The sequence below is a fragment of the Pedobacter sp. GR22-6 genome, from assembly GCF_037402555.1.
In the GTDB taxonomy this organism is placed as follows: Bacteria; Bacteroidota; Bacteroidia; order Sphingobacteriales; family Sphingobacteriaceae; genus Pedobacter.
The window spans coordinates 57,672-115,342 of sequence record NZ_JBBEUC010000001.1 but is presented as its reverse complement, the minus strand read 5'-3'; the positions used below and the strand labels follow the sequence as shown (position 1 = coordinate 115,342).

The 57,671-nt window shown below is 44.7% G+C and carries 45 protein-coding genes (2 of these 45 cut by a window edge); 16 read left to right on the top strand and 29 right to left on the bottom strand.

The genetic code is table 11. The features are described 5' to 3' along the window. The 12 genes from WAE59_RS00455 to WAE59_RS00400 all read right to left on the bottom strand — a co-directional run. A protein-coding gene (locus WAE59_RS00455; RefSeq protein WP_337853950.1) for a peptidase domain-containing ABC transporter crosses the window boundary here: on the bottom strand, positions 1-1,064 show its 5' end (the start). The gene continues 1,120 nt to the left of window position 1, outside the view; the window shows 1,064 of its 2,184 coding nt (coding positions 1-1,064); it begins with the start codon at positions 1,062-1,064; the stop codon falls past the left edge of the window. Between the two features lie 86 nt (positions 1,065-1,150). Further along, entirely contained in the window at positions 1,151-2,164 is a 1,014-nt protein-coding gene (locus WAE59_RS00450; protein ID WP_337853949.1) for a hypothetical protein, read from the bottom strand. Between the two features lie 199 nt (positions 2,165-2,363). After that, entirely contained in the window at positions 2,364-2,570 is a 207-nt protein-coding gene (locus WAE59_RS00445; RefSeq protein ID WP_337853948.1) for a hypothetical protein, read from the bottom strand. A 159-nt stretch (positions 2,571-2,729) separates the two neighbouring features. Further along, positions 2,730-4,373 (bottom strand): vitamin K epoxide reductase family protein, encoded by a 1,644-nt coding sequence (locus tag WAE59_RS00440; RefSeq protein ID WP_337853947.1) that lies wholly within the window; start codon positions 4,371-4,373, stop codon positions 2,730-2,732. Positions 4,374-4,650: 277 nt separating this feature from the next. Beyond that, positions 4,651-5,844: a TlpA family protein disulfide reductase gene (locus tag WAE59_RS00435; RefSeq protein ID WP_337853946.1), complete on the bottom strand. Its 1,194-nt coding sequence runs from the start codon at positions 5,842-5,844 to the stop codon at positions 4,651-4,653. Positions 5,845-5,853: 9 nt separating this feature from the next. After that, positions 5,854-7,011, bottom strand: a complete 1,158-nt coding sequence (locus WAE59_RS00430) for a TlpA disulfide reductase family protein (RefSeq protein ID WP_337853945.1) — start codon at positions 7,009-7,011, stop codon at positions 5,854-5,856. A gap of 9 nt (positions 7,012-7,020) precedes the next feature. Then, entirely contained in the window at positions 7,021-8,586 is a 1,566-nt protein-coding gene (locus WAE59_RS00425; RefSeq protein WP_337853944.1) for a PKD-like family lipoprotein, read from the bottom strand. 10 nt (positions 8,587-8,596) lie between these two features. Continuing rightward, complete coding sequence (locus WAE59_RS00420; RefSeq protein ID WP_337853943.1) at positions 8,597-9,352, bottom strand: DUF4843 domain-containing protein; 756 nt, start codon at positions 9,350-9,352, stop codon at positions 8,597-8,599. A gap of 8 nt (positions 9,353-9,360) precedes the next feature. Next, on the bottom strand, positions 9,361-10,761 hold the full coding sequence (locus tag WAE59_RS00415) for a RagB/SusD family nutrient uptake outer membrane protein (RefSeq protein ID WP_337853942.1): 1,401 nt from the start codon (positions 10,759-10,761) through the stop codon (positions 9,361-9,363). Between the two features lie 31 nt (positions 10,762-10,792). Further along, complete coding sequence (locus WAE59_RS00410) at positions 10,793-14,200, bottom strand: SusC/RagA family TonB-linked outer membrane protein (protein ID WP_337853941.1); 3,408 nt, start codon at positions 14,198-14,200, stop codon at positions 10,793-10,795. A gap of 181 nt (positions 14,201-14,381) precedes the next feature. Then, complete coding sequence (locus WAE59_RS00405; RefSeq protein WP_337853940.1) at positions 14,382-15,317, bottom strand: FecR family protein; 936 nt, start codon at positions 15,315-15,317, stop codon at positions 14,382-14,384. A 40-nt stretch (positions 15,318-15,357) separates the two neighbouring features. Then, complete coding sequence (locus tag WAE59_RS00400) at positions 15,358-15,945, bottom strand: RNA polymerase sigma-70 factor (RefSeq protein WP_337853939.1); 588 nt, start codon at positions 15,943-15,945, stop codon at positions 15,358-15,360. 177 nt (positions 15,946-16,122) lie between these two features. Here WAE59_RS00400 and mnmD point away from each other — a divergent pair, with 177 nt between their 5' ends. The 4 genes from mnmD to mazG all read left to right on the top strand — a co-directional run bounded on the left by mnmD (position 16,123) and on the right by mazG (position 20,073). Further along, positions 16,123-16,800, top strand: a complete 678-nt coding sequence (mnmD, locus tag WAE59_RS00395) for a tRNA (5-methylaminomethyl-2-thiouridine)(34)-methyltransferase MnmD (RefSeq protein WP_337853938.1) — start codon at positions 16,123-16,125, stop codon at positions 16,798-16,800. A gap of 261 nt (positions 16,801-17,061) precedes the next feature. Continuing rightward, a complete protein-coding gene (locus WAE59_RS00390; protein WP_337853937.1) occupies positions 17,062-18,015 on the top strand; it encodes an aldo/keto reductase in 954 nt (317 codons plus the stop codon). A 62-nt stretch (positions 18,016-18,077) separates the two neighbouring features. After that, the gene (locus WAE59_RS00385) at positions 18,078-19,190 is read left to right on the top strand and encodes an AI-2E family transporter (RefSeq protein ID WP_337853936.1); all 1,113 of its coding nucleotides are present in this window, start codon (positions 18,078-18,080) and stop codon (positions 19,188-19,190) included. A gap of 76 nt (positions 19,191-19,266) precedes the next feature. Beyond that, positions 19,267-20,073 (top strand): nucleoside triphosphate pyrophosphohydrolase, encoded by an 807-nt coding sequence (mazG, locus tag WAE59_RS00380; RefSeq protein ID WP_337853935.1) that lies wholly within the window; start codon positions 19,267-19,269, stop codon positions 20,071-20,073. Positions 20,074-20,083: 10 nt separating this feature from the next. Here mazG and WAE59_RS00375 read toward each other — a convergent pair whose 3' ends face one another. After that, entirely contained in the window at positions 20,084-21,373 is a 1,290-nt protein-coding gene (locus WAE59_RS00375; protein WP_337853934.1) for a DEAD/DEAH box helicase, read from the bottom strand. A gap of 121 nt (positions 21,374-21,494) precedes the next feature. Here WAE59_RS00375 and WAE59_RS00370 point away from each other — a divergent pair, with 121 nt between their 5' ends. The 3 genes from WAE59_RS00370 (at position 21,495) to WAE59_RS00360 (ending at position 24,233) form a co-directional block, all read left to right on the top strand. Continuing rightward, the gene (locus tag WAE59_RS00370) at positions 21,495-22,046 is read left to right on the top strand and encodes an RNA polymerase sigma factor (protein ID WP_337853933.1); all 552 of its coding nucleotides are present in this window, start codon (positions 21,495-21,497) and stop codon (positions 22,044-22,046) included. Then, positions 22,043-23,227, top strand: a complete 1,185-nt coding sequence (locus WAE59_RS00365; RefSeq protein WP_337853932.1) for a hypothetical protein — start codon at positions 22,043-22,045, stop codon at positions 23,225-23,227. The genes WAE59_RS00370 and WAE59_RS00365 overlap by 4 nt, the downstream gene beginning before the upstream one ends. Positions 23,228-23,432: 205 nt before the next feature. Then, on the top strand, positions 23,433-24,233 hold the full coding sequence (locus WAE59_RS00360) for a murein L,D-transpeptidase catalytic domain family protein (RefSeq protein WP_337853931.1): 801 nt from the start codon (positions 23,433-23,435) through the stop codon (positions 24,231-24,233). A 34-nt stretch (positions 24,234-24,267) separates the two neighbouring features. Here the strand turns inward: WAE59_RS00360 and WAE59_RS00355 are convergent, their stop codons facing one another. Further along, positions 24,268-25,773 carry a L,D-transpeptidase family protein gene (locus WAE59_RS00355; protein ID WP_337853930.1) on the bottom strand — a complete coding sequence of 502 codons (1,506 nt, stop codon included), beginning with the start codon at positions 25,771-25,773 and terminating at the stop codon, positions 24,268-24,270. A gap of 86 nt (positions 25,774-25,859) precedes the next feature. Here WAE59_RS00355 and WAE59_RS00350 point away from each other — a divergent pair, with 86 nt between their 5' ends. The 3 genes from WAE59_RS00350 (at position 25,860) to WAE59_RS00340 (ending at position 31,476) form a co-directional block, all read left to right on the top strand. Further along, positions 25,860-26,813, top strand: coding sequence for a hypothetical protein (locus WAE59_RS00350; RefSeq protein WP_337853929.1), 954 nt, complete (start codon positions 25,860-25,862; stop codon positions 26,811-26,813). A gap of 83 nt (positions 26,814-26,896) precedes the next feature. Beyond that, entirely contained in the window at positions 26,897-29,056 is a 2,160-nt protein-coding gene (locus WAE59_RS00345) for a GH92 family glycosyl hydrolase (protein ID WP_337853928.1), read from the top strand. Between the two features lie 11 nt (positions 29,057-29,067). Continuing rightward, positions 29,068-31,476: a S9 family peptidase gene (locus WAE59_RS00340; RefSeq protein ID WP_337853927.1), complete on the top strand. Its 2,409-nt coding sequence runs from the start codon at positions 29,068-29,070 to the stop codon at positions 31,474-31,476. A 63-nt stretch (positions 31,477-31,539) separates the two neighbouring features. Here WAE59_RS00340 and WAE59_RS00335 read toward each other — a convergent pair whose 3' ends face one another. The 3 genes from WAE59_RS00335 to WAE59_RS00325 all read right to left on the bottom strand — a co-directional run bounded on the left by WAE59_RS00335 (position 31,540) and on the right by WAE59_RS00325 (position 36,631). Then, positions 31,540-32,790, bottom strand: a complete 1,251-nt coding sequence (locus tag WAE59_RS00335; protein ID WP_337853926.1) for a DUF4374 domain-containing protein — start codon at positions 32,788-32,790, stop codon at positions 31,540-31,542. Between the two features lie 34 nt (positions 32,791-32,824). Next, positions 32,825-35,206, bottom strand: a complete 2,382-nt coding sequence (locus WAE59_RS00330; RefSeq protein ID WP_337853925.1) for a TonB-dependent receptor — start codon at positions 35,204-35,206, stop codon at positions 32,825-32,827. A 204-nt stretch (positions 35,207-35,410) separates the two neighbouring features. Beyond that, the gene (locus tag WAE59_RS00325; protein WP_337853924.1) at positions 35,411-36,631 is read right to left on the bottom strand and encodes an ABC transporter permease; all 1,221 of its coding nucleotides are present in this window, start codon (positions 36,629-36,631) and stop codon (positions 35,411-35,413) included. Positions 36,632-36,761: 130 nt separating this feature from the next. Between WAE59_RS00325 and WAE59_RS00320 the strand changes: the two genes are divergently transcribed. Then, a complete protein-coding gene (locus tag WAE59_RS00320; protein WP_337853923.1) occupies positions 36,762-37,229 on the top strand; it encodes an Lrp/AsnC family transcriptional regulator in 468 nt (155 codons plus the stop codon). 115 nt (positions 37,230-37,344) lie between these two features. On the opposite strand, the gene WAE59_RS00315 is transcribed toward WAE59_RS00320, so the two are convergent. Then, complete coding sequence (locus tag WAE59_RS00315; protein WP_337853922.1) at positions 37,345-38,214, bottom strand: sigma-70 family RNA polymerase sigma factor; 870 nt, start codon at positions 38,212-38,214, stop codon at positions 37,345-37,347. Continuing rightward, positions 38,207-39,292 carry a 3-phosphoserine/phosphohydroxythreonine transaminase gene (gene serC, locus WAE59_RS00310; protein WP_337853921.1) on the bottom strand — a complete coding sequence of 362 codons (1,086 nt, stop codon included), beginning with the start codon at positions 39,290-39,292 and terminating at the stop codon, positions 38,207-38,209. Before serC ends, WAE59_RS00315 begins: the two co-directional genes overlap by 8 nt. 300 nt (positions 39,293-39,592) lie before the next feature. On the opposite strand from serC, the gene WAE59_RS00305 reads away from it, so the two are divergent. Together WAE59_RS00305 and WAE59_RS00300 are read left to right on the top strand one after the other, a co-directional pair. Continuing rightward, positions 39,593-40,867, top strand: coding sequence for an exo-beta-N-acetylmuramidase NamZ family protein (locus WAE59_RS00305; RefSeq protein ID WP_337853920.1), 1,275 nt, complete (start codon positions 39,593-39,595; stop codon positions 40,865-40,867). A gap of 14 nt (positions 40,868-40,881) precedes the next feature. After that, on the top strand, positions 40,882-41,094 hold the full coding sequence (locus WAE59_RS00300) for a hypothetical protein (RefSeq protein WP_337853919.1): 213 nt from the start codon (positions 40,882-40,884) through the stop codon (positions 41,092-41,094). Here WAE59_RS00300 and WAE59_RS00295 read toward each other — a convergent pair. Next, entirely contained in the window at positions 41,091-42,170 is a 1,080-nt protein-coding gene (locus tag WAE59_RS00295) for a DNA topoisomerase IB (protein WP_337853918.1), read from the bottom strand. The genes WAE59_RS00300 and WAE59_RS00295 overlap by 4 nt on opposite strands. Positions 42,171-42,331: 161 nt before the next feature. Between WAE59_RS00295 and fmt the strand changes: the two genes are divergently transcribed. Continuing rightward, positions 42,332-43,240 (top strand): methionyl-tRNA formyltransferase, encoded by a 909-nt coding sequence (fmt, locus tag WAE59_RS00290; RefSeq protein WP_337853917.1) that lies wholly within the window; start codon positions 42,332-42,334, stop codon positions 43,238-43,240. Here the strand turns inward: fmt and WAE59_RS00285 are convergent. Both WAE59_RS00285 and WAE59_RS00280 read right to left on the bottom strand, forming a co-directional pair. Next, a complete protein-coding gene (locus tag WAE59_RS00285; RefSeq protein WP_337853916.1) occupies positions 43,235-44,071 on the bottom strand; it encodes an aminotransferase class IV in 837 nt (278 codons plus the stop codon). The genes fmt and WAE59_RS00285 overlap by 6 nt on opposite strands. Beyond that, complete coding sequence (locus tag WAE59_RS00280; protein ID WP_337853915.1) at positions 44,072-45,103, bottom strand: RluA family pseudouridine synthase; 1,032 nt, start codon at positions 45,101-45,103, stop codon at positions 44,072-44,074. It lies immediately after the preceding gene. A 320-nt stretch (positions 45,104-45,423) separates the two neighbouring features. On the opposite strand from WAE59_RS00280, the gene WAE59_RS00275 reads away from it, so the two are divergent. Further along, a complete protein-coding gene (locus WAE59_RS00275; RefSeq protein ID WP_337853914.1) occupies positions 45,424-46,293 on the top strand; it encodes a 1-aminocyclopropane-1-carboxylate deaminase/D-cysteine desulfhydrase in 870 nt (289 codons plus the stop codon). On the opposite strand, the gene WAE59_RS00270 is transcribed toward WAE59_RS00275, so the two are convergent. The 3 genes from WAE59_RS00270 to WAE59_RS00260 form a co-directional block, all read right to left on the bottom strand. Beyond that, the gene (locus WAE59_RS00270; RefSeq protein ID WP_337853913.1) at positions 46,290-47,180 is read right to left on the bottom strand and encodes a bestrophin family protein; all 891 of its coding nucleotides are present in this window, start codon (positions 47,178-47,180) and stop codon (positions 46,290-46,292) included. The genes WAE59_RS00275 and WAE59_RS00270 overlap by 4 nt on opposite strands. A gap of 49 nt (positions 47,181-47,229) precedes the next feature. Then, on the bottom strand, positions 47,230-49,029 hold the full coding sequence (locus WAE59_RS00265) for an ATP-binding protein (RefSeq protein WP_337853912.1): 1,800 nt from the start codon (positions 49,027-49,029) through the stop codon (positions 47,230-47,232). A 70-nt stretch (positions 49,030-49,099) separates the two neighbouring features. Beyond that, entirely contained in the window at positions 49,100-49,492 is a 393-nt protein-coding gene (locus WAE59_RS00260; RefSeq protein ID WP_337853911.1) for a DUF805 domain-containing protein, read from the bottom strand. A 74-nt stretch (positions 49,493-49,566) separates the two neighbouring features. Here WAE59_RS00260 and WAE59_RS00255 point away from each other — a divergent pair, with 74 nt between their 5' ends. Continuing rightward, positions 49,567-50,568 (top strand): 2-hydroxyacid dehydrogenase, encoded by a 1,002-nt coding sequence (locus tag WAE59_RS00255; RefSeq protein WP_337853910.1) that lies wholly within the window; start codon positions 49,567-49,569, stop codon positions 50,566-50,568. Positions 50,569-50,573: 5 nt separating this feature from the next. On the opposite strand, the gene WAE59_RS00250 is transcribed toward WAE59_RS00255, so the two are convergent. The 4 genes from WAE59_RS00250 to WAE59_RS00235 all read right to left on the bottom strand — a co-directional run. Next, entirely contained in the window at positions 50,574-52,583 is a 2,010-nt protein-coding gene (locus WAE59_RS00250; RefSeq protein ID WP_337853909.1) for an FAD-dependent oxidoreductase, read from the bottom strand. Further along, positions 52,583-54,265, bottom strand: coding sequence for a RagB/SusD family nutrient uptake outer membrane protein (locus WAE59_RS00245; RefSeq protein WP_337853908.1), 1,683 nt, complete (start codon positions 54,263-54,265; stop codon positions 52,583-52,585). The genes WAE59_RS00250 and WAE59_RS00245 overlap by 1 nt, the downstream gene beginning before the upstream one ends. A gap of 10 nt (positions 54,266-54,275) precedes the next feature. Continuing rightward, complete coding sequence (locus WAE59_RS00240) at positions 54,276-57,581, bottom strand: TonB-dependent receptor (RefSeq protein ID WP_337853907.1); 3,306 nt, start codon at positions 57,579-57,581, stop codon at positions 54,276-54,278. A 78-nt stretch (positions 57,582-57,659) separates the two neighbouring features. Next, positions 57,660-57,671 carry the 3' portion of a FecR family protein gene (locus WAE59_RS00235; RefSeq protein ID WP_337853906.1) on the bottom strand. It continues 1,116 nt past the right edge of the window, so 12 of the gene's 1,128 nt are visible here — the last part of the coding sequence; its start codon lies beyond the right edge, outside the window — the gene reads right to left on this strand; it ends in the stop codon at positions 57,660-57,662.

Genomic DNA, 57,671 nt, shown 5'->3' with positions numbered 1-57,671 from the left:
ATACTTTGAATCATTTCAACCATATAGGTTTGATTCTCTGAAGATATCTGAAACCGCTTATGATCTAAATTTTTCCGGGACTTCATAAAGGCCCAAATCCAAATAGTATAAAGAACAGTAGACCCAAAGAATATAAGAAATATAATATAATTATAAATGACCAATAGGGAACCGAAAACAATCAAATTAATTAAGGAGAATGCTGTATTTAGCGTATTACTTGTGAGAAAAGCCTCTATTCGTTGCTGATCTGTCATTCGTTGCATGAGGTCACCATGTGTTTTGAGGTCAAAAAATTCCATGGGTAGCTTCATCATCTTGATGATCAAATCGGTTAGAATTGATATATTTACTCTGGTACTTATATTCAGCATTATCCAAGATCTAACAAATGATACTGACGTTCCACCTACAAATAGCATCAACTGAGCAATGAGAATAAGGTTAATAAAACCAATATTTTTTGTATTAATGCCAATATCTACTACTGACTGAGTCAAAAAAGGCGTAACTAACTGAAGCACTGTACCTAATAACATACCTAGTATCAGCTGGACGAAAAGCCGCTTATATTTGTAAAAATAAGAGAATATCTTTCCCCATCTTAAACCAGGTTCAGTTTCTTCGATTGGATAATAGAAATCCGGACCGGGGCTCAATAACAAAGAGAGTCCAGCACGACAATCTTTCGAAGAAAACCAATTTCCCGAAAACTCTTCCAATTTATAAGACACCAACCCAGAAGATGGGTCAGAGACATAGTATCGACCTTTACTAATCTTATACAATACGACAAAATGATTTTGTTTCCAATGTAGAATACATGGCAGTTCAATAGTATTCAGAATTTCTAGAGTAAGCCTAACTCCATAAGTTCTAAATCCAATTTTTTCTGCTGCCTCAGAAATACCCAATAAATTTACTCCACTTTTTGTTGTCTGACATAGTTTACGGATTTTATGGATGGAAACCAATCGACCATAGTACTTTATAATCATACGAAGACAGGTGGCACCACAATCCATATGATCAATTTGTGTATAGTGAGGAAAATTGCGCGTCATATAGATGAATAATAAATATGCTTTTTTTGAGGTGATAGAAAAAAATATAAATTTATTTTAGTTAAACTTGATGCCGAGCAAATAGGCTAATGCATCATTAGGTTTTTAATATCAAGGAGAAGGTCATTCTTGTTTGTTTTGTTTTTTAATGCATCGAGAATAAATGGATTAGTGATTTTTTCCACTTCTGATTGGATTTGCAACAAAAAATCTTCTTTTAATCTGGAAGAATAGGCTTGCATCAAAAAACAAAGTAAATACTCTCTGACAAAGTTGTTCGGATAACTCTTAATATAAAAAAATAGCTTAGAAAGTTGCATGTCGTCTTTAACGCCTGCAAACTTGGTTTTCTCTAAGTGTACGAAAAACATCGATATTGCCCCTTCAATATTTGGAGAATAAATTGTATCTACAAATAAGAAATTTCTCGATTTAAAGTCGTGTTCAATCTTTCTTGCAAAATCATTTGCTTGTATTTTATTTTGCGCCTGTAACCGATCTTCATACTCAACCTTCGTGAACATATTCCATGTAAACAAGTCTAGTTCCATTTGCCTAATAATATTCCTATTGTAATTACGAGCAACTAGAACAGAATCTACATATTTCCAAGATAACTCATCATATCTATTAAGATCATCATAAAACGAAATGCTTCCTTTAAAGTATTTAGGACTTGTAAAATTTGGGTAGTTAGTATTTATAGAAGATCTACGCTCTTTTGAATCCAGTAGCATAACCGGAGCATACGTATAATTCATTAAATTATCTCCACTTGCAGTGATTGTATCTCTTTCCATTCCCGGCTCGGAAATTCGTGCGAAATTTAATTGTACCTTATCGCCCGGTGTAATATATATTGGGTTCTCATTTAAGTATAGAATTTTTGGCTTTTTACCTCGGTAAACCAATTTATAATTTTGATTATCTATTTTTGTCAATTCATAATTTGCAGGCCTCTTTATAATAGACCTATCCTTGACAAAAAGCGGCCCTACTTCTTTATAAATCGATATAATTGCAACTTCCTGATGCATTCGAATACATGCATTCGCACAAATATTAAATCCAACAAAAAAAAACACTAATAATAGTTTCATCTTTATCACCCATATTAAAGCTTTAAATAAACAAAATACCTAATGTGACAATCAAAAACTCATAAATTTCATCGTGTCACACTAGGTAAAAACAGAGTATCACATTAACACCAAAAGCTACCGTTGACCAAATTTATACAGGCATTATGTCGACCGCTGCTCTGACTCGGGGGAAGTGTATTGCAATTTCCGCCGGTAGCTATACCACCTCCAATGCAGTGGATAACTCCACCAACAGGAGCACAATAGGCAGGACAAGGATCGCCATTATCACCACCTGGAGTACCATATATTGCTTCTTGTGGCAAGCAACCATATTGTCCAGGTCCATCATCAATAAGCGGAACCTTAACGAACCCTGCTGCACAATCCACGTCACCTCCGTAAACTTGTTTAAGTTCAGCACGAGAGAGAATTACAGCGCCTGAATTTGGCAAATCCTTAAAAGAAATTTTTTTCATTTTTTTTTATTTAGATTAAAATATATGCCATTCACTTCTCCGAATGGCGTTGGAGTTTTCTTAACGAAGGGAGCGCAACTTTAATAAAATTTACATTGAATTATTTAGCCAAAAAAATGTTTTAGTTCGGACACACTGTAATTGTCAGGCAGTTCATTACCATCAACATATATCGTTGGCGTTGCTCTTATCTTCATTTGATTACACCAATTATTCATGTCCTGTATCTTTGCTAATTGATGTTTTAGTTCATCATTTATTGGGTATTTCTCAGCAAAGGTTTTATAATCCTTTTTGGATGATCGATACCAGTCATCTAAAGCCTGTTTAAATATCACACTTCCAAAAACTTGCTGAATCGCTAGCAGATGCGCTACTGGAGCTGTTCTTATATCATCTTCTTCACCAGAAGCAGTAAAGATAATTCTTACACGTAGGTCGGGATTACTAGTTACAAGTCCCTCTAATTCCGGATGAACCTTAGAGCAGGGGCTACAGTAAGGATTGCAAACCTTGACAATTTCATTTCGACCATTTCTATTACCGATTATTACACCTATTCCATCCGTTGAAACCCTAATTTTCTCACTGTTATTTAACTGAGCCAAAAACACTTCTGGCTTATATTTGAGATTTTGCCATTTCCTCAGATATACTTTACTGTCGTTTGCTGCCTTAGCTAATGGAAGAGCTCTTTGAACTACGAAAAGTATAGATAAGCCTACAAATGATATTATAACAACACTGTATACTGAGATGTCCGAGATTGCATATGAATGACTATAAAGAAATATAACTGATATAGAAGCATCTATCCCCAAAATGACTTGAATCACGATACACAACACACACCATTGCTTTACAAGTTTTTTTTGATAAAATATGGAGAACAAAATATATGGACTGATTGAGATAGAAGCCAAAGACCAAAACGACACGTAAATAAAACTTGCAGGGAACAAAACCTGAGTTATAAAAAATGTCGCGAAAAAGGCAAATCCCCATATAGACCAACTGACACCCAAAAAAGAGGATGCCGGCGAAGCGAGAACCGCACTACAACTCAATTTGGATTTATTTCCACCACAAACTTCCTTGAGGAAAGGATTATGAGAATCAATTTCGTACCATAACAACATCGAGCTAACTATCACGCCGGAAAACGAAGTTAGAATGAATGCCACACCGTACAAAGATGTGCTGCTAGACGGCTGAAGAGTTATCGCTACAATGGACATCATAATAGTAGCGAGAGCGATAAAAAACAGAATTCCTTTTGATATTTTTTTATGAGTCTCGGCCTTTCGATTTTTCAGGACATCAATCTCGTCCTTGGCATTTGATGAATCGATCAGCAATACTATATCTTTGTCCATTTTCTCAAATTCTGCAAATGAAGTGATCGAGAATTCGTTAGTTATGGGATCCAGAAACTCTATCTTATCAGAACTAGCTAAATTAACAACCGTATGAAGTGGTCTTGGCCAACCTTCTTTTTGAATTGAGCATATGAATGGGGTTTCAAACTCATCGTAGTTGTATTTGCCTTTTCTGATTGCAGCTGACTCAATACCATACTCAAAAAGTGTGTCTTTCAAAGATAGGAGGGATGGATATTCGACATGCTCCACCAGTTGTTCTTTAAGAGCAGTTTCAGTGAATTTTAACTTTAGTTCAGTAAATAAATATTTACAAACGTTAAAAAGGTCATTTTTAGGTTTATCGAAAATAGACGAGAGTGTAATCATTATAATCCGGGAGCTAAGATTTTTTTAAAAATAAAAAAACAAAATGGAATTCTAACAAAATATTTTTAAAAAATATTGACACTAAAGAGTCAGTCACCAACCATTTTTTGAACTTCAATTATATTCTTCAAATTAAAACTATTCGAATATCTAAAGGGTCTTGTTCGTCAGTAATTTAATTGGCAAAAAATAATTAAACATATAGAGCAAACCAGTAACGTTTAAAACACTACAAATAGGTTTCGCCCGAACGAATCAGACGAAACCATGGAGCGTGTTATATTTTTTCTTTGAATATGGCCTCAAGCTGTGATTTAGTTTTGGGACTAAAGCCGGTATATTTATCTATAATCTTTCCCTCTCTATCAATCAGATACAAAGTCGGAATACCAGTAATCATAAAGTCTGCCAAGGTTTTGTTTTTATCAGGGCTGATGACCTGCGCCCATGGCATTTGCTCTTCATCCATCGCTTTACGCCATGCAGCATTGTCGGTATCTACAGACACACTCAGCACATCAAAGCCCTTGTTTTTGTAAGCAGCATACAGTTCTTTAATCTCTGGTATCGCTTTTCTACAAGGCCCGCACCAACTTGCCCAAAAATCGATAAGCACATACTTGCCTTTGTAAGAGGTGATATCGATCTTTGTTCCCTCCGGAGTACTGTAAACAATTTGGGGAATTATACTTCCTTTTTTTAACGAATTGCGGAGTGCCAGTTGAGATAGGAATTCCTTTTTAAGTTGTTTGGCTTCCTCCAGGTTGGGAAACCTGGTGATCAATTTCTCCAGTTCAGCAGAAAAGAAGGCACTTTCTTTATCTACCGGAAGTTGTGCCAGGAGGTATACCACTGCAGGATTAGCCGCATTGGTATTGATCAACTGTTTTAATTTTTGCAATTCGAAATCAGCCTTGCGCCTGATTAAACCTTTCGATCTCAAAAAGCTGGCCCAGGTAGTATCCTTACGTGCGTACTGTTGGGCAGCTATGCTCTCCGCAGCAAGGACCTCATACTCCTGATCTGCGATGTACCGGTTATAGTCGGCAAGTCCAATCAATTGTGTTCCTGCAGATTTACTGCTGACAGACACATAACCGGAATTTTTGACTTTCACACCGGAGGTGTCGTAGCCTCTGGCAGATATATTGACATCATGATCAGACCAAAAGGAAACGCTTTGCCATTTTATGATATCCAGTGAATAAATGCCCGATACCGGCGATTTCGTAGTCATACTGAAACTACCGTCAGCGTTTAATCTTACGGAATCTACAGCTTTACGGTCTTTGCCCAATCCTTTATACAGCCATACCATGTTGTATTTCTTGAAAATCTCAGGGTTCTGAAAAGCTACTTTTCCCGTAATTTGGATTCCTTTTTTCTGTTGTGCTTCTGCAGGGCTCCAGTTGCTGAGTAAACAAATGAACAGGCCTGCTAACAGGCCTTTCATTGATGTATTTGTGTTCATCCTTAGTGCTTAGTTTTTAAAAATGGATTTCAGCTTTTCATCAAGTTCCTTACCTCCGGCCCCTAACCAACGGGCTACGATCTTGCCTTCTTTATCGAGCAAAATCTGTGTAGGATAACCTTCGATGCTATACAGTTGCACTACATCTTGTTTCATGGCCACTTCATTGTTGATCACGTTGGTCCAGGTCAGTCCATCCTTCTCTACCGCCTCTTTCCACACTTTCTCAGCCTGCGCTTGTCCGCTTACTTTCTCGCTGGATATACCCAGAATCTCAAATCCTTTAGCCGAATACTGACTGTACAACTCTTTTAAATGTGGATTGGCAGCACGGCAAGGTCCGCACCAGCTTCCCCAGAAGTCCAGCAGCACATATTTGCCTTTAAATTGCGACAGACTTACAGGCTTACCATTGATGTCAAGCTTTGTAAAATCCGGAGCTGGTCCGCCAGCCTGAATGGTTTTCAGGGAAGCGATCTTTTCAACGATACCTTTTGCATAACGGGTATTTTTGTAGGTGGAAGCCAGGCCATTGTAGGCAGTTTCCAGTTCAGCCGCAGAATATTCCCTGGAGGCAGTAGACAGGTAATATAAACTAGCGAAAGCTTCAGGATGCTCTTTAATGAACTTCTTTCTGGATTCCGCGAGTGCTTTTCTGTTTTCCAGCATTTTAGGGCCAATCTCATTCATTGCATCTTTGATCCCCATCACCCTGCTCTCTACCATTTGTTTTTGCAGGTCACTCATCTGCTTCATCAATGGCTCTTGTGCCTTACGGAAAGCGGTAAAGCTATCGTTTAGCGGATCGCCGGTTACGGAAGCCAGGTTGAGCGTCATGGCTGTTCCGCTGATGGTCAGGTTTACACCTTTGCTCAGCACAATATCTAATGGAAGCGCTGGCTGGTACATGCCGGTTTTACCCCCACCGAGGTAAAGGTTGCGGTCTACACCAGTATTGAGGGAGGTGACGAAAGGTTCGTCGCCAGCAGTGCCACTAAGCTCGAAAGCATCGCCTTTGGCCTCCACAGTTATCGGGCCGTCTACTCCTCTCAGAATGATTTTTTCATTCCCCTGCCCTTTTAAATTTCCTTTGATGGTAAAGTTCTGTGCCTGCGCGGCAATGAAGCCCCCAAGCAATACCATGGTTAATGTGATTTTCTGTTTCATTTTGTTTAATTAATTCATTTTCCAGGACATGGCCTTGATTTTGCCAAAACCTGTATATTTTTTTTCAGTCCCTGCTAGTATAGCTCCGCTGGTTTCATTTACGCCCATCTGATAAACGGTTCCGATTTTGGTCGTCTCATTGTAAGTGGCGATGTATAAGATTTTACAATAGTTTTTTGGGTCGTAAACAGCTGCAGCTGCTCTATTGGTGTTGTAATACTTCTGCAGCGAGATATTTGTCACGACTTCCCCTCCCGGCGCTGTCCACAATTGCGCTGTTGTTCCCTGTATATACTTAAATTGATAGAGGTGGTTATTGGCACTGTAGTAGAAAATCTCACCCAGAGTACCAGCAGTCACCGAATTGACATTCGCAATTTCGGGACAAGTGCTCATATCATATTTGCCTCTACCGATAGGAACTCCTCTGCCAGTAGTCAAATCAACTACATCACCCGCTTTAAAATTAGCACTCAACAACCAATGTTTGCCAGCGTTGTCCTTCATTACGGTATAATCCCAGTTATTCCAGCCTATATCACCCATCAGAAGTTCCATACCCACATTATTAACATCAAATACGGCAGTAGTTTGATTAGTAGTAAATGGAGTAACTTCTGATCCGCGAACTATAATCTTCAAAAACTTTTTGTTGGTCTGGTCATAAAAAACACCATCCAAAGGTGCTGGAGACACTGCCATCCAAGGAGCTAATGTGCCATAAGTACCTCCCAGAGGATCACTAAAAGCCCTATCGCCTTGTGCAATAGTGGTATAATCGATCATATGAACACGATTGTTATTAATTACCCATTCTTTTCTAGCCTCTGTAGACCTAAATATTAATGGAGATATTGTACCAGGTTTAACCCAGAATAACCCTTGATTGAAATCAAATACCTTTGCAAAGGTACTTAGATTCACCATGGACATCTCCTGATTGCTTTGCACATAAATCTTTCTCGCCGCCAAGTTAGCGTAAGAGTAGGCGATTGAACTTGGAGTGCCTTTCATAGGCCCACCATTTGATGCACTGTAGATATCTAGAAATAACTTTTCTGCTACCTGACTTCTTGCTATCTCATTATTGGTGATTAGGCCGACATCAGTATTGCCGTTACGTTCATACAATACCATCCAACCTTCCGCCAAAATAGAGGTTATATTTAAAGCAAATTTTGCGAAGGTTTTGATTCCGGTATTCGTATTAGTAATGGTATACAATATTTCCCAAGGCAGTTCACGCTGATTGAGATTAACGTTTAGAATTGGCGACTCTGAAAGAAGATGGCGCTCTACCACTTCTCGACCCGTCGGATAGATTTCCCAAGTAAATTTCAACTCAGGAAACTGCGGGTTTACCAGATCCACAGCCTCACCTTTGTAAGTTATTTTTGGAGCGATATTGATGCCCTCAAATCTAACTACCGAGTATGTCGACGGAACATTTTCAAGATTTATAACGACAGCATCAACTGCCTTATAATCATAGTTACCCTTATCCTTGCTACAAGATGCCATTATTGCGATTCCTGCCAATAGCACCAAGAAATTTAAAATTTTATTGCTGTTCATTATTTTATCATTAAGGGAAAACAATAACTTCATCACCATCTTTCAGGGGCTCGCCAATATGCTCTGAGTTGTATTTAGAAAGTTCAAGCTTACAGCGCGACTGCCAATATAAAGCTTGAGTATGCGACACCTCATCTGGTGGCACCGCAGTCCCGTTGGTCCTCACCCTAAAGGTGGGTGTCCTTCCTATGACTGTAGTAATAAATTGAAACTTCACATTACTGTAACCGCCAAAAAAACTTGAGAGTCTGGTATATGGAAAAGGGTCTAGATCCCAATTCGCAGGTTTAGAAAACTCTTCCTTTAAAAGCACTTTCATTACAGACTGTTCTACCGCACCCTTTTTGAAATGCTCATTTTCCGAAATTCCGAAAACAACCTTGGCTTCTTTACTTTTAAAATCCCCTGACCTCTTTATTAAGATTGTAAAAATCCCTCCATAGGTATTGGCTTTCAGGATATATTTTGGAAATACATAGTGCTGCCCTTCCTTTACCCTATCGAGATCCCCACTGATGGCCTTCAACTGAAATTCTCTGTCTTGATCGCTCAATAATCCAGTAAGTCTTGCACTGAATTTAATGGTATCAAAGTTATTTAGTGACTTGTAAGCATAATTATACACCAAACTATCCCGCAACTGCAGATCAGTTCCCAACCAAACATTCATTGCACTATGTTCATTGTCGTACCTCAGTTCTTCTTCTTTTTTGCAGCTGCTGATCAAAAGCAATAATCCAACCGCATAGATTATATTAAATTTCATGTGTCCTCCTATCTATTATCTACTCTTCCTGGTGCGTTATTAAATTCACTTACCGGAATTGGCAATTTATAACCCTTTAATGAAATGATATCAAAGCTTGTAGCTCTCGGGATGCGAGACAAATTTTTCCGCTTGTAGTAGAAAAACAACTGTCCCTCCCCTATAAATTCCTTTCTAAATTCTTGCTGAATTACAGCATCGATGTTACTGGCGTCGATCGTCGTTGTAGTCAGGCCCCTGTGTTCACGCAAAACGTTAATCATATTTGCAGCCTGACCAATGTTTGTGTTCTTTAATGCTTCAGCTGCTATAAAATACATTTCAGACAACTTCAGCATGGGTATTCGATTCCGCGAAGCTGCCAAAATATTCGTTTGATTATATTTATTCAAATAGTAGTTTCCGTCTACGGTAACCGTAAACCAGCGTAAGTACCTGTAATCGGTGGAAGTGTAGTATTCACTATAGGTAGAGCCCAGCATTGAAAATCTATTCCCTCCCGTTGCCGTAAAACTATTCTGATAAATGGTCTCTAACCGAGTCACATTTAATGCAAATAGATGCTCCGTTGAATAAACCAGATCCGATGCAATGTTGGCTTGTAAAATCCAAGGGAATTTGTTGGCATCGATGATAATCTTTGCATTTTCGTAAGCCTTCTCAGTATCCTTCTTATACAGATATATCCTTGCCAGTAATGCCTTTACAGCATAGTAATTAAGGTGCAGCTGCCTGTTCATCAGATAACCCTGATCATCGAGACTAGTGATCACCCGTCCGGTTAATATTGGGTCTTGTTTCAACAGTTCTGCCGCTTCATTCAAATCTGAGATTGCAAGATCTAATACTTGGCTAACTGTCAATTGAGCTGCGATTTCTTTACCCGTTTTTTTGAAATAAGGAATAGCTATTTTATTTGGATTTTCCTCAAAACTAGCCCCAAAAACTCTTAAGAGATCAAAGTGCAAAAAAGCACGGAGTGCTAATGACTCCCCCTTAATGACCTCATAGTTACCTTGCTGAAATATACTTTTCTTTGCATCAATCTCCTCCAATAGCTTGTTGTTGTTAGCAATAGAAGTGTACATGCCATTCCACAATGCCTCAGTCCTGTTGAGCGACTGAAGACTTTTGTACTCAAAAAACTTGTCGGAATCATATGCATCCGACTGATAATCCCATTCATACCCCAACACGCCAACTAATCCGAAAGTCATTTCCCGGCCGTAGAGCGGCTCGTAAGTTAGCGAAGCGTACACGCCTGCAAGAGCTTCTTTAAAACCTGTTTCAGTAGAAAAAAGGTCATTGTCCCTAACCTGTGATTTAGGTTCTACATCCAGCCATTTGTTACAAGACAGCAAATATAATGGCAGAATAAGTAGTATTGCTTTTATATATAAATTGTTCATTTTCATTTTCGTAAGTTGTGACGCCTAACCATTAAAATGTTGCCTGTAAAGAACAGGAGTAAGTCCGTGCAAATGGAAAATCTAGTCCCCTCTCTGCTCTCACCGAAGAAACCCTTGCTATTTCATTGGTAAACAATGTTACCCTCAACCTCTGCATCCCCAACTGCTTCAGTACTGCTGTATTGCGGAAATCGTAGGAAGCATTCAAAGAACCTAGCTGAAGTTCATGGAAATTCTGAACAAATCTCGAACTAGGATTAGTGCGGTTAGCCCGTTCAGTGATCCGTTTAAAGAATACCTGATCACCAGGCTGCTTCCAGGTATCCGTAAAAACCCTTCTATCGACATTGTACCGAATGTCAACATTCTCAACCCGATCTACCAATGTCTGATTGTAAGACTGTCCTCCAATACGATAAGTGAAACCGCAGTTCAACCCCCATCCCTTATACTGAGCATTGAATCCAAAACTACCGCGTAATTTTGGATTGGTATCTCCGAAGGGAACCTGATCATTGGCATCCCATACGTAGGTAGTTTCTCCATTACGTTTACGGAAAATTTCGGCACCATTGATAGGATCTATCCCTAAAGATTCTACTGCCCAGAGTGTTGTAATAGATTGACCTTCCTGATATCTGGTAAATGGTTTAGTAGAAGTACCACGTTCGGTCTCCAATTCGCTATTTAAATTGCTCAGTCCCTCGGAGATCTTTAGGAGCTTGTTTTTGTTCATCCCCACGTTCAGAAATATATTCAGAAAACTCCCTGTGCTCTGATCATTAAGGGCGCGAACACTCATTACTGCATCCACACCTGTATTCTGCAACTCGCCTAGGTTTTCTTTAACGGTACTAAAACCAACTGAGCCCGGAAGTCCCAGATCTGTCAGCAAATTACTGGTTCTGGAAATGTAATAATCGAATCTCAAATTTACCCGATTAAAGACACTAGCATCTACCCCAAAATTGTAGTCCATGGTCTGCTGCCATTTTAAGTCTTCATTGGCTAACCCCATCAACTTCGCACCTACCACATTATCGTAATAAGAGTCTGTGTAGTAATTATAGGTTGCCATAGCTTGGTAAGGATTAAATTCCTGATTACCAGTATAACCAGTGGATGCCCTCAGCTTCAGTTGCTCGAGCCATTCTTGTTGAGACATGAATGCTTCTCTATGGATATTCCAGCCGATACCCATAGACCAGAAGTTTCCCCAGCGGTTATTGGCCCCAAAGACACTGGAACCTTGCCTGCGAAACGTGAGGTCAGCAAGGTATCTTTCGTCATAAGAGTAATTTAAAGCCCCTAAAATACCCGTTTCTCTTTTCAGCGCATCAGAACCACTTGGCCGACCATTTTGCAGATACTGAAGGGCAAAATTGATATTATCTACCCTATCATTCAGAAAACCCTCTGCCGTCATTCCATGAGCATCACGCTTGGTTTCTAACAAATTTACCCCAGCATTAAAGAAGAACAGGTGTTTATTGATCAGCTTATTATAATTCAATGTAAGGTCGGTTTTAATCATTCCATCCTTGCCGTCAGTAATGCTGTATTGTCCCCGCCTGAAAAAGTCTGCTTCCGCGTATTCAATAAATCTTGTATGATTCGCCGGATAAAAATCTTCACGACTATCTATCTTTTGCGTGTACCCTAATCTTCCAATCACTTTCAAAGATTTGTCTAACGACCATTCTGTAATGAAGTTATTGGTGATGTCGGTGTATTTTGAAAAGTTTTTTGTGCCCAAGCTTGCATCGTAAAGAGGATTGAAGGTATTAATCGTCGCTCCACTTGAAGGAGTAAATTGCCCCAATACTTTTTTCAATTGGCCATTTGCCTCATAGGGTGTCCAATAAGGGTTCAGTCTTGAGTATGCTGAATAAGGTCCGTATGGAGAATCGTAGCCATTATTACCAGTCACCATCAAGGTGTTTCTAAACAAAAAATTATTGAGTCGATAGGAAAGGAATACGTTTCCAGATAAGTTCCTACGACCAGATTCTTTCATTACCCCTGCGATATCATTATAGGTAAAATCAGCTCCATAGCGCAGATATTGATCACCACCTTCCAGTGAAAGAGTATGTTTCTGACCAATGGCATTACGAACAGGCTGTGCCAGCCAGTCAGTATTCACCCCACGGTAAACGTCTGAGTAGATGCTATTGTACTGTTCTCTTAGTCGTTGCTCGGTAACCTGTGAAGGGTTAGAGAAACGACCCGCATCCAACTCCACCTGCAATTTCTCCGCGGCATTCGCAAGACTATAGCTGCTCAAATCTGGCGTAGTCACGTTGAAATCCCCCGTGTAACTCAACCTCAACTTTCCCATCTCCGGTCTTTTGGTTTCTACTACCACTACACCATTGGCTGCACGCGAACCATAAATAGCCTTTGCCGCAGCATCTTTTAGAATGGTTACCGATGCTACACGATTGATGTCCAGGTCATAGATCTTTTGCAAGCTCGACTCAAAACCATCCAGGATAAACAAGGGCATATTCGGACTTCCTGAATATTCACCTCTTACATCCGGCAGACTATTTGCACCCCTGATCTGTAAATCAGGCAGTGCGTTTGGGTTAGATCCCATTTGCAGGTTTTCTACCTGTATAAAACTCGGATCCAGCATCTTCAGACTTTGAAAGATGTTTTGGTTACCTACCGACCTCAATTGCTCTTGTGTAAAAGTAGAGGCCGCTCCGGTAAAGCTTTCTGCTTTACGGGTAAAAACACCTGTTACCACTACTGACTCCAGATCCTTGTTTTCCATAACTAAGGTGACATTGAAATCTACTGTGGAGCCAATTTTCACTTCCTTGGTAACAAAGCCGATGGAGCTGAACACTAAGTATTCTGATCCTTCAGGGGGCATTATCGTAAACTCCCCCTTTTCATTGGTTTGAACTGTTAGCGCAGATTGGTTTTTTACCCTTACGTTGACGCCAGATAGCGGTCTGTCTTCTGCATCCAATACTAATCCTTTGAGACGACCAGAGGATACAGCTACCCCCATCCCTGTCATAGGAACTGACCGGGGAGCCGCAGTTTTCATTTCTACTTGTGCTGCTTTTTTTCTGATGATGACTTTATTGTCGCGACTCGTGTAATCCAGGCTGGTTTTGCTCAATAGCTTATCCAACACTTGCTTTACCGTCATCGCTTTTCCAGATAGCGTCACCTTATATTCTGCGACCATTTCTTCACTGAACACAAAATTGAGGTTGCTCTTCTTTTGGATCAGGTCCAGGGCCTGCTTCATGGGAATGTTTTTGAAGTCGACATCGATCTTCGTTTGGTTAAGCGACTGCGCTGTTGCGAACTGCATGGTACAAACTAGCAGTGTGGTGGTCGCAAGGCAGGCGGTATTCATTGGGCGCAGACCGCGCCAAATTCTGACCAGCAGTAAAATGCGGGCATATTTTTTCATACCTTTGGTTGTGGTTTTTTGATGAATGTTTAGATTTAAAAGACACGTGATGGCCATCAGTCAGTGATTGGCATTACATACTGAGGCATCTGAAACCGGAATATTTCATATTTCGGTTTCTTTTTTTCAAGGAGTACTAATTGGTCATAGGCTTTTGAGTTTAGTTTGGTCTGGTTCTTTTTTAATTGGTTATTGTGATTACTGCACCTTTGACTTTATAAGAAAGCCCCCTGGTCATGGTCAGTGCATCAAGTATATCATTCAGGCTATCCGAAGGTTCAAATCTGGCGCTGAAACGGTAATCTTCCATTTTTTGCTCCTGAAACCGGATGCTAACCTGGTACTTGTTCTCTAATATTGTGGCTACTGCTTTGAATGATTCGTCGTTGAAGGACAGTCTGCCCTGCATCCATAACGTTACTTCTTCTGCCGACAGCTTTTTGATTTTCGATTTTCCTGTAGCTTTGTCATAAGCCAATTGTTCATTGGGCAACAACATACTGTTATTTACCGCGACCTTACCCCTGGTAACGGTCACACTGATCTTTTCCAGCCAGGAATAGGACCTGATGTTGAAAGCCGTTCCCAATACATTGGTCAGGGTCTTCCCTGCCTTTACCTGGAATGGTTTTTTATCGTCATGATGGATGTCAAAATAAGCCTCTCCCTCCAACAGTACCACTTCTCTTTTGTCGTGGCTAAAGCGGTCGGGGTAACTTAGCCTACTCCCTCCGTTGAGCCAGACAACTGAACCATCACTCAATCTTAGTTTCTTGATTTCATGACCATTGGTCTTCATCACCACTAAAGTCGCAGGATCTATCACATCCAGGATATTTTCCCGGTAATGAAAACCTAACCAACCAGTTCCCAGCACCAGGGCGACGGAAGCTGCAATGCCCCAGTTTCGCCTTTGGTACCTATTTCTCCCTGCAGCAGGCATGGAAGCCATCACCCGGCTCAGAATCTGATCCCGCAGCTCAGACTGCACACCCATTCGTGCTTCGTCCCATTCGTGTGGATTCTGCTTAAAATCCGCTATCGCATTTTCAATACGTGCTGTATCAGCCTCGTTGTGCTGCTTTTTGCGGATCAGGTTTTTAAAATAGGATACCATTATGCTGTGCTTTTTACTAAAGACACATCAAACTGAGGTATCACCCAAAGAAAAAGTAAATAAAATAAAAAAGCAGAAAATCGCTCATCATTAATCGGATCTTTTTGAGTCCGATATTGATCTGATTTTCTACCGTTTTAGGACTCAGATTGAGCCTTGAAGCAATTTCCTTATTGGAAAGGTGCTCTTTCCTGCTCAGGGTCAGGATCTCCCTGCATTTTTCGGGCAGGCTGTGCATACCCTGCTCAAACAAAAGATTCAGTTCCTTGACCATCAACTGGTCATCGGTCTCCTCTTTTGCGGTCAGTGTCACGGCATCCTCTCCTGAAATTTCTATCTGTTTTTTTTGAGAACGGATCTTATTCAGGGCTTTGTGTTTGATGGCGATATAAAGGTAATCCCGCAGGGAGCGGATTTCCAACTTTTCACGGGAATTCCATAAATACAGAAATACATCATGGATCAGGTCTTCGCAGGTTTCACGATGTGGAAAGAGGTGAAAGGCACAGGCGTACAACTCTGCCCAGTACCGGTCATACAGCGCCACAAAAGCCTGCTGGTCTTCCTGCTTCAGCAAGGAGATCAACTCATTATCTGATAATTCCGATAAATTTCTAGCTACCCTCATTTTAACGCCTCATGTACCTCCAGGCCCTATTTTTCCTGTATTGGGCAAGGCACAATTGTTCTATTATTGTTTGCCCGTAAAGATCAAGACTTTACGAGCGTAAAATAGGAATTATTTTAAAACATCCCAAAGCAAATCACGTAGTTTAATTACCGCTTTTTAGCTAGTTTTGCAGTGATGAACAAGATTACCCTGACCGCCGACGGTTCCAATACGCTGTACAATGAAAATATAGGTGAGCACTACCATTCCAAACATGGGGCGGTACAGGAAAGCAAGCACGTTTTCATTGCGGCCGGACTGGAGCATGCGATCAGCAGCTTTCCCGGACAGCAGCAGATCAGCATTCTCGAAGTCGGCTTCGGCACTGGTCTCAATTTTCTGATGACTGCAGCCTATGCGGACTTGAGCGGGGTATCCATCGAATATACATCATTGGAAGCTTTTCCACTGAGAAGTGAGGAACTGGAATCGACAGGTTATGAACAGTATGTATCCGGAGCCATCTGGAAGGGAATGCTCAATAATTATGGGAAAGCCATGCAGCAGGTGACGGCTGTCCTTCCGGAACAAAAACTCCGCATAGTCCACACTTACCTGCAGCGTTATGAAACAGCCCAGCTTTTTGATCTGCTGTATTATGATGCTTTCTCGGTACAGCACCAACCAGAAATGTGGAGCGACGAAATCATCGCCCATGCTTGTACCTTTCTTAAACCCGGTGGTATTTTCGTAACCTATGCCATAACAGGTAAGCTGAAGCGTGCGCTGAAGGCAGTAGGCTTTACGATAGAAAAGCTTCCCGGAGCACCCGGGAAGCGAGAAATGCTGAGAGCGACGAAGTCCCAAATCTAAAACTTGCAACCTATACCTACACCGATCAACCATGGCTTGATCTTCAGGCCTGCGGGGATATTCATAATAATGTATTTAATTTAAGACAAATCTATCGTAATCTGACCTCTCAAATAATGCCCTGAAGCAAGCTTTGAACTGATCTAGCGCAATTTTTCAAAAGCCATTTGTAGGGGATTGTCATAAAAGCGTTGAAGCATTACTTTTTCCAGCAAAAACAACCTTCTTCTCTTAGTTTTGTTAACACCTAAAAAGAAACACATGGAAAAACGCAAATTAGGCCAGACGGACTTACAGGTCTATCCCATTACCTTCGGGGGGAATGTATTTGGCTGGACCATAGATCAGCAGCAATCTTTCAAAATACTCGACGGCTTCCTGGAAGCAGGCTTCAATTTCATCGATACGGCAGACTCGTATTCACACTGGGTAGCCGAAAATAAAGGCGGCGAATCTGAGACGATCATCGGCAACTGGATGCAGGACCGGGGAGTACGTGATCAGGTCATCATCTCTACGAAAGTCGGCTCTGTAGTAAAAACCGATAGAAAATCACTGGCACCGCAATACATTACGCAATGTGTAGAAGATTCCCTGAGGCGCTTAAAGACAGATTATATCGACCTCTACCAATCTCATTTCGATGACCTGAGCACACCGATAACAGATACCCTGGAAACCTACGACAAACTGATCAAAGCGGGAAAAGTACGCTGGATCGGGGCCTCTAACTTCAGCGGAGAAAGGCTCCTGGAGTCGCTGGAACTGGCAGAAAAAAACGGACTGGCAAAGTACAGAACCTTCCAGCCCGAATACAACCTCTACAAGCGTGAACAATACGAGAAAGAATATGAGCCGATCGTGCTAGACCATCAGCTAGGTGTACTCAATTATTACGCACTGGCCAGTGGCTTCCTGACAGGCAAATACCGTTCTGAAGCTGACCTGGGCAAGAGTAAACGTGGAGGCGGCATGAAAGCCTTCTTCAACGACCGCGGTTTCAGGATCCTGAAAGCCCTGGATGAGGTAGCAGAGCAGTACAATGCAAACCCGGCAAGTATTGCCCTGGCCTGGCTCATCGCAAGACCTTCTGTGACGGCACCGATTGCAAGCGTAACCAGCCTGGACCAACTCGACGACCTCATTAAAGCCGCCAGTATAAAGCTCAATACGGAAGACATTGCCATTCTGGACGAGGCCAGCAACTGGAAATAAATAATTATTGGCAGGGCATTTGTTTAAACGCTATCTTCAAGCTAAATAAACTGGCCCTGCCCATGAGAAACCTTTCCCTACCCTTTTACACCAAACTCGCGATGGTGCTGTTTTCGATCATCTGTATCGGTTACCTCGCCATCCTGGGGCAGACCATACTCGCACCTTTGCTTACTTCCTTTCTGCTGGCTTTATTATTGTTGCCCCTGGCCAATTACATGGAACGCAAATGGCGTTTCAAAAGGAGCATTGCAGCCATCATTTCGGTGGTGCTGATGATCGCCTTCATCACGCTGATCATCTATTTCCTGGCCAATCAGCTGGGCGACCTTTGGGAAGACTGGCCTTTACTTAAAAAGCAAGCCGAGACTTCTTTCCATGATGTACAAAACTGGATCTCAGGCACCTTCCATGTCAATGCCCATAAACAGATCGACTACCTGAGGGACAGCGCACAGGCAGCATTGGCCACCAGTGCTACGGTACTGGGAGCCACATTGCTCACGGTATCCTCTACCATGCTATTTCTTTCTTTTCTCTTGCTCTTTACTTTTTTCATCCTCAATTACAGGCAGGTACTCTTTACTTTTCTAACTGCAGTTTTCGAGGAAAAGCATGCAGATAAGGTGACAGATATTGTGAAACAGATTCAGTACATCATCAAAAAATACATCACCGGGCTATTTATCCAAATGGTGATCGTCACCCTGCTGATGATGCTGGTCCTCTGGATCCTTAATGTAAAATACGCCGTATTACTCGGTCTGATCGCCGGTATCTTCAACATCATTCCCTATATCGGCATCTTTACTGCTTTGCTGATCAGTGTGATCATCACTTTTGCCACGGCCGGTGCAGCGAAAATGCTGCTGGTGGTCATCGCTTTTGTGGCCATCCATGCCGTAGACGGCAATGTACTTCTGCCACTGGTAGTGGGTTCAAAAGTCAAGATCAATGCATTATTTGCCTTCATTGGTATTGTGATCGGTGAAATGATCTGGGGCATCTCCGGCATGTTCCTCTGCATTCCTTATCTGGCCATGCTCAAGATCATTTTTGACCGGGTGGATGCACTCAAGCCCTGGGGTATTCTCCTGGGTGGTGAAGAAAAACCAAAGAAGAAGCGGAAGATCTACCGCATTACAAAAAACATCAAGCTCGAAGAGCAGGAATAGTTTCCTGAAACGACCAATGATCCTTATATTTAGCTTTTCATAGACGACAACCAAATACATTAATAACCAGCACAGTATGCCCAATAATACCGCCCCAGAAACTGCCATCAATCCCGCCACCGCCTTTCTCAGACTCCTTACCGTACTGGACACCCTCCGCACCCAATGCCCATGGGATAAAAAGCAAACCATGGAAAGCCTGCGCCACCTGACTATTGAAGAGACCTATGAACTTTCAGATGCGATAATGGAAGGTGATATGGAAGAGATCAAAAAGGAACTTGGGGATGTCATGATGCACCTGGTGTTCTATGCACGGATTGCCTCAGAAACAGACCTGTTCAACATTGTAGATGTACTGAACAGTGTATGCGACAAGCTGATCAGCAGGCACCCGCACATCTATGGGGATGTGGTGGTTCATGATGAACAGGATGTGAAGCGCAACTGGGAGCAATTGAAACTGAAGGAAGGGAATAAATCGGTGCTGGCAGGTGTACCTGCAGGCCTGCCATCCCTGGTCAAAGCCAGCCGCATTCAGGAAAAAGCACGTGGAGTGGGCTTCGACTGGGAAAAAAAAGAACAGGTGTGGGAAAAAGTAGAGGAAGAGCTACAGGAGTTTAAAGACGAATTTAATGCAGCCGAGACAACAGACATAGATATCGAAAAAGCGGAAGGTGAATTTGGTGATCTGCTCTTTTCGCTGATCAACTATGCCCGCTTTATCAACATCAATCCGGAAAATGCCCTTGAAAAGACCAATAAAAAATTCATTAAGCGTTTTCAATACCTGGAAAGCAAGGCCAAAGAAAAAGGGAAAGCTTTACAGGACATGAGCCTGGCAGAAATGGATGTGTACTGGAACGAAGCCAAGCGCCTCTAAAAGCAGGCGTCTAGCCGTGCTTTTTCTTCATCGTCATTTTTGCCTTTTGACCAATGCCATAGTTGTAGTTCTTTGCATTGCTTTCCTTTTTATCATGATAAGCACCACCACCCTGAGGAAGGTCGTTGCTTTCTTTAACAGTCTTGATTTTGGCTGCTTTGGCAATTTTATCGACCACTAAATCTTCCGGCAACTCCATCACCGGGATTTTGAACCCAAGTGACTGCTCTATCTTGCGCAATTCTACCAGCTCCATATCCGTAGCAAAAGTAATGGCTACTACTTCTTCTTCGCCTGATTTGACCACCCTGCTCAGGAACAGTTCTTTTTTCTCAGGTACTTCAAAATGGAAAATAAAAGGAATCTCCGAGAGGTCGATCTGCTCATTGCCTTCGTTGGCCACAATCAGGATCCTGGACTCAGGACTTGCTTTAAAATCATCGATATGATCGAATCCCTCTTCATCAAAAAACAGCGGATTCAGCACCAACACTTCAGCAGGCTTAGCAGAAAACAGACTTTTAGCAAGTTTTTGCGCTGTCAGGCGTGTATTTACAAAGACCACCACTTTATCGAAAACCTCATCATCCCTCATCAGGAGGTTCAGGAGGTTGGTCTTGGTTTTGAAATTTGGCACCTGATAGAGCAGAAGTTCATGCGTGATGGCCTGTTCTTCACCCAGTTCTTCTACTTCCAGGGTAGTGGGAAAGTTCATGAACTGATCGATCATATGGTTCAGTTTGTCGTGGACCACAGAGGTAAAGATCAGGTGCTGCACCTTACCGGCGCTCCGGGCCAGTTCGCATACCGGCAATTGCATACCCTGCTTCACGATCACTTCTGCATCGTCCACGATCAGGATCTGCAACCGGTTCAGGTTAAGGCCGAGCTTCAGGTAAACTGCACGGGCACGCGGAGGTGTGGCTACTACGATATCAATACCGTCAAGTAGCTCCTGGATCACTTCATCCATTCCCCCGGTTCCATAAAGGCCGATGATCCGCAGGTTCCTATTTTTGCTCAGCAACCTGAATTCTTCGATCACAGCTTCCACACGTTCGGCATCGGGCACCAGGATCAGCACCTTTGGCGCCTCATCTGTACTGTATTTCAGTTTCATTAAAACCCCAAGTACATAGGTAGTGGTTTTTCCGGAACCTTCCGGCCCCACCGCAATGATGTCTTGTCCACCTATAATCCTTGACATACATTTGGCCTGGATCTCCTTTGCGGAGATGTATCCGGCATCATTCATTGCAGACACCAATGACTTGCTGAGTTTCAATTTATCTAACGACACTTTTCTTCTATTAATGGATAATGTGACAAAGTTACTGAAATTATATTTCATGTGCCTTGTAGCGAAATCCTTTTACAATGCGTAATGGTTAAAAAGATGTTAAAACCGGACCAGCAAATACATGCCCCTAACGCCTGATGCCACTGACGCCGAACTGATTGCTCATTGCAAACAAGGCAGGCTCAAATACCAGGAATTGTTGTATAAGCGATTTTATGCTTATGCAATGGGGATAGGTATGCGCTATTTTGTCAACAGGGAAGATGCGCTTGAAGTGGTAAATGATGCTTTTATAAAAGTTTTCAGGTCCATGCATTTATTTAATGAAACTGCGGAATTCAAACCCTGGTTCAGGAAGATCCTGGTGAATTGTGCACTGGACCATAAAAGAAAAAATTTAAAATACGCTCAATATGAGGAAATTCCGGAAGGCCGCCAGCAATACATTTATCCTTCGGCATTGGAGAAACTCTCTGCTGCAGATATCCTGAACATGATGAAAGGGCTGCCGGAAATGCAACATGTCATTTTTAACCTGTATGAGATCGACGGATATGCCCACAAAGAGATCGCGGAAATGTTGGGTATTCCGGAAAGTTCGTCCAGGACTTACCTGAGCCGGGCCAAAGCGGCCCTTCAGCTATTAGTAAACCAAGAAATTGAAAAGATATGAATCGGTCAGAAGATCAACTCAGCGCTCATATTCGTTCCGTTTTCGAAGAACTGGACCATGACGGTGCAGACCAGGGCTGGCAGGAACTGCGGAAGAAATTTCCGGAAAAGCAGGATCGCAAAATTGCATACCTATGGTTTTCTGGTATTGCTGCAAGTCTGCTGATGCTGGCCCTGCTCTTATTCCAGCACGGTGAAACCAATCAAAAACCTGCACATAAGGTAGTGGTCAGGCCCCATGTACCTTTGCAAAACAAAATGCCAACGCAGGGTAGACTGCCGGAAGCAAACGTACTTGCAGCAGCCAGGGAAGCAGCGGGTGTAACTAAGAAGAGAACTTCCGGTGCAAACCCGGGAATCAATACCGCAGCACGTGTAGATAGTATTGTTGTGCCAGTGAAATCCCCATCAGACAACCTGACCACCATCGCCATTCATACAGACTTCAGGCAACAAAAAACCGATAGCCTGAAAAAGAAGACCTCTCTACAGGATTTTCTGGAACAGGAGAGCAAACTAGCTTTGAAAGCTGAATCCTCAACAAATAAAAAGGAAGGACTGCATACGAGTTTCGACATTTTTACGGCAACACTGTTTAATTATTATGCAAATAACCCGGTAAAAGTAAATATGGGTGGTGGCATCAATGCCAACCTGAGGCTCAATCCGCAATTTGCGATCAGCATAGGTGCAGGGATCGCCGAAACGAGCATTTCCTACTCCAATACCAAACCCAGTGCAGTCAAAGAACAGATTCTCCTGCCAGGGGAGAACGGCTATGGTCAGGCCAAAATCCCTGAAATCAGCGCCAGTTTGCTCAGTATAGATGTTCCCATTGCCTTGAAATTTTATCCTGGCAGGAAGAAGAACTACTATTTTTCAGGAGGTATTAACTCCAGTACCTATCTCAATCAGAAATATCAGGCCACCTACACCTATGTACCGATTAATGGAGACGGGCGTCCCTTAACCAATACCAAGTCTGAAGAACTCAGGTTTCAGGGCTTTGATTTTGCGCACAGTGCTATCCTGGCAGTGGGCATTAGCAGGCCGATCGGGAAAAGCAACCACATTATTTTCGAGCCGTTTTTCAGGCCTTCCCTCCGCGATTTGGGGAAAAACAATCTGAAGATCAATACTGCCGGACTGACCGTAAGACTCAACTTAAGCAGTCCAAAATAGGCGCGAGTGGGGTGCTTTAAAACGCAACATACCTGTTACAAAAGAGTCATCTCAACGTAATAGATTAAAATCTAACTACTTAATCAAATTATATTACGTATACTTGTATAAGGGAAATCACAAAAACTTAAACAATATTTTCATCTGGATATACTAATACCTAAACATTAGCGTAATTAAATACATAGCGTAAAAATCACCCTCTATGAGAAAATACATTTTAGGAATTACACTCGCAGCAACACTAAGCCTTGCAACCACCATTATCAGCTGGACCTCTTCTACACAAAAAAGCGGACAACCCGCGTTAAGTGCGTCTACAGATTCCTTGTTCAGCAATTACCTGAAAGGAATTTATGACAGTGCAAACCTTGCAGCTACCGGCTTGAACATGGTTGTTTTTGAGAAGGCTGTGACTGGCTTTTACAACCTCAGGAACTCTGGAAAAATCTCTTCGGAGAAATCGATCCTGACCATTGCGGATTTTGATTTGAGCAGTACAAAAAAACGCATGTGGATTGTAGACCTGGACAAGAAAGAGCTTTTACTCAATACCTGGGTAGCACATGGTCAAAATACCGGTGCCGATAAGGCAGTCAAGTTCTCCAACTCCAACAATTCTTTTCAAAGCAGTATTGGTTTTTACGTAACTGCCGAAGTCTATAATGGGCAGCATGGCCGTTCTTTGCGACTGGATGGCATGGATGAAGGTTTCAATAACAATGCACGCATGCGTTCTATCGTGGTGCATGGTGCCGATTATGTCAGTCAGGGTACAATCAATGCCCTTGGCAGATTGGGACGCAGTCAGGGTTGTCCTGCAGTGGCTCCTGAACTGGCCAATAAAGTGATCAATACGATTGAAGGTAAAACGGTCCTGTTTATCAATTCGAGTGAACAAAAATACACTTCGAAATACCTGGATGAACATACTGCAGCCATGATGGCCAATCAGCAACATCAGCAGGTAGAAGATCAGACTTTAGATACAGCTTTGAGTATCTAATACACATGTCGATTAAAAGATACAGATGGGGGCCTTAAGCCCCCATTTTTTGTAAATAAGAATATAAGACGACATCCTGTCCGTAAATGTCTTTCCTAAACTGTAGCGTTCCATTAGCATCGGCCCAGGTCGTAAAATAAGTCAGGTACACAGGCACCTGTTTGGGCAGTGCGAGGTCTTTGGCCTGTTGATTATCGGTAAGGGCCATTTGTTTTTTGATGATCTCGAATTTGTCGCCCTCACCAAAAAGTGCACGTGCCAGTTCCAGGGGCTGCTCCACACGCACACAGCCATGGCTTACAGCACGCATTGACTGGTTGAAAGCGGCTTTAGCAGGTGTGTCGTGGAGGTAGACTGAGCTTTGATTGTTGAAGAGGAATTTGATCTTTCCCAGGGAGTTATCATCGCCAGGCCTTTGCTTGAAGCTATAGCTACCTGCATCTGCTGCAGACCAGTCGATCAGTTCCGGATCCTCAACAATTTTGCCATTCTGATACACATCAATGTTGTTGTTGGCCAGGTAATAGCGGTCCGCCGCCGCATATTTAGAAATTTCCTTTTTCGCAATGCTTTCCGGGATATTCCATACCGGATTTACCTGTACACTGTGGATCATACTGCCCAGTTGCGGTGTTTCCCTGGAAAAAGGGCGGTCTTTCTTCAGATCGTTCTCATCGTACTCTTTGAGTTCATTTACGTTCACTTCCCTGCCCTCGCCCACACAAACTTTCATGTGCAAGGTAGATTTACCTTTTTCCAGTACGTCCAGACTAAAATCAGGGATATTGACCAGCACGACTTTATCTGCATCCTTACGGTTTTTCCAGCGCAGGCGTTCGAGATTCACCTGCAATACCCTTGCAGTCTGTTCTTTCGTCATTCCAGGCGCAGTCAAGCCTTCGGCCAATGCTTTTTGCAGTGCCAGGTAGGAAGCACCTTTAGGCTGTATGCTATCCAAATATGTTTTAAGATCCCCAACGGCCAAAACAGCATTCATGGTGTTACTGTCGGGCCTTTTAGTTTCCGTATAGTATTGTGCATAGATCTTTCTCGGACTGATTAGTCCAAACTGCAGCGCATTGCTGTAATTAATGAGTGAATTGGCACTTTTCAGTTCCAATAAAGCCATTGCCTGATACGCTTCCTCTACTGTTTTTATCGCCTTCTTATCGTAGATCTGCCCCAGCAATTGGCTGATTTCAGCTGCCTGGAAGAATTTAGGATCAAGGCCATGTGCAGCAGACTGACTGAGGTATTGAGCAAAAGTTTTCATTTCCTCCTTCGGCAGATGTTTAAGCAGCAGTACCGGTTCATATCCGTTCTGCTCATAGAAGGATGTAATGAGTTTAGGGTTTCTCAAATTACTCCGCTGATCTGCCAGCACCTGTTTGAACACCCCGGCGAAAGCCTCATTTTCCACTTTCTTAAAAACACTATTGCGGGTCTCCTGAAACAGTTCCTTACCTATTTCCGACCGACTTTTCTTACAGGCCTGCAGCGCGAGCAGTACCAACACGAACCATATTTTTGAAATCCTCATGTAAGCCTAATCCCTTTCAGATACATTTTGTTTAGAAAAGCGCAAAAAACTTTTAAATTTGGGTTCTACCATTCCTAAGAAAAACAATGAAAAGAAACACTCTTCTCCCGGCATTACTATGCCTGCTGTGCTTCAGTACGGCCCAAGCTCAATTCGGAAAACTCAAAGATGCCCTGAATACCGGCGCCGCTTCGCTGCTCAACAACAAGCAATTGAAACTATTGCAAAACCAGCCGATCACGACGAATTTCGACGATTGTAACAAAAGCGAGATCCTGCCTCCCGAATTTGGTGCCGACTCTATCAAGAAAAAACTCTGTGACCTGAAATCGCTTTACTCCAGCACAGAAGGCTTTAGCCTGAAGCCGGGTTTTTATACAGGGACCTTCAAAAGTTTTTGTCTGCAGGCCGGAACTTCTGGTCCCGATAAAGGTAACGGCTATCTTTATGCCCCTTTAGCAGGACCAAAAGAAAAGATTGCCAGAACACTCATTGCCAACTGGGAACAGCACCCGGAAATTGAACAGCGCAAGGTGCAGCTCCTCCTCTGGGCAATTGTAGCCAAGACGAATTTCAGCAAATTGTCGCCGGACCTGCAACTGACTGCAGCTACCCTGCTCAATAAAAACGACCTCTCTTCCCTCGGAAGTACGATGGTCGATTACTTATCAGGCGAGGCCATGAGCAAATTGACAGCTAACCTGCCCGAACCCGCTAAAACCATTATAGAAATAGAAAATAAAATCCGCGGCCTGATGTACCAGGCCAATGCCTCTTATGACCAGATAGAAAGCCTGGCCATGCTTGGAGGAATTGCGCCGGCAGATCCGAATTTCCCTGCTGGGGTATGGGGCTTACATCCGGACGGCTATTACATTAAGTACCTGCCCCATTCCTATACACGTACGGAAGTGGTCATCTATGTTCCTCAAAAAGCGGGAGCCATAAAATACCTGCCGGTGGGCGATGTTGCTGTCCCTGCAAGCCGGGGCTGCCAAAGGCTGGGTCAGTCGAACTTTCTGCTCTGTACGGCCGAATAAAACGTTTTAAGTAATGTGATAGCCGGTATTTATTTAGCCTTGAAATTTATATATTTGGCTATCACACAAATTACTTAAATCCAATGACAACCAAAATCAAAACCATTCTGAGCTCGACGCTGCTGGTGGCTTTAGCGGCCATGTCCCAACACGGCCAGGCACAGGAGGCCAAAGGCAATGCACGTTATGTAAACACATTTATCGGGACTTCGGGCCTCACCGACCCAAAGATACTTGGCTATGAACTGCCAAAAGACTGGCGCGCATGGTCGGGCCTTACCTTTCCCGGCAGTTCGCTTCCAAATGCGATGGTACAGTTGAGCCCCATGACCAAGTATCAGCCTGCCGGTGCAGGATATGAATATGAGGATTCAGAAATTGTAGGATTCAGCCATACCAATAAAGGCCACTGGAACCTGGGCAATGTGCCGATCCTGCCGATGTCCAATCCGGGCAGCAAATTCGGTTCCCATTTTTCGCATAAGAATGAAAGCGCGGCACCGGGGTTTTATCAGGTTTTTTTGGACGATTACCAGGTCAATGTGAGCCTGACCTCTACATTGAGGACCGGTTTTCACAAATACGAATATAAAAACAACAAGGGGCGTCAGATCCTGTTCGACCTGTCTAAAGCCTTAAGTGGTGTAAACAGATGGAACATTGAACAAGTGGGTAAAACTGCATTAAAAGGCTTCCAGGGAGGCGAGAATGTATATTTCTATGTTTCGTTAAACACCACCATCGACAGTCTGGAGCAGAAGAATCCCGGCCAGAAAGATGGTTATGCCATTGTACACCTGAAAGATGGCAGTACAGCCCCTGTGGAACTGAGAATAGGCCTTTCCTTTGTCAGCGCAGAAAATGCAAAAGAAAACCTCGAAAAAGAGTTGGGTACAAAATCCTTTGCAGACATCCGTAAGGCGGCAAACCAGACCTGGGAAAACATCCTCTCCAACATACAGCTAAAAGGGGGAACTGAAAAACAAAAAGTGATGCTCTACTCCTGCCTGTACCGCTCCCTGCTTTGGCCTGCACTGCGCAGTGATGTAAACGGAGAATACAAGGATGCAAAAAGAAACACGGTAAAAGCAGATTTCAATTATTACACAGAACCTTCCCTATGGGATACTTACCGGAACAAGGACGTGCTGCTGGGACTCATGAGTCCGAAAGTGGCACTGGATGTCATAAAATCCATGAAGGACGTGGGCGACAAAACCGGCGCTATCCCAACTTTCTTTCATGGTGATCATGGTGCTTCTTCTATTGCAGGCGCTTACCTCAGGGGAATTGACGGTTTCGACGTAAAAGGCACTTATGAACTTTTGTTGAAAAATGCCAATGTACCCGGACGTGCACGTCCATACCTCGAAGAATATATGGCTAAAGGCTATATCTCGGACCCGGATGTAGAAAGACCACATGTGGAGACTAAGGCCCGTGCTGGTGTTTCCAAAACACTGGAATATTCATACGACGATTATTCGGTAGCGCAGATCGCAAAAAAATTAGGCGACACGGCGAATTACCGCAAGCTCATGGCCAGGTCCGGCAATTACAAGAACATGTTTGATCCTTCGACCAGGTTCATGAGAGGCCGATTGGAAAATGGGGACTGGGTAAAGAATTTCAATCCGCAATACCCGTATTATGAGTACATGTACCGTGAAGCCAATGCATGGCAGGTATCTTTCTTTGCACCGCATGACATGCCGGGTCTCATTAAATTGTATGGTGGTGCCGATAAATTTGAAGCGAAACTAGACTCTTTGTTTACCCTTCCCTGGAACCCAAGGTACATTGCTCGTAACGTGGAGACCATGATCGGTCAATACTGCCATGGCAACCAGCCGGATCATGAAGCCCCTTTTGCCTACACGCTGATCGGCAAGCCGGAGAAAACGCAAAAAGTGCTGGACAATATCCTGAACAACCTCTACGGAATGAAAGATGGCATCACGCTGTCTGGAATGGATGATGCCGGCGAAATGTCGGCATGGTATGTTTTCAGTGCCCTTGGCTTATACACCTTCTCGGCGACCGATCCCGAATACCTGGTGACCGCTCCATTATTTGACGAAGTAAAATGGAAAACCAGTACGGGTAAGGTACTAACAATTAAAAAACCTGGTCAGGGCAGGGCCATCACAGGCATCAAGGTGAACGGAAAGACGAATAAAGGATACTTTGTACCACATGACCTGTTTACCAACGGCGGAGAGATCAGCATAGCCACTAAATAAATTCTAACTGGATGAAGAAATTTGTATTGAACCTGTTCCTGCTTACCGGAACATTAAGTAGCCTGGCACAAGATGCAGTAGACTACCAATTGCCCCCACAGGCCATGGCCGACCTGTTGCTGGCCAAGCCTACGCCATCGGTCAGCATCGATGCAAAGGCAGAATGGATGCTCCTCAGCGGCCGCAATTCCTACGCCTCTGTGGCTGAACTTGCATTGCCTGAGTACCGGATCGCCGGGCTACGCATCAATCCAAACAACTATTCACCCAGTCGTCAGGTTTTCATCAACAGCCTGACACTAAAAAATATCAAGAGCGGAAAGACCATTATTCCAACGGGCCTGCCAACACCTTTATTTGCGGGCAATATCAGTTGGAGTCCGGATGAGCAAAAGATTGTATTTACCCAAACCACACAGAAAGGCGTAGACCTCTACCAGATCAATATCGCCACACAGAAAGCCATAAAGCTCAATAAGCAGTCATTAAACGTGGTGCTGGGAAGTGGCATCAGTTGGTTGGGTTCCAATACACTGATCTATCGGGTAGCTACCAAACCTGCCACTGCGGCACCGGTAAAACCTTTGATGCCTAAAGGCCCCACGGTACAGCAAAATTTAGGAAAGGCAGCACCTAGTGTGACCTACCAAGACTTGATCAAATCGCCTTACGACGAACAACTGTTCGAATTTTACGCTACCTCACAATTGGTAAAAAACGTGAATGGTATAGAAAGTCCGATCGGCAAACCAGCCATTTACAACAGCGTGACCGCTTCGCCCGATAAAAATTACCTGCTCATCCGCAGCATTAGAAAGCCGTTTTCTTACCTGGTGGCAGCGGGAGGTTTTCCGAATACGGTTTCGGTTACCGACCTGAACGGCAAGCTGGTTAAAGAAATCGCTCAGTTGCCCTCTGCAGAAGGCACACCTTCGGGCTACGACAATACGCAGAATGTAGCCAGGGCATTTGACTGGCGCGACGATGAACCAGCAACCCTGACCTGGGCCAAACCTTTGGACAGCGGGCTGATCAAGAAAACGATGGACTTTCATGATGCGGTGTATGCCTTATCGGCTCCCTTTACTGCTGAGCCCAGGGAGCTGTTCAAAACCCAGACCCGGTTCCGGGGAATCTCCTGGGGCGATGCCAGCCTGGCTTTGGTGCAGGAAGGACTCCGCAGTAAACAAACGGTAAAAATAAGCAGGTACAATCCTGCTACAGGCGCCATGGAAACGCTGATTGAGCGCAACCAAACCGATGCTTACAATGATCCTGGAACACCAGTGACGACTAAAAACAAATACGGCAGACAGGTGATCCTATTGCTGGACAATGGCAGTAAATTGCTGATGAACAATACGGTAGGCTCATCGGCAAAAGGCGACTTGCCCTTTCTGGCAAAGTTCGACCTGAATACAAAGAAAAACGAGATCATCTGGCGCAGTGCAGAAGGGGTATATGAGCAGGTAGCCGATGTGCTGGATGCCAACAAACTTGTTTTGCTGACCCGCAGGGAATCGCAAACGGAAGTACCAAATTACTTCATTAAAAACCTGATGCTCCGAATAGCCGACCAACAGATCACTACTTTCAGTAATCCCTACCCTTCTTTAATGGGCGTAGTAAAAGAAAAGATCTCGTATAAACGTGCTGATGGTGTAGACCTGACCGGAGATCTTTACCTTCCTAAAGGCTACGACAAAAGCAAAGACGGTCCCTTACCTACATTGATCTGGGCCTATCCCAGGGAGTTCAATTCAGCAGCAGACGCTGCACAGATCAGGGGCTCCAAAGATCGTTTTACCACCATCAGCTGGGCATCGCCCATTTATTGGGTGACCCAGGGTTATGCTGTACTCGACAATGCAGAAATGCCCATTGTAGCTCAGGAAGGTAAAAAACCAAACGATACATTCGTAGCGCAATTGCAACTCAATGCCGAAGCTGCCATCAATAAATTGTCGGAAATGGGCGTGGGCGACAAAAACCGTATGGCTGTAGGCGGACATAGTTATGGTGCTTTCATGACGGCTAACTTACTGGCGCATACCGGGCTTTTTAAAGCAGGGATCGCACGCAGCGGTGCCTATAACCGTACCCTCACACCTTTTGGCTTTCAGAATGAAGAACGTACCTATTGGGATGCACCGGAACTATATTACCAGATGAGTCCATTCAGCTATGCGAATAAGATCAAGACCCCGTTACTCCTGATCCACGGAGATTCAGACAATAACCCTGGAACCTTCCCGATCAACAGTGAAAGGTTATTTGCCGCGATTAAGGGCTTTGGCGGAACCACCAGGTTTGTATTCCTGCCTTATGAGTCGCACAGCTATGCAGGCAAGGAAAATCTCCTGCACATGCTTTGGGAGATGAATAGCTGGCTGGACACTTACGTAAAGAAAGCAAAGTAAGCATAAACAGGAAGGGCTGCAGAAATATTCTGCAGCCCTTCCTGTTAACAAATGGAACCGGATTTAGTCCAGGTGCTGAATAGCAGTTATCGTACCGCCTTCAACTTTTATACCTTGTGTGGCGGTTGCAGTTGCAGCGTCAACTTTATAAATATAGGTAGCGCCACTCACCAGGTTTACCCCGATATAACCGGTTTTTCCGTCTTTAGGACTATAATTTGTTGTAGTTACACTTGAAATCTGAGCAACTTCAGGGAACCCTGTGACACCCGTTACCGTTTTATTAACCACATCAACAATAGCTAAACGCTTGCCCACCACATACTGCCCTTTAGTAGCTACAGGCTCGATGTTTGCAATAAACTTATTTTGACCGATATATAACCAATTGGTGATCACATAGCCTTTTGAAACCTCTTCAAAGTTGAAGAAATAGCCCAGATCGAACTCTGTGGTACCAGATTTAATGCGGGTGATCGCTGAGGGTTTAGTAGAGGTCATTTTAGCATCTACTGCCGTTGTAGCCGGATCATCATCTGCTGCTACAGATGATGAGAATGCGTAGCAGTCGCCATTTTCTACCAAACCTAAACCATCGGTAAAATACCTTCCGATAAAGCTTGTCCTGGTGTCTCTGATGGTTTTCTCATAGGTCATATCCGGATAAGAAAATACCGCAATTCCCGCCTGATCCGGAAACTTAGTAAAGAAGCTGTTGTAAATGCTAAAATAAGGTGCAAACACCTTGTTGCCCACTTGCTTGATCCAGCTCAGGTGCGCGATTTCACCATTACCACTTGGGATGATGGCATCGGCAGTACCTTTAGCAACTTCCTGATTGGTAGTTGTACTTACTCGATACCACTCATAAACTGTTGGTGTACCTGCTGCTGCAATTCTGCGCGGCACCCTAATCGTTAAGATATCGTCATTGACCGGAGCAAAAGCGTGTACAGTTGCCGAGGTAAAGTCATTCAGTTTTTTCAATTTACCTTCAGTTACCCCATATACGGTTACCGCACCAGGACTACCCTGACCGTATAGCATGCTGAAGAATTTATTGTTGGCAGTTACATAGTACCTGTAAGTACCATCCTGTTCCACACCGTTACCGACGATGGATACCGCTCCGCTTTCCAGGCTACTTGCTGTTAAAAGGTAATCGGCCTTACCAGCAATCGCTGTCGGGGTCACCGCAATGACGTAATTCCCTGGATTTTCCGGGATCACTTCCCTATCTTCTTTCTTTTCGCAAGAACTTAAAACCCCCACAAATGCCAGAGCGAGGAGCGTTTTGGTAATTGTTGTTTTCATATTGATTTTATATAATGATTATTGATATAGATTTTTACGATTTATTAATGAAATACCTGAAATTCAGATAGAATCCGCGGCCCGGCTTCTGCAGTGCAAAATTGTCAAACACTGCTTTGTCCGCGATATTTCTTACTTCCAAAGAGACGTTATATCGGCCATTTTTCATGCTATACACAAAGTTCAGGTCGTGGGTAAGCTGTACGGGAGTAGAAAGCTTATCCTCTGAAGTAGGATTACCGAAACTTGGCCAATCCAGCCAGAAGCGGTTTACATAGAGCAAATTGTAACCAACAGTCAGGTTATTTCCCTTTGCAAACATATTTCGAAATGATGCGGATACATCGGCATTGCCAAAGAGGTACGGAATATTCGGCATCTGATCCAGATAAACAAGGCTTTCCTCAGGATAGTAAGCTCCTGTGTTCGGGTTGAAGTCGTGCTTTTGCAGGTTTAGCAATTTCTGATAGGTAACTGTAGCTCCTGCACTCAACCAATTTTTATAAGAATACCTGATTTCGCCATCAAAACCTGTGGTACGTACACCGTCCCGGTTATCAGAAGTGGTATAGTCCCTCCTGGGTCCGGTACCTCCTACGATCCTGCTCCAGATAAAGTCCTTTGAGTGCCTGTAGATGGCATTAGCCGTTATGGAAAAGCGATTAACTTCATTTACTTTGAATCCATATATCAGTCCCAGGTTGAGGTTATCACTCTTTTCCGGCCTAAGCAATGGATTACCCTCTTCGTTTTCGAGATTACCAAAAATTTCGTTTGCTTCCGGCATCCGGTTGGTCAGCTCATAGGAACCGCGGATCTGCAAATCAGGGTTGATGTAATAAGCCAGGGCCGTACCATATCCCAGTTTATGGTCTGTATTTTTATTATTGGTGCTATTCACCACACTCTTTAAAAGAATGTATTTACCGAAAAGGTTCAAGCTCCATTTATTCGCTATATCATAAGAATAACCAAATCCGAGCACATTTTTATCCATCCTTTTGGGAACATTCTGTGCATTCAAGTCCGGAAATAACAAGTTATCCTGCTTTCTGTTAAAGGTAGAGAACACGTTATTGACTGCTACAGCCTGGTGTTCACTGAGCTTGTAGCTGACCATAGCTGTGGCCAGTCCATTGTTGTTTCGATACTCTATATGTCCACCGCCATCACGCTCACCCATAGAAACTTTAGGATCACGGATTCCATCCCAGTCGTAATCTGCCCTGGCCGTATCTATAGTGGTTTCATACCCCAGGTTGTAGTTGGCATTGATGGTCACATCAAGTCCGGGAAGTAAATCGGCCTTTTTATACTTCAATGAGGGCATCACAATATTTCCGCGTCTGTGCAGTTGCCCATAAACAGCTTCAGGCCTTGCTGCCGTCTGCATTTCTTTGTAATTCTGACCTAAAGTAATGCCCAGCAATAAATTATCTGCCCATGATTTACCTACTACGCCCGCATTGGCAATTAAAGTCTCATTGTGATAAACGTCATGAAACCTTTTCACCGAAGCCGCCCGCTTATCTGGCTCCATATTGTTCTGCAGGAGCGTCCTTAGATTTGTTTTATAGTTGTTGTCAGAATAGTTCTGAAAGGCACTAATCTGCAGGGTAAGTCCAGTTTTCGAAGTCGCAGCAGTGTTCAGCACTGTTCGGTGCGTATTGAAGGAACCATAAGAATAAGAGGCATCCACATAATTCCGGTGCCTGTTTCCTGTCACAATGTTCACTGCCCCACCCAAAGCATCAGAACCCAGCCACATGGGTACTACGCCCTTGTAGACTTCGACACGCTCCGCCACATTGATCGGGATGTTATTGATCTGAAAAGAAGAACCGAAATTATCCATAGGGATACCGTCAATAAAATAGCGGATGTGGCGCCCGGAAAATCCATTTAAAGAAACATTAAAGTTGGAACCAACACCCCCGGATTCCCTCACCCTAACACCCGCAACTCGGTCCAAAGCACCTGAAATATCCAGCGTGGTATTGTAGAGTTTCGTCGCATCCACAGCAGTTACGTTAAAAGCCTGACGGTTCACTTCCTGTGCCTTTGTCCTTCCAAGCACATTTACCGTTTCCATCTGCTCAGTGCTTTCCTCGATGACGAAATTAATGCTTAGCCGTTGCCCTGCAGCTAACGTAACGGATTTTTTTTGGGCAGTAAAACCGATGACATTGACATGTACCGTGTAGCTTCCAGGCTTTAAGTTTTGAATTTTAAAATTGCCATTTTGATCGGTTACGGCTCCATTTGTGGCATTTTGGAGTCTGATGGTGGCAGCGGAAACTGCTTCTCCTCCCCTTGATTTGACCTGGCCAATGAGGCTGGCCGTCTTTTCCTGAGCTTTTGTAAAAATTGCCAGCGTGCATAGCGCACCCATTAGCAAAAATTTTCTAAATTGCATGACTTTTAACTACGATTAAAGGTAACCCGGGTTTTCCCGGTCTGCCACACGGGTCCGAAACCGTGTGGCTTTTTTATGCTGCAAATATAGACTTATTTAGATCAAATCCAAATAGACAAAAGATATTGTTTAGAATTATTCTTAAAAAGCAGCCAGCCAAGTCTTTTTAGACTAGAGACGAAAACCGAATATCCAGATTGAGCCTTACTTGAAGCGGATTGCTTTAAGCGGGCTGATCTTGCTGACCAACAGAGAAGGCAGTATCAATACCACAAGGCAAATGAATACAGTAGCCAGGTTCAAGAGCAATACATCCATAAAATGTACTTCTACAGGCACATAGGCTAAATAATAAGAAGTCTGATCGAGTTTAAAGATATGGGTAAAATGCTGTAAGGCAGCCAGGCCAAGTCCAAGGATATTTCCTAAAAGCAAGCCAATACCCACAAGATACAGCGCATTGTAGAGAAAAATCTTCATCACACTAAAGTCCGTCATTCCAAAGGCTTTGAGCATCCCGATCATATTTGTACGCTCCAGGATCATAATCAGCAGTGCCGTAATCATATTGATGACCCCCACCACCATCATCAGGATCAGGAGTACCCGGGTATTTACGTCCAGCAGCGAGAGCCAGGTAAAGATGGCAGGGAAATATTCCTGTACAGATTCAGATTTCAGTTTCATTTCCAGCCCCTCGTAGATTCCCTTAGAAACCTGCTGCAATTTATTGAAATCCTTGATCCTGATCTCAATGCCACCAATTTCATTGGATTTCCATCTGTTGAGTCTGCGGATCACATTCAGATCACCAACCACAAAATTCTTGTCGATCTCTTCCACCCCTACACTATAGATTCCCACGATCTTAAATTTGCGCGGACGTGGCGGGTTCTGCACGAAATGCATGATGAAATCGTCGCCGGTCTTCAATTTCAGCCTGCTGGCAGTAAACTGTGAGATCATGATTTCCTTGCTGGCACTGGTACTGTCCCGAAAATCTATAACCCTGCCGCTAACGAGGTGCTTCCTGAGATAATCCCAGTTGAAACTCCGGTCTATACCTTTGAAATTGATTCCTTCCACCTCATCATTGGCCGAAATGATGGCTGGCTTAGTTGCGTAAGGCTGAAAATACGCCACATCCGGATTTTTTTTAAGGTCCTGCAGGGTTTTAGCTTCCGGTACAAAGGGGGAGAGCTCGAAAGAATTGTTCAGATCGAATTTAAAGATCCGGACATCACCGATATAACCCCTGACCTTGTCCTGTATCTCGGTCTTAAAACCTTTAATAATGGCTACAGAAAGCATCATGACTGCCAGACTGAGCATCACTCCCGCAATGGCGATACGAACGATCAGTTTAGAGAAAGTACGTTCCGATTTGACGGCAATACGGCTGGCGATGAAATATTCTGTATTCAAAAATTCTAGGGTTTTGTGCCGTAAAAATCGCAAATTAATTCCATAAACAGGTTTTAAATTTTTATTTGACGGGAGGTTTGGTTCAGTCAGTCCTTTTTACTTAAGTTTGGCTCAACTAACTGATAAACGTATGAACCTGAACGGACTTGACCCGACGGACGTTAGCATCCTAAACCTAATCCAGAAGGACGCAAGGCTGACCCATAAGGAAATCGCCTGGAAAACGAACAAATCACTATCGGCAATACAGGTGAGGGTAAGAAAGTTGCTAAACCTGGGCATCATCAAACGCTTTGTGACCTTACTGGACCGCAGCCTGGTCAATAAGGGACTGGCTGTATTCACCATGATCAAGCTCAGCAATTACAGTCAGCAAGCCCTTCTGGAATTTCAGGAATCTGCCGGGGCGCTGGAAGAAGTAATGGAATGCTACCACGTAAGCGGCGACCGCGATTTCATTCTCAAGGTAGTCATTAAAGACATGGTGGAATACAATGCCTTCATCCTTGAGAAATTATCCGTGGTGCCGCATATCGGCTCTGTACAAAGTCTCTTTGTGATCTGTGAATCCAAATACGAAACAGCCTTCAATTTATAGCCAGTTGACGTCGTCATCGGGCTGCTCTGTCCTGTGTTTACGCGCATTACGCCGGTTGATTAAAATGAAGCAGCAAACTATGACGAGCAGCAATATTGCATAGATGTCTGTATACTCAATGAACATATTGTTTGAGTTTCTTAATCTGAGGATCCTTTCCAAGCTTGTCAATCGCATTTTTAATGATCTGCCTTACCCGTTCTTTACTCAGGTCCATCTCTGCTGCAATATCTTCATTTTCCATACGGGTATGTCCCTTGAGGCCAAAGGCCAGTTTGAGGATCTGTTGTTCACGGCTGCTCACTTTCAGCAGCAGATTGTCTATTTGGTAAGAAAGCATTTCCCGGTGCATCCACTGACCTACATGATCTATATCCTGACTGGGAATGTGCTCCATCAAAGTATGGTTGTCGCTATCCCCTCCCGGAAGTTGGTCATCGAGGTATTTGATCCTGCTGTTCACATAAATAAAATCTGCAACCTGCGCCGGTGTTTTATCCATAGCTTCCGCAAGTTCATCCAGACTGGGATCTCGCTCCAGTTCCTGTTCCAGTTTTTGTGCGATGTTATTGATCTGAGCGATACCAAGCTGTTGGTTCATGGGCAAACGGACAATGCGGGTATACTCATTGATGGCCGTAATCATCGCCTGTCTGATCCACCATACGGCGTAGGAGATGAATTTAAAACCCCGTGTTTCATCAAACAACCTCGCTGCTTTAATCAGACCAAAGTTGCCTTCAGAGATGAGGTCCTGTAAACTCAGGTTGGTGCTTTGGTATTTTTTGGCACAGGATACGACGAAGCGCAGATTGGCCTTGATCAGTCGCTCCTCTGCAGAGCGGTCACCGGCCTTGATCTTCCTGGCGAGCAAAACCTCTTCTGAAGCATCTAGCAGGTCAATTTTACCGATATCATGCAGGTAACGACGCAGGGAATCCTCGTTACGGTTGGTAACCGAAACTGTGATCTTGATGTCACGCATATGCAACTCCTTTCTCCTGCTTAACGCATTCAAATTCTTTCATGGCATCTACCAGCACTGCCACACTTTCCAGGGGCAGGGCATTATATAGTGAAGCACGGAAACCACCGACGGTCCGGTAGCCTTTTATCCCTACGATTCCTTTTTGAGCAGCGAAATCCAAGAACTCTTTCTCATATTCGGGTTCCACTGCCTGGAAGGTCACGTTCATCCTAGAGCGGGAAGCCATACTTGCCGTCCCTCTGAACAGCGGGTTACGGTCGATCTCTGCATAAAGCAGGGCCGCTTTTCTGATGTTGAGCTGCTCTATGCCTTCTACGCCACCATTGTCTTTCAGCCATAACAGGTTCAGCATCGATACATAAATTGAAAATACCGGTGGGGTATTGTACAAGCTCTGGTTATCGCGGAAGATGCGGTAATCCGACATCGAGGGTAGTGGTTTGCTGATGCTTTTCAGCAAGGCATTTTTCACAATCACCAGTGTCATACCGGCAGGTCCCATATTCTTTTGTGCGCCTGCATAGATCAGGTCAAAATCACGCACATTGATGCTGCGCGAAAAAATATCAGAAGACATGTCGCAGATCAGCGGAACACCGCTTTGCGGAAAGCTGAACATCTCGGTGCCTTCTATGGTATTGTTGGAAGTGCAATGCAGGTAATCGGCATCGCATTGCAGGTCGGTAGTGCAGGGTATATAGGTGTAATTTTTATCTTCGGAACTGGCAACAATTTCGGTTTCCCCATAATAGCGGGCTTCCTTGATGGCTTTTTGTGCAAAATATCCGGTATCCAGATAAGCGCCTTTTTTATTTAAAAAGCTCTGGGCAACCATGGAGAACTGTGTGCTGGCGCCCCCCTGCAGGAAAAGGATCGCGTAATCATCTGGCACACGAAGAAGTTCGCGGACCAGGAGCTGGGTCTTTAAAATGACAGATTCAAATTCAGGAGTACGGTGAGAAACTTCCAGGATACTGAGCCCGTTCTGATTCCAGTTGAGCACCGCATTAGCAGCTTGTTCCATTACGCTTTGTGGCAGGATGCAGGGTCCCGCTCCGAAGTTGTGTTTTTTCATTTTACTTTCTTTTCATTTGGTCAATGAAGCCATTCAGCTTCTGTATTTCCTTTAGAAACACATGGTTTATTTGATGAAGTAAAGTTCTGTGGTTTAATCTTTTGATTTATGAACCGAGTAGATTTCGGGTAATTTTCCTGTTTTAAAGAAAAACACCGTATTTTTTCTTTCGATACCAGAAAGGCAAATCGATATTCCCAATTAAATATGGTTTACAAATGTCCGGGAACACATTTTACGTAAAATATACACTAAGCAGTAAAGGCCGGTTTTCGGCGTATTTTTTGTTACTTTTACCTTATGACTTCATCAGTTTTACACTTCATCACCATCGGATTACTCAGTATTTCCATCCAGGCCTGTGGTGCCCCAGGCAAGATTGCGCTCAACACGGGTGTACCTAATCCCTACCAGGTAAAGGCGGAAGATTTCGAAAAAAAGGACAAAGAAAAACTTCGTACCGGAGCAGAGCAGACGGAACTGTATGTTCCCTACCTCAAGGGCAAGAGGGTGGGTATGGTCGTGAACCCAACCTCTATGATCGGCAATCAAACTACGGTAGACAGTCTATTGAGCCTGGGTGTAAAGATTGTAAAGATCTTTGGTCCGGAACATGGTTTCAGGGGCAATGCCAGTAATGGCGTCCATGTGGCGGATGACATCGATACCAAGACCGGTATCAAAGCCATCTCACTTTATGGCAAACATTCCAAACCTACGGCAGCAGACCTGGCAGATGTCGACCTGATGATCTTCGACATTCAGGACGTGGGTGTACGTTTTTATACCTATATCAACACCCTCCAGCATGTCATGGAGGCCTGTGCGGAGCATAAAAAAGAAGTATTGATCCTGGACCGCCCGAATCCCAATGGTTTCTATATAGACGGGCCGATTCTGGATCCGCAGTTCAAGTCGGGCATTGGCCTGAAACCTATTCCAGTTGTACATGGCCTCACCGTAGCCGAGTACGCGCAAATGCTGAACGGGGAAAACTGGCTGGACAATAAACTAACCTGTAAGCTCAAGATCATCAAAGTAGCCAACTACACCCACGATACCCCATACGAACTTCCGGTAAAACCCTCACCTAACCTCAATACGGCACAGTCTATACTGCTTTATCCAAGCACCTGCCTTTTCGAGGGCACTTACCTGAACTATGGCAGGGGGACACAATACCCCTTCACCATCATCGGAGCACCTGCATTAAAAGGGAAATACACTTTCTCCTTTACTCCTCTGAGCATCAAAGGCATGGCAGAAACGCCCATTTTTATGAACCAGCTTTGTTATGGCATCGATCTGAGAAAGTTCGACACCTCCGTTTTCAGAAAAACCAAACAAATGAACATCAGCTGGCTGATCGAACTGTATAAAAATTCGCCCAACAAAGCAGATTTCTTCAACAGCAAACTCAGCAACCAGATGGGCGTCATAGAGCGGCTGATCGGCGTTGCTGATTTTAGAAAACAGGTCATTGCCGGCAAGTCCGAGCAGGAGATCAGGGCCAGCTGGGAGCCTGGCTTGAGCCAATACAAAACAATGCGCAAGAAGTACTTGTTGTATCCTTAATAAATAAGGACCTCATGAACAGCGAAACAAAAAAGAAAAACGATAACCCGAGCAGCAATTACCGGGAAGAACAGCCTAAAGGTAAAGTACCTGCCGGGGATAAAGCAGTAAAGAAAACAGAAGATAAAGATTACCAGCAAGAGGAAGCACACTTCAAAAACCCTGCAAAGCAGCGGGAACAAAGTGAGCAACCCGTACATCCGGTAAAAAAAGCCCCTAAAGATTAGGCGGCTTTTTTTGTTTTGGACTTTAAAACAGCTTTCTGCCCCGCCTTTAGGAATTGCATGAGCACTTTCTCATCGTTTTCCATCGCAGTGACACTCAATGAAGGTTTAGTATTTACCTTCTTCAGGTACTTGCTGAGCTGATCATTTTCAAAAGCCTCCAGCAGGAGCGGGTATACATAAGAACTCTTACAGACCGCACGCGTGTTTCCTAATTTTCCCGCCACGCAATCCAGGACCTCTACAATTACCTTCTTTTTAGGCCGTGCTTCGCCCTCAGGCTGGGCGCAACATATCGCAAGCTGTCTCAGCGCTTCGAGGGTTCCACCCCAGGTCCGGAAATCTTTGGCGGTAAAATCTCCCCCGGTGATCTCCCGGATGTAGTTGTTGATCTTACCGGAATCAATGGCTTTATGCTCCTTCCCTTCTGTGTAATATTGAAACAGGTCCTGACCCGGGATTTCCTTACATTTCTTGACCAGTTTCGCAAGGGTCTTGTCATTGAGGCTCACATTCTGCTGTACGCCTTTCTTTCCTTTGAACGTGAGTTTCAGGGTATTTCCCGCGATCTTGACATGTTTATTATTCAATGTTGTAAGCCCATAACTGCCATGCAGCTGGCGGTAGGCATCATTACCAACACGGATCAGCGTTTTAATCATCACCTGCATACAGATTGCCAATACTTTCTGCTCATCAAAATCTCTCCTCCTCAGGTCCTTTGCAATCTGCCTGCGGGCCTGAGGCAATACTTTTCCAAATTCCAGCAAACGGAAATATTTAGCGTCGGAACGCCTTGAAGTCCATTCCGGATGATATCGGTATTGCTTCCGGCCAGCTGCATCAATTCCTGTCGCCTGCAGGTAGGCATTTTTCTTTGAGGCAATCCAGACCTCCTTCCATGCAGGTGGCAGCACCAGGGCTTTGATCCTGGCCAGCTGGGCTTCATCGCTAACGCGTTTCCCTTCTTTGTCTACATAATAAAACTTTCCGGGCACCCCCTTTCTGTATATCCCTGGCTGGCTATCCGTTACGTAAGATAAGCCACTGGATTTGATCTCTTCTAAGGTCTGAACCATATGTTTATGCTGAAATTGCTTTAATTTTTTTTTATTTTGCAGGAGCTTCCATTACCGTTAATCACAAACAACGACATATGAAACCATCATGATCTTCAATGACAGCAGCAATGATCAGATCGTGATCGCTTCATAACAATTAAAAAAACAAACAACGACATATGAAAATAGTTTTCATGGGCACGCCCGATTTTGCTGTAGCTTCCCTTAACGCCCTTGTTGAGGCTGGATTCAATATCGTAGGTGTAGTAACTGCCGCAGATAAACCTGCCGGACGCGGACAAAAACTTCAGGAAAGCGCGGTAAAACAGTACGCGGTCTCCAAAGGTATTCCTGTACTGCAGCCCCTGAAACTAAAAGACCCTGTTTTTATTGAAGAACTGAGCGCATTAAAAGCCGACCTCCAGGTCGTGGTGGCCTTTAGGATGCTGCCTGAGATCGTATGGAACATGCCGGCCAAGGGCACCATCAACCTCCATGGCTCCCTGCTCCCGCAATATCGGGGTGCGGCACCGATCAACCATGCCATCATCAACGGAGAAAAAGAAAGCGGAGTAACCACCTTTTTCCTGAAACATGAAATCGATACGGGCGATACGATCTTTTCGGCCAGTGTGCCGATTGCCCCGGATGAAACTGCGGGGGAACTGCACGATCATTTGATGCAGGTAGGTGCGGAATTGCTGGTGAAAACAGTAAAAGCGATTGAAAGCGGCGAGTATACCGAACAGCCGCAACCGCAGCACGAAGAGTTGAAGCATGCACCAAAAATATTCAAGGAGAATTGTCAGATCAACTGGAACCAGTCTTCGGCAATCATCTATAACCTGATCAGAGGGCTAAGTCCATACCCAACGGCCTTCACCCATCTCAACGACAAGACCCTTAAGGTCTTCAAAGCAGAACTCGAAGATAAGGAACCGGGCATTTCAGCAGGAGCATTTCTTTCAGACGGCAAAACCTACCTGAAATTTGCCACTAAAGATGGATTCATTAAACTGACCGACCTGCAATATGAAGGTAAGAAACGGATGAATGTAGAAGAATTCCTCAGGGGAATGCGCTTATAACAAATTCAGCTTACCGCTCAATAATTTAGTGACTTCATTGAAATAGCGTTTCCTTCCGTAGCCCATTACCCAGCGGATGCCGCCAACAGCATTGGTGATGAATACTTCTTCGGCTTCCTTTAATACTTCCGGATTGATCTGTGCTTCGATGACGGGAATGTCATTGCTCCTGGCGATGTTCATGACCACTCCACGCATTACCCCTGCAATACAGCCTTCCGACAAAGCCGGGGTATAGATCTGCTTGTTGTAGACCACGAAAACATTGGAACTGATGCTTTCGCAGAGGAAGCCTTTGTGGTTGAGGATAAACGCCTCGTCCAGGTTGTATTGTTTTCTGTACAAACCGGCCATCACGTAGACCAGTGAATTGCAGGTCTTGTAGTTAGAAAGCTGGTCCACCGATTTGGTCAGTTCATCATACACATCTACGATAAGCCCTTTTTTGTTCAGCTCATAGTTACTGTCCGGCAATGCCGTAGCTTCAAGTACGTAGCCTGTTTTGTTGTTATTTGGTGTATACAGCCCCTCTCCTGCGCGATAGACCGATAGCCTGAACCTTGCATTCTCTTTCAGCCTGTTCTTTTTACAGAGCTCAGCAGTTTTCTGCTTCAGGAAATACTCATCCAGCAGGCTGCCTCCCTCCATTTTTAAAGCTTTCATCCCGGCCCTCAGTCGATCAGCGTGCTGCTCCGCAAAGCGCAACTTGCCATTGCTCATGCGCATGGATTCAAAAAGGCCGTCTCCATAGCGGAAACCCCTGTTGTTGGCCGTCAGAATGGCTTGATCCGCGGCAATGAACTCGTCGTTATGTAAAATATATTCCTGCATTTATGATGGCTGTACGATATAGTTCCTCCATTTGTTCAGGGCCGTATCGAAATCAGCTGGCAAAGGTGCTTCAAATTCCATGTATTTTTTAGTAGTTGGGTGAATAAATCCCAAAGTTTGTGCATGCAGGGCCTGGCGTGGCAGGATATCGAAGGCATTTTGTACAAACTGTTTGTATTTATTGAAGGTTGTTCCCTTCACAATCTTGTCGCCACCATAATTGGCATCACTGAACAGCGGATGCCCGATATGCTGCATGTGTGCCCTGATCTGATGGGTACGGCCGGTTTCCAACTGGCAACTGATCAGGGTGACATAACCCAGGCGTTCCAGAACCGTATAATGGGTCACTGACCACTTCCCCTTCTCAGGATCGTCATACATATCCATCACAATCCGATTTTTCAGACTGCGTCCGATGTAACCTGTAACCGTTCCGTTTTCAGCGATATCGCCCCAGGCCAGGGCAATGTACTTACGGGTGATGCTGTGGTCGAAAAATTGTTTCGCCAATTTGGTCATGGTGATCTCGTTCTTACTGATCAGCAGCAAGCCTGAGGTGTCTTTGTCTATGCGGTGCACCAGGCCAGGTCTTCCTTCATTTCCCGGCAGTTGGGGCAATTGTTCAAAGTGAAAGGCCAGGGCGTTGACCAGGGTTCCTGTATAATTGTTGAAACCGGGGTGCACCACCATACCTGCAGCCTTATTAACAACAAGCAGATCATCATCTTCATAGACAATATCCAGGGGAATGTCTTCCGGATAAACTTCAGTATCCCTTGGCGGATGCGGGAATACGATAGAGATCTCATCTGCAGGTTTTACCTTGTAACTGGACTTGATGGTCTTTTTATTGACCAATACGTTGCCCGCATCAATGGCATTCTGAATTCTGCTGCGCGAAGCATTCTCCACCCTGTGCATCAAAAACTTGTCAATGCGCAGTAAAGACTGTCCTTTATCTACAACAATGTTCAGATGCTCATACAGGTCCTGATCTTCTATCTCTTGCTCGCGGCTGATGTTTTCCATTAAGATTATGTTTTCCTCGGGTTAAATAAACCATTCAAAAATGTTACAGGAACGGTTTATTGCGTTCTGAACAGCAAATGGCTTTCATTCTGCAAAACTAATCTTTTCACAGCAACATATTAAAAAAGAAATTGGCCTATTCTTTGAGGATGGTCTGTGCACTACAGTTAAAACCGACCTATATGAAAAATTTTACAACTAACGTTAAGATCATTCTCAACTTTTTCCCCTACCTGATCAGAAAGATCTATTTTAAACCTTAACGGTTGAATGCCCGGGTTTATTGTAGGCCAAAGCAATAAGACTGTATATTTGCCCGTATGTTCACAGCAATATTCAGTCCGCTGCAGCAGCTGACAAGCCCCATCAGAAAGCAGATACTGGTAAAAAGGGACGATCTGATTGACCCCTACATCTCCGGAAATAAATGGCGCAAGCTAAAGTACATTCTGGAGGAGGCCAGGGAAAACGGGAAAAATCACCTCGTGACATTTGGAGGAGCTTACTCCAATCACCTGGTCGCCACAGCAGCGGCCTGTGCAAGGTCGGGACTCCAAAGTTCGGCCTTTGTAAGAGGAGAAGCGGTTGACAATGAAATGCTGATGTTGTGCAGGATGTACGGCATGAGCCTGAACTTTACAGACAGAGCGAGCTACAAAAACAAGCAATTGTTATTTGAGGAGCATTATGGCAACCAGCATAATGCTTTTTTTGTGTCCGAAGGTGGCGCTTCGCTTGCCGGTACCAGGGGCTGCTCGGAAATCATGGATGAGCTACCTGCAGATATCGACCATATTTTTTGCGCTGCGGGAACGGGTACTACAGCAGCAGGACTCTTGAAAGGAATACATGAGCGCGGACTAAAAACGCAGCTCCATGTGGTGCCTGTGCTTAAAGGAGGCGCATTCATTGCCGAAGAAATCAAGAATTACACAGGCGGGCTGGAACAATTGCAACTCCATACAGATTACCATTTCGGTGGTTATGCCAAGACCAGTCCGGAACTGATCCGCTACATCAAGAACTTTGTTGCTGAAGAAGGCATCCTTCTTGATCCGGTTTACACCGGTAAGATGTTCTTCGCATTAGAGGATCTGCTGCAATCCGGCACCTTTAAAAAAGAGGCAAAGATCGTAGCCCTGCATACCGGCGGTCTTTTGGGCCTTCTGGGCATGAAAGAAAAATTTTAAAGCACATATTCCCCATTGATCGGTTTAACCGGCTCCGGAACCTCGGTAGCACCCATCATCTGCAGTAAGTTGATCTCAATGGTACGCGTAATCTGGTTGAGCGGTACACTTGCTGAGTTGTTCATGAAAGGATCCACCAGGCTCATCCCATTGATCTGCGTAGAAACGAATACAAACCCGATCAGCCAGCCCAGAAAAATAGAATATACACCTGCACCTTCGCTGATCACCAGGGTAAAGGTGACCACAAAAAGCCAGATGAATACCTTGGTCATGTAAGAATAGGTGGTCGGGAACACGGTATTTTTGATGCGCTCAGACATGCCCATGCTGTCAGAAAAACGGACGAGCATCCCATTGATCTCTATAAACCTAAACCCGTCAATCTGGCCCTTTTTGGAGAGCAGCTGGAGGTCTGCCGACTGCAAATTGAGAATCGCATGATGGAGATTGCTGTTTCCCTTTATGGCCTGCTGATCAGCTTCGCTTAAATAGCGGACGTTGCAATCATTGATGCCTCCCCTAAGATTGGTTTTCAAGGCATAAAGAAAAGCAATATGTCTGTAGATCATCCGCTGAGCAATGTCCAGGTCACCGTCCACGTAGTTCAAAAGACTGCGTGCAAAGGAGCGGGAATCATTGACCAGTGCACCCCAGATTTTACGGGCTTCCCACCATCGGTCATACGCCTGGTTGTTGTTGAAACCGATGAAAAATGCAATCGCTGTACCCAGTAATGTGGGGATAATGGCAGGAATGCTATAGTGATTGGCAATCAGGTATTCCCTCACGAGATAAGCAGCGGTGCAGGAAGCGATCATAATCAGGTCTACCTGCCAGGTGTTCCTAAGAATTCTGCTGATACGGATGTTTTGTGCAAGAAGCATATTAGAATATTCAGATATTAGATCAATTTATAAAAAATTCGCTTTATTGTCACCGATTTAAAGGAAGTTCAAAGAAAAAAGTTGCACCCTTGCCTTGTTCACTTTCTGCCCAAATCCTACCATGGTGCTTTTCGATGATTTCCGCACTGAGATAAAGGCCGATCCCAAAACCGGAGATATGACTCCCAGTCTCTACCCTATAGAAGCGCTCAAAGAGCCTGCGGATATCTTTACTGCCCACACCAATACCCTCATCCTTCACACTTACCCTCGCTACATCATTCAGGATTTCGCAACTGACTTCGATATTTGGGTTCATCGGCGCATATTTGATCGCGTTACTGAGCAGGTTGGAAATTACATTCCCCATTTTTTCATAATCGGCCCTCACCGGCACCTGGATCTTGTTTTGGTACTGAATGGTGTGACTGGTATGCATCATAGACACTTCAGCCACCGCATTTTCGATGAGGTCATTGAGCATAAAGTCGGTTTGTTTCAGCAGGATTGTACCTGACTCCAAACGCGATACGTCAAGAAAACCATTGATCATGGCTGTCATTTTTTTGACCTGCTTACCCGCCATGTCCAGGGATCCATCTGTAAAACTGTCTCCGACACCCCGGTTTTTCCGCTGGAGCAATTGAATGTGAGCATTTAAAGAAGTCAGGGGCGTTTTCAGTTCATGACTCACGATAGCGATGAAATCATTTTTCCTTTGCTCTTCCTTTTTTATTGCAGAGATGTCCATGACCACTCCTGTAAAAGCAGAAAATTCACCCGATTTGTCCAATTTTAAATTCCCAATGGCCCTGAGCCAGCGAACCTGGTCTTTCAGCCCCAGCACAGGATAGGAAACATCATAATCCCCATTACCCGAGATGGCGCTTTCCAATTTACCGGACACATAATCCCGATAGTCTTCCCGAACCTGCGCCAGGCATTCTGCTATACTTACCTCATGGTCTTCGGGATAGCCAAACAATTCACGCAACCGGGCTGAGGTGATGAACTCCCCTGTACCGGAATGGAGATGCCAGGTACCAAAATTGGCAGCCTCTACTGCCAGTCTCAGTGCAATTTCTTTATCCTCCATCTCATCAAAAGCATGCTGCAGGTGCTCCCGACCTTCGGCAATTTCCTCATTGGCCGCCATCAGCTCTTCATTAGCGCTCAACATTTCTTCATTCATTGCAGCCAGTTGTTCAGAGAGTTCACGATAGCGTTTTTCGTTTTCTTTGAGGGCTTTTACACGCTCCTCTACCTTTTTCTCCAGCTCCTGGTTAAGGTGATGTAACTGCTCCTGATTGCTGGACAGCTCTTCATTGATTGCATTGAGCTCTTCATTCGCAGCAGCAAGTTCTTCATTCAGGGCTTGTTCTCTAGCTAAGGAGGCATTGATCCGTGCGGCCTGTTCCCTGATTTCATTGTTCATGACCCTTTCCGTCACGTCCGTTGCCGAATGCAATACGCACAGCACCCTCCCATTTTCATTTTTAATTGCCCGGTATTCAAAATCAAAATAGAAGGTACTCACCACACCATCAATTTCCAGGTCGGCGGCCGTATCAGTTCCTGAGATGGTAATTCCTTCCAGCCAGACCTTCCTGAACATCTGTGCAAAGGGTTGACCTTTCAATTCAGGTAGCGCTTCTTCCAGGGATTTGCCGACCACACTGCGGTCTTTGCCCCAGATGTGCAGCATCGCATCATTAGCCATTTGAATCACCGCATCTTCTCCTACATGAATTGCGGTAGCTGTCTTCGTATATTGCAATACTTCAAGAAGTTCGTCGTGATTTAAGTAGGGCACCTTGTCGCTCATATAAACAGCAACATCATTTGGCATTTTTTTGTTTAAATATTTTGACAATCGGTCAGAAAGGCAGCAAAAACCGGAATTAAGGCTATGAAGGCGCTTATTTATCGTCGAAATCGTCGGCTGAGCTACTGCTATGACGCTCATCATCAACATCATAATACAGACCCTTGGGATTTGGTCCGTACTCATTGTCCCCTACCTCACTATCCAGAAACAACAGTAAAAATCCATACAGCGGAATAAGTTGCCACCAGCCACTGTTGCCCCTGTCGTGACAGCGTTTAGCACTCTGTGCAATCATAAAATAGATGGCGGGCGAGCAGGCCAGGTAAATGGAAAGTGTGTTCTTTTTACTTTCTGTGGCATCAATAAAACCCAACGCAGCTAAGATGACCACCGCAGCAATAATATAAAGAAAATAGAGCAGGATGCTGAGGCCATATTCAAGCCTCCGGATTCTGCCTTCAAATGAAAAAGGATTCTGAAACATATGCCATCAAAGCTAAGAAAAATGTATATTTTGTTGGCCTAATAGATTTATTTTACAAAACAATCATTTCCACTATGAAAATCGCTTTCTTTTCCGCAAAACCTTACGACAAAGATTTCTTCAACCGTCACAATACTCCCTATGGCTTTGAACTGCAATTTTGGGAAACCCATTTAGGCCCTCATATTGTCAATGCTATTGATGAAGGTACGGAGGTCGTATGTGTGTTCGTCAATGACCGCCTGACCGCCGAAGTGATCGGGACCATGGCTGCTAAGCAAGTCAAAGTCATTGCCCTGCGCTGTGCCGGGTTCAACAATGTCGATTTGGAAGCGGCGAAGAAACACGGCATCCGCGTATGCCGCGTTCCTGCCTATTCACCGGAAGCCGTAGCGGAACATGCAGTGGCCATGCTGCTGACCCTGAACAGAAAAACGCATAAAGCCTATAACCGCGTCAGGGAGCAAAACTTCTCCCTCAACGGATTGCTGGGCTTCAACCTCCATGGCCGCACAATCGGCGTCATCGGCACGGGCAAGATCGGGCGGGCTTTTTGTAAGATCGTGCTGGGCTTCGGCTGCAAGGTCCTGGCATTTGACCCCTTTGAAGACGAAAGTTTAAAAGCTTCCGGTGTGCAGTACCTGCCGCTCGAAGAACTTCTTCCACAATCTGATGTGATTTCCCTGCATTGCCCGCTGACACCGGAAAACAAATACCTCATCAACCGGGAAACATTGGCTGCAATGAAACCTGGCGTGACCATCATCAACACCAGCCGGGGTGCACTCATCAATACCGATGAGGTGATCACAGCCCTCAAAAGCGCTCATGTAGCTTATCTGGGCATAGATGTGTACGAACAGGAGGAAAAACTGTTCTTCAAAGACCTATCCGGCAGCATCATTGAAGACGATAAAATCCAGCGCCTGATGAGCTTCCCGAACGTGCTCGTAACCGGGCATCAGGCTTTTTTCACGGAAGATGCACTGGCGCAGATCGCTACGGTTACGCTCAACAGCATCCACGAGCTCATCGAGGGACTGGCACCTCAGGATCCTGAGGTGATTTTAGTTTAAGATCGTCATTCCTTTGCAGGAACCAGCAATACTGCGTCGGCAATCACCTCTGCATCGGCAGCCTGATTGGAGATTTCCACATAGCTTTGTTTTCCTGCTGCAAAGGTATAGCGTCCCAGATGCACCCATTCACCTGAGGTTTGGCCAAGCACCGTAACCTCGGCATCCTTAATGGACAATTCGTGCAATTGCTTGCCATCATTTACCTTGATGCTGGTAGCAGAGGCCCTGTTCTTTTGTTTTGGGTAGTATGTATACAAATCATATTTTCCACTTGTCGTCAATAGGGGCTGATACTTTAGGCTGCTCGGACCGCCATCGGGCGAAGCCACATAAAAATCCGGTCCATAACCACCATGAGCCTCCAAACGCCAGGTCCCGGTTTTCTGAACGCTCCGCAGATCACTATTGTCCAGCAGGATCTCCGGCTGAGTTCCATCGACCAGGGGATTGCGCTTCAAAGTCGCCTGCAATTGTTTGACATCGATGCGCTGTAAAGATTGGCGCTTGTCGATGGCCTGAACGGCTGCCGTAGCCGCCGATTGTGCCAGGACCATAAATACGGGTTCCATGCGTATGGAGCCATAGGCGATATGTGTTGCCGAAAGACATACCGGCACGCTCAGGTTTTCTACTTCCGATGCTTTAGGGATGATCGCCCTGTAGGAAATTGGATAAGGCCCAAAGCCGCCCTCTTCTACATTGCCTTCATTCTTTACATGCCCCTTGACAATCAGGCGGTCGCAATTGTGCGAATCCATGGTATAGGCTGCCATGCCCACCCCATCTGTAACCTGTTCCCGGCCCTGACAATGGTGCTGGGTCATCACCAAAGCACCGACCATGCGCCTGGCTTCCCTGATGTAGAGCTGATGCGACCAATGGTTATTCCCAATGTATTCGTCTTTTGGATAGCCCCATTTTTTCATTTCAGCCCGGATATGCTCGGGGACCCTTTTGTCATTGCCTACAAAATACAGCAAGCCTTTCGTGTAATCCGTATGTGCATTCCAGATCTCTGCCCTTTTGGAATAATCTGCATCGGGATACTCCCAGTTCATGCCAATCATATCTGTAGAAAAGCCATTCCTGTTGTTGATATCCGTTTTACCATTGGGCATTCCACTCCAGATGAATACATCCTGCAAAGACTTCCAGTCCCGCTTTGCCATCTGGCGGAGCAAGAGTTCGTAGCGCTCTGGCTGATAATTCGCAGGCTGTGTAATTGTTACCTGGTTGTTCGGGTCACTGCTCAGGCAAATCCTGAAATTATAGGCCTGCACCTTACGGTCGCCCGTACCGTTTGGAGCCAACTCCCCATTGCTGATCCCCCAAAGTAATCCGCTTCCGGGATCTCCGGCTGTACGATAAGGATCTATCCCATCCGGCAACTGATGTCCGTTCATCAACTGTACGCCATTGAAAGTCTCTTTATAATCGCTATTGGCCTCCCTGCCTACGGCATAGGAAACACCTGCCCTGGCCATCAGATCTCCCTCATAGGAACAATCGATAAACATCTTAGCCGCCACGCTGATGTTGCTGCCTGCGCCAGCACTACGCTCCAATACCAATTCACTGATGAGCTTGCCCTGCTTTTTTACACTGCTTATCCTGTTTTCATACAGCACTTCCACCTTTGCACGCCTGATGTAATCCTGAAAAATGTTTTCGGCCACATGGGGCTCAAATACCCATTGCTCAAATTTCCCGTAATGCTGACCAATCCTGCGGTAGAAATCCAGGGCTAGCCCACTGATGGCATATTTGTTTCCGATATCGGTAAGGCCCAGGCCACCGGAACTCATACCGCCCAGATTTTTCCCAGGCTCAATCAGCAAAACCTGCTTTCCCAGCTTTGCTGCAGTGTAGGCCGCAATTACCCCAGCGGAAGTTCCGCCATAAATACAAATATCGTAACTGCTGCGTGCCGGTTGTTGTTGCCCGTAGCTTCGACCGGTATGAAATCCCGTTGCTGCAAGCAGCAACAGGATTACTTTAAATAGGTATTTCATTAGTAGTTGGGATTTTGGATCAACAATTTATTGGTTACGGTCTCCAGATTTGGAATAGGCCAGAGGTAGTCGCGGTTTTTATTGAAAGCCCGGACTTCGATCACGCGTAGATCTGCCCGGTTTGGAACAGCCGAATAATCGGTCAAGCCATTATCATCAATTTGTGGGGCAGCAGCTACCAGGCCCCGTTGTACCCTGCCGTAGAAATTTCCGGTCATGGCCTTTTCAGCAATCTTCCACCTGCGCAGGTCCGATTGCCTGAAACCTTCCATAGCCAGTTCATACAGCCGTTCCTTGCGAACGAGACTGCGGAATTCTACGTTAGTTTTTCCTGACAAGATCGCCGGCATGGCTACACTCGGCCGCTGCCTGACCAGGTTAATGGCATCGTATGCCGATTGGTCCAGCTGATTCAATTCATTTTTCGCTTCAGCATAGATCAATAGCACCTCAGCATACCTGATCTGAATGACATTGAGTTCAGAATTGGTCCGATCGATCTTATCCTCGAGATCCACATATTTTCTCCAGCAGTATCCGGTAAACGTAGCAAATGCATTGATCGCATCCTGGTTATCAACGCGGGTAGCAGGCGTGGTGTTGTAATTCCAGCACTTCAGGCTATCGCGGTGGGTTTCAAACTGGTAATTGAAAAAAGTAGAGCCTGGTAACGCGATGGTAAAGCCCAATCTTGGATCCCTGTTTTTGTAAGGATTCTGAGGATCAAACAAGGGCGACTCGTCGATGTTTAAACCGTCCGTACAGGGATAAACATCTACCAGGGACTGTGAAGGCACCTTATTCGAAAAGCCCTGTCCGTTCCTGGACAGCAAGTTGTTCGCTGTAGAATGGGTCTTGGTCTTAGAAGCCCGGAGGTATTGGAAGGCCCAGATGATCTCACTTGAGTTTTGACCGGCATAACTGAACAATGCCCCGAAATTATTGTGCAGGCTATAGACCTTTAAGTCCATAACGGCTTTGGCTGCCTCCGCGGCATCTGCCCAAAGCTCATTGTTCAATGCTGTACGGGCTTTAATGGCCAGGGCTGCACCACGACTGGCCCTGCCCACATCTGCGCCGGTATAATTTAAAGGAAGGTCCGGGGCACATTCTGTCAATTCCTTCAATACAAAGTCGACCACAGTTGCCTTCGCCGTCTTCGGAAGCTGTGCATCTTCCAGCTTCAGCATGTTCGTGACCAATGGTACATCCCCGAAGTAATCCGTCAGGTAATTGTAGGTATAGGCACGGATGAACCTCGCTTCTGCTTTAGAACGGTTAAATATGGCAGGTGTGGCCTTGTCCTGAACCTTATAAAGGTTATCGAGCACAAAATTACACTTGGCGATTACCTTGTAGGCTTCCCGCCAGATGTCCCTTGCATAGGTATTGTTGCTATCGTGATTGCCTTTGCCGATGCTTTGCAGCGCACTGTTATTTCGGTCCCAACCGATATCTGTTCCATTGTCGATCGATAGATTAAGCGGCATGTTATCCAATGGTGCATAGCCTGCATATTTGTACAGGCCATTGACTGCAAGGACCAGTTCATCCTGATTGGTAAAAAATGTTTCATCTGAAGGACCAGACAAAGGGCTTTTATCCAGGTATCCTTTTTTACATGATGCGCCCAGTATGACCACAAAGGCCGCGAGTATAATGAGGTATATATTTGTTTTCATCTGTTTTTCTTTAAAATCCTACTTCCACACCGAAACTGTACAATTTGACTTGAGGGTAGATATTACCCGCACCAACAGGGGCCTCCACATCGTAACCAGCCAGGAAGCGATCGAATGAGGCCAAATTAGACCCATTGGCGAATACCCGCAATCTCTTAATATTCATTTTTGCCGCGAGCGCTGCAGGCAATGCGTAACCCAGCTGTACGTTTTTGACCCTCAGATAAGACGCATCCCGCAGCCAAAAGCTGGAAGTCTGTTCATTATTCGATTCTCCAAAAGCCAGCCTCGGATATTTTGCATTTGGATTTTCCGGCGACCAGCGGTCTTTATTTTCTTCACGGATCGTCCCCCCCAGCGCACCACCTACGTTGAATGGCAAAATGCCGGGGCCATTGAGATATCCATTGGCTTTACCTACGCCCTGCAAAAGAACGGAAAGGTCAAAGCCCTTGTAGGCCGCAGACAGGTTTGAGGCGAAAGTAAACCTCGGTATGGTACTGCCAATGATGATCTTGTCACTTTCGTTGATCAGGCCATCGCCATTTTGATCTTTGTATCTGATGTCCCCTGCTTTCACCGCACCAAATTGTGTGGCATGGGCTGCTACCTCTGCATCGGAGGCAAAATATCCCTGAGCTTCGTATCCAAAAATGGAAGAAATTGGATGACCTTCGCGGTTTACGGTAAAACCTGTCTGGTTAATTCCTTTCATGTCGACAACCTTATTCTTCACATCGGACAGGTTGAGGCTAATGTTGTAGTTGAAGTCCTTTACATTGCCTTTATAAGCGAGGCCCAATTCCCATCCATTATTGTCTACAACACCTGCATTCTGATATGGCTTTTCTAAACCAATAATGAAGGGTACATCTAATAACAAGAGGATGTCACTCGTACGGCGGCGGTAATAATCTGCCGTTACACTGAAGTTTTTGAACAAGGTCAAATCTATACCAATATTTTTTTCTTCTGTGGCCTCCCAGGAAATGTTCTTGTTCGCCAATGCGCTCAGCGTCGCTGTATTTACGATCTGCTTACCCATGGCGGTCGATTCCAGTACCATTGCCGTAACGGAAGGATAGGTACCGATCAATTGATTGCCCAGTCTACCCCATGACACCCGTATTTTTGCATCATTGATGGTTCCTTTCAGGCCTGACATAAAACTCTCTTCCGAAATCCGCCATCCTGCGGAAGCAGAGGGAAAAAAGCCATACTTATTTCCTTCAGAGAAACGCGAAGAACCATCGTAGCGGGCATTCAGCTCCAACAGGTACTTCCCTTTCCATGTATAATTGAGTCTGCTGAACAAAGATTGCAAAGCCCATTCCTCTGCACCTCCATTAGCCTGCTGGTTCGCTGCCGAACCACCATCTAAAACCGGGTACTGAGGCAGGATATACGTATCACGGATTGCTTTAATCCATTCATTGTAATAGTCTTCCCTGGATGCACCGACCAAGAGCTTTAAACTATGTTCATCGAAATTTTTACTGGCAGTTAACGTTGCGCGTGTATTGTTAAAAAAGGATTCGCTCCGTTCTTCCGTCAGCGTGGTCAATGCCGGTGTCAGAAAGCTGGTGCTTCCGTTAGGCAAATAAGACTGTATGGCTTTTCTGAAATTTTTTCTCGAGGATATTGCGTATTTAGGTGAGTAGGCAACTTCCGCTTCCAGCCATTCCACCGGCTTGTAGTTCAGCGTCGCGTTTAAACTTCCAAAAGGACCCCTGAGTCGGTTAGTTCCCCCATCTTTACTCGCAGAAATCGGATTCACACCATTCCAGCCCACACCCCATTGACCGCTTTCGTTCACACCGATCTGATTGGCGGGAATACCGTTCATCCACTGAAAGATCTCAATGGCACTCGCTGCGGGATCAGTAGTGATTGCATTGACGAACTGAAGATCTATCCTGGCTTTCAATTTTTCAGAAAATTTGATATCCGCATTGTTTCGGATGGTATAACGCTTGAATCCGGAATTCTGGATCAGGCCTTTTTGATCGAAGAGTCCGAAGGAACCCAGCATTTTAACTTTCTGTGTTCCGCCCTCAATGGTCAGGAAATGACTTTGCTGCAGTCCGGAACCAGTCAGGGTTTCTTTCTGCCAGTCGGTATTCGGATATTGATCTGAATTCCTGCCTCCTTGCTGACGAAATTCTTCAATCAGCGCTGCAGAATATAGTGGTGTCCGTCCTGTGTTCGTATAGGCTTCATTAAGCAGTAGCATATAATCCAGCGAATTGACCAGTTTGGGCATATTGGTCGGATCTTGCCAGCCGATATAATTGTTGTAGGAAATATTGATCTGATCGGCAGTGGCCCGCTTTGTCGTAACCAGGATCACACCATTGGCAGCCCTGGATCCGTAGATGGAAGAAGAAGCCGCATCTTTAAGGATAGAGATCGACTCAATGAGATTCGGATCTATGTTATTGATCGAGCCTTCGATCCCGTCGATCATCACCAGGGGATCTGCCGTTCCCATGGTTCCAATTCCCCGGATACGGATACTTCCGCCATCTCCACCCGGACGTCCGGAACTTTGCCTGACTGTAACTCCGGGTGCCATACCCTGCAGGGCCGCAGAAGTCTGGCCCATCGGCCGCGCGGCGAGGTCTTTTCCTGATACCTGGCTCACAGCACCGGTAAGGTTCACTTTTTTCTGTGTACCATAACCCACAACTACAACTTCCGTCAGGCTCGCGTCCTCGATTTCCAGTTTGACATTGATCGTACTCTGGGAACCCGCCGAGATTTCCTGGGTAACAAAGCCTACATAGGAAAATACCAGGACATCACCGGCTTCCGCCTCAATCACGTATCGGCCATCCTTATCGGTCACAGCGCCTCTGGAGGTTCCTTTGATCTTGACACCCACCCCGGGAATCGCTTTGCCCTCTGCATCCGTCACCACTCCCTTGATCTGCTGGAACAGTATTCGCTCCTGCTCTGTTGATTTCGCTTCTCCAGGTGCCGAAAGTGGATTTTCTTTTTGAAGGATGATGTATTTTTCCTTGATGAGCCAGTCCAGCTTTCTTCCCTTGAGTGCCAGCCTGAGTACTTCCGCAAGTTCAGCCTGCTCCACATTGATCGATATTTTTTCCGCATCGTCCAATAGTTTATTGCTGTAGAACACGGTAAGCCCGGTCTGGCTTTTGATGGCTTTAAACAATGTGGCAAGGCTGATGTTCTTGCCTTTTACATTGAGCCTGATGATCGGTTGCGTTTTCGCGTAGATGGGCGACAATACATGCAACATAAAAATGACAGGAAGTAAAATCCGGCCAATTCTGGTAAGTTTTTTAAGCATACATTCAAAAGTTTATAAATGGTTTGCTTAGGAGATGCAACTGAGCCGGAAATGGGTGAAGGCTTTTTGAAAAAAAAATTATTTAAATGT

Excerpts from the sequence above, each read along its gene's own strand:
- WAE59_RS00240 (WP_337853907.1), bottom strand. The coding sequence starts at position 57,581 with ATGCTTAAAAAACTTACCAGAATTGGCCGGATTTTACTTCCTGTCATT.
- WAE59_RS00265 (WP_337853912.1), bottom strand. The coding sequence starts at position 49,029 with ATGCCAAATGATGTTGCTGTTTATATGAGCGACAAGGTGCCCTACTTA.
- WAE59_RS00425 (WP_337853944.1), bottom strand. The coding sequence starts at position 8,586 with ATGAACAGCAATAAAATTTTAAATTTCTTGGTGCTATTGGCAGGAATC.
- WAE59_RS00360 (WP_337853931.1), top strand. The coding sequence starts at position 23,433 with ATGAGAAAATACATTTTAGGAATTACACTCGCAGCAACACTAAGCCTT.
- WAE59_RS00300 (WP_337853919.1), top strand. The coding sequence starts at position 40,882 with ATGAACAGCGAAACAAAAAAGAAAAACGATAACCCGAGCAGCAATTAC.
- WAE59_RS00390 (WP_337853937.1), top strand. The coding sequence starts at position 17,062 with ATGGAAAAACGCAAATTAGGCCAGACGGACTTACAGGTCTATCCCATT.
- WAE59_RS00275 (WP_337853914.1), top strand. The coding sequence starts at position 45,424 with ATGTTCACAGCAATATTCAGTCCGCTGCAGCAGCTGACAAGCCCCATC.
- WAE59_RS00435 (WP_337853946.1), bottom strand. The coding sequence starts at position 5,844 with ATGAACACAAATACATCAATGAAAGGCCTGTTAGCAGGCCTGTTCATT.
- WAE59_RS00400 (WP_337853939.1), bottom strand. The coding sequence starts at position 15,945 with ATGAGGGTAGCTAGAAATTTATCGGAATTATCAGATAATGAGTTGATC.
- WAE59_RS00345 (WP_337853928.1), top strand. The coding sequence starts at position 26,897 with ATGACAACCAAAATCAAAACCATTCTGAGCTCGACGCTGCTGGTGGCT.
- WAE59_RS00260 (WP_337853911.1), bottom strand. The coding sequence starts at position 49,492 with ATGTTTCAGAATCCTTTTTCATTTGAAGGCAGAATCCGGAGGCTTGAA.
- WAE59_RS00370 (WP_337853933.1), top strand. The coding sequence starts at position 21,495 with ATGCCCCTAACGCCTGATGCCACTGACGCCGAACTGATTGCTCATTGC.
- WAE59_RS00315 (WP_337853922.1), bottom strand. The coding sequence starts at position 38,214 with ATGCGTGACATCAAGATCACAGTTTCGGTTACCAACCGTAACGAGGAT.
- WAE59_RS00350 (WP_337853929.1), top strand. The coding sequence starts at position 25,860 with ATGAAAAGAAACACTCTTCTCCCGGCATTACTATGCCTGCTGTGCTTC.
- fmt (WP_337853917.1), top strand. The coding sequence starts at position 42,332 with ATGAAAATAGTTTTCATGGGCACGCCCGATTTTGCTGTAGCTTCCCTT.
- WAE59_RS00440 (WP_337853947.1), bottom strand. The coding sequence starts at position 4,373 with ATGATTACACTCTCGTCTATTTTCGATAAACCTAAAAATGACCTTTTT.
- WAE59_RS00410 (WP_337853941.1), bottom strand. The coding sequence starts at position 14,200 with ATGAAAAAATATGCCCGCATTTTACTGCTGGTCAGAATTTGGCGCGGT.
- WAE59_RS00415 (WP_337853942.1), bottom strand. The coding sequence starts at position 10,761 with ATGAACAATTTATATATAAAAGCAATACTACTTATTCTGCCATTATAT.
- WAE59_RS00250 (WP_337853909.1), bottom strand. The coding sequence starts at position 52,583 with ATGAAATACCTATTTAAAGTAATCCTGTTGCTGCTTGCAGCAACGGGA.
- WAE59_RS00430 (WP_337853945.1), bottom strand. The coding sequence starts at position 7,011 with ATGAAACAGAAAATCACATTAACCATGGTATTGCTTGGGGGCTTCATT.
- WAE59_RS00320 (WP_337853923.1), top strand. The coding sequence starts at position 36,762 with ATGAACCTGAACGGACTTGACCCGACGGACGTTAGCATCCTAAACCTA.
- WAE59_RS00330 (WP_337853925.1), bottom strand. The coding sequence starts at position 35,206 with ATGCAATTTAGAAAATTTTTGCTAATGGGTGCGCTATGCACGCTGGCA.
- WAE59_RS00245 (WP_337853908.1), bottom strand. The coding sequence starts at position 54,265 with ATGAAAACAAATATATACCTCATTATACTCGCGGCCTTTGTGGTCATA.
- mazG (WP_337853935.1), top strand. The coding sequence starts at position 19,267 with ATGCCCAATAATACCGCCCCAGAAACTGCCATCAATCCCGCCACCGCC.
- WAE59_RS00450 (WP_337853949.1), bottom strand. The coding sequence starts at position 2,164 with ATGAAACTATTATTAGTGTTTTTTTTTGTTGGATTTAATATTTGTGCG.
- WAE59_RS00405 (WP_337853940.1), bottom strand. The coding sequence starts at position 15,317 with ATGGTATCCTATTTTAAAAACCTGATCCGCAAAAAGCAGCACAACGAG.
- WAE59_RS00280 (WP_337853915.1), bottom strand. The coding sequence starts at position 45,103 with ATGGAAAACATCAGCCGCGAGCAAGAGATAGAAGATCAGGACCTGTAT.
- WAE59_RS00335 (WP_337853926.1), bottom strand. The coding sequence starts at position 32,790 with ATGAAAACAACAATTACCAAAACGCTCCTCGCTCTGGCATTTGTGGGG.
- WAE59_RS00365 (WP_337853932.1), top strand. The coding sequence starts at position 22,043 with ATGAATCGGTCAGAAGATCAACTCAGCGCTCATATTCGTTCCGTTTTC.
- mnmD (WP_337853938.1), top strand. The coding sequence starts at position 16,123 with ATGAACAAGATTACCCTGACCGCCGACGGTTCCAATACGCTGTACAAT.
- WAE59_RS00295 (WP_337853918.1), bottom strand. The coding sequence starts at position 42,170 with ATGGTTCAGACCTTAGAAGAGATCAAATCCAGTGGCTTATCTTACGTA.
- WAE59_RS00385 (WP_337853936.1), top strand. The coding sequence starts at position 18,078 with ATGAGAAACCTTTCCCTACCCTTTTACACCAAACTCGCGATGGTGCTG.
- WAE59_RS00270 (WP_337853913.1), bottom strand. The coding sequence starts at position 47,180 with ATGCTTCTTGCACAAAACATCCGTATCAGCAGAATTCTTAGGAACACC.
- serC (WP_337853921.1), bottom strand. The coding sequence starts at position 39,292 with ATGAAAAAACACAACTTCGGAGCGGGACCCTGCATCCTGCCACAAAGC.
- WAE59_RS00340 (WP_337853927.1), top strand. The coding sequence starts at position 29,068 with ATGAAGAAATTTGTATTGAACCTGTTCCTGCTTACCGGAACATTAAGT.
- WAE59_RS00355 (WP_337853930.1), bottom strand. The coding sequence starts at position 25,773 with ATGAGGATTTCAAAAATATGGTTCGTGTTGGTACTGCTCGCGCTGCAG.
- WAE59_RS00305 (WP_337853920.1), top strand. The coding sequence starts at position 39,593 with ATGACTTCATCAGTTTTACACTTCATCACCATCGGATTACTCAGTATT.
- WAE59_RS00285 (WP_337853916.1), bottom strand. The coding sequence starts at position 44,071 with ATGCAGGAATATATTTTACATAACGACGAGTTCATTGCCGCGGATCAA.
- WAE59_RS00420 (WP_337853943.1), bottom strand. The coding sequence starts at position 9,352 with ATGAAATTTAATATAATCTATGCGGTTGGATTATTGCTTTTGATCAGC.
- WAE59_RS00255 (WP_337853910.1), top strand. The coding sequence starts at position 49,567 with ATGAAAATCGCTTTCTTTTCCGCAAAACCTTACGACAAAGATTTCTTC.